Below are 57,671 nucleotides of genomic sequence, written 5' to 3'. Positions count from 1 at the left end.
CTGCATGCTCCAGAGCCAGAACTGATCCAGAGTCCCCTGGGAAACCTTGGCGCCTGGCCTGTTCGCGCCATAAAACAACGGTGCGAGGTCCCGGTAGTACTGCGACCGATCCTTGACGAGGCCAGCCCTTATGCCGTCGAATACCTCGATCGGCAGGCCTTCCGGATTGGCCGGCGTCTTCACCATGATCGGCGGAACAGCGGCGATAAGAACAGCCTTGGCCACCCGCTTCGTCCCGTGCCGTCCGATATAGCGAGCAACCTCGCCTCCTCCGGTCGAATGGCCGACCAGCGTGGCGTTCCGGAGATCCAGCGCCTCGATCACGGCTGCAAGATCGTCCGCATAGCCGTTCATGTCGTTGCCGGACGTGGCCTGGCTCGATCGGCCATGGCCGCGCCGGTCATGCGCAACGACGCGAAAGCCGTTATGGGCAAGAAAGAGCATCTGGCCGTCCCAGGCGTCGGAATTCAGCGGCCAGCCGTGCGAAAACGTGACGACAGGACCCTTGCCCCAATCCTTGTAGTAGATTTCGGTGCCATCCTTGGTCGTGATGGTGCTCATCGTCTTGGTTCCTTTGATTGAGGGGGAAGAGGGAAGGTTTTGTTTTCGGCTCGTTGCCGAAGCAGCGCGGGGCAGTCCGGCGGCTGCCGTAGAGATCAGGCCTGCCAACATGACATCGCGGCGAGATCCGCCGACGGAGAAAAGTCCGTCTTTGTTCATCGTGTCCATCCATGTGCTTTGAACGTCCTGCTCACCATCACGACCGTCGAGTCGGCCTGAGCGGTCGCGTTCGGGGAGGAGCGAGCGAGGAGCGGTAGAAACGCGACGGTCGTGATGGCTTGCGAGGAACAGGATGCACCGATCCGGGCCGCGAACCTACTCTACGGAGGCATCTGTCATACGATGCCAAGGTGCAGGGCAGGCACGCCGAAGATAGGGCCGGGCTAAGGCAAGCTCTTATAGACACACGTCAATTAGGCTTGGGTAGCGGCGCGGGGACCGACGCGGCATGGCCGGCGTCAGTTGCTGTTGCATGAAATGTTGCGCGTTTTTCGGTCAGGCTGGCGCTGCCAAAGAGCGCCGCTCAGTAGTAACCGATGTTTGGCGCGGGCCTTGCCGCGAAACACCAAACAGGACCACCGATGTACATCAGGATCACCCGCAGCAGGACGAGCGTATCAACAGGCAGGAAGGCCTGGGCGCGCTGAGAAAGCACCTGAAATGGCCCGGCGCGCCGGGCGATCCTATTGGATGGGGCATGGATCGGCTTGTGCCAAATTCTAGACCTCGCGCATCGGCGCGGGCAGCGTTTCCCACGCCCGGATCAGCTCACCGATGGAAGCGGCTTCCATCTTGCGCATGACATTGCCGCGGTGAAGCTTGACCGTCACTTCACTGATGCCGAGGTCGAAGGCGATCTGCTTGTTGAGGCGCCCGCGCGCCACTTCACGCAGGACCTCGCGCTCGCGCGGCGTCAGCGTCTCGACGCGCTCGATGTTGCGCTTGACGATCACGGCATCCGCCCGCCGCTTGGCATCCACCGCAATGCCGGCGATCACAGCGTCAAGCAGCGTCTGATCCCGCACCGGTTTGGTGAGAAAGTCCACGGCGCCGGCCTTCATCGCCTGGACAGTCATCGGGATGTCGCCATGCCCGGTCAGGAAGATGATGGGTTTGGGGTTGCCGTTTTTCGCAAGATGGTGCTGCAGATCGAGACCGCTCGTCCCTGGCATGCGCACGTCGAGGATCAAGCAGCCGGGGCTCTCCAACACGTCGGCGTCAAGCAATTCACGGGTTGAGGTAAAGCACACCGGCAGGAAACCCGCCGACAGGATCAATTCAGACAGCGCCTCCCGAACAGAGGCATCATCATCGACAATAATGACCAGCGGCTGCTCGGCTTCAGCCCTTCGCTGCTGTGATGACGGCGTCGATCTCGGTAAGGGCAATTGGTCAACTCTCATGTTTAGCCTCCGTTTCTGGGTTGCGCAAAGCGTCGCCGATCGCCGCAAGCAGTGCCTGGCCATCGAACGGCTTGCGGAAAAGCCTGCCAATGCCCTTGGCGCGGTGCTGATCCACTATCTCGTGGCGGCCGGTGATCAGGAACACAGGCAGATCCGGACGCGCCTTCTTGACCAAGTCGCGAAGTTCAAAGCCGTCCATGCCGGGCATCCCGATGTCGGTGATAAGCATGTCCAATCCAGACAGGCCGCTGACCAGTAACGACCCTGCCGACGAGAAGCTGCGGGCCACATAGCCGGCGGACTCCAGAAGGTCCTCCAGCGACTCGAGCAGCCTTGGGTCATCGTCGACAATCGCCACGACAGGCCTCCGCTTGCTCACCCTCAGTTCCCCCCTGCCCGGCGCGAGTGCGTGATCGGTATTCCCAATCGCTCGGCGATGCGAACGAGGTCGGCGAGCGACGCCGCGACCATCTTCTGCATGACGTTCCTTCTATGAATTTCCAGCGTAACTTCGCTGATCCCCAGTTCAGCGGCCGCCTGCTTGTTGAGCAGACCGCTGACCACCAGCGGCAGCACCTCACGTTCGCGCGGCGTCAGCTCGAGATAACGTTGCTTCAACACGCCCAGCTCGGCGCGCTCCGATCGCTGTACCCGATCCTGGGCAATCGCCGCATGGATTGCGGCCATGAGGTCTGCATCGCTGAAGGGCTTAGTCAGGAAATCCACGGCGCCGTGCTTGATCGCACGCACCGAGGACGGGATATCGCCATGTCCCGTCAGGAAAACGATCGGTGGATGATCGCCCTCGGCAATCTGCCGCTGCAGATCGAGGCCGTTAATATCCGGCAACTCGATATCGAGGATGAGGCAGGCAGGGACGTCCGGCTTGTCAGCGCGGATATAATCGCCCGCCGATCCGAACGCTACGGCACACATGCCGTGTGCAGCCAGCAGCTCGCTGAGCGCCTCCCGAATGCGTTCATCGTCATCTACGATGAAGACAATTTGGCCGTCCGTCGTCATGACGCCGCTTTCGCTTCAATCGGCAACGTGAAGATAAACGTCGCTCCACGTGGTTCGTTCTTCTCGACCCATAAACGCCCGCTGTGCGACTCGATGATCGAACGGCAGATCGCTAGTCCCATGCCCATCCCTTGCTCTTTCGTGGTAAAGAACGGTTCGAATATCCGGTCGGGAAACTCGATGCCCCGGCCGCGATCTCTGACTTCGGTCTGGACAACATCCCCGATATGGCGCACGCGGATGCTGATAACTCCGTCATCCGCACCAGAGTCCATCGCCTCCATGCCGTTGCGGATGAGATTGACCAGAACCTGCTGGATTTGGACGCGATCGAACGCGACTAGCGGACTGTCGCGTCCGACATCAACGCTGGTGCGAACGCCCCGCCGCATCGCTTCCTCGGCCACGAGGTCGCGTGCCTCTGTGATGACACTGCTGAGCGTCGCATTGGTCCTCGTCTCGGTGGATTGCTTGAACAGCGCGCGGATGCGGCCGACGACGTCCGCCGCCGAATTGGCGTCCCGGATTATGCGCTCGGCCGTAATCTTCGCGCGTTCGACGTTCGGAGGGGCGGCGGACAGCCAACGGTGGCATGCATGGGAATTGGCGACGATCGCGGCCAGCGGCTGATTCACCTCGTGCGCGATCGAAGCGGAAAGCTCGGCGAGACTTGCAGCCTGAGTGGCTTGCGCGAGTTTGTCGGAGGCTTGTCGCAGCGCTTCCTGGGCGCGCACCTCTTCGTCGATGTCGAGGGAAACCCCGTACCATTGCACAACCGCCCCGTCTTCATCACGCCGCGGCTCCACCCTGCACTCCGCCCAGCGATAGCCATCTGTTTCGCGCCAGCGAAACCGCATCGCGGAACCGCCGCCTGTTTCGAAACAGCTCAGCAACGTGCGCAGCACCTCGGGAGCATCTTCGGGATGAACCAGTTCTTGCAGCAATTCCTCGATGCGCGGCTCTCCGAGTGTTTCGAAATTGGCGATGACGGCGCGGAAATGGTCCTGGTATCGCTTGTTGAAGTAGACCGGCCCGCCGGTCGGCACCGCGCTCCAAATGCGGACCGGCACAGCGTCGATCATCTGCTGAAGCTGCAATTCGCTCCGCCGCAGGGCCTCTTCGGCTTGCATCTGATCGTCTATGTCGTGACAGAGGCCGTACCACTGCGCGATCAGGCCAGCGTGATCGCGCATCGGCTCCGCCCGGCTCGACATCCAGTGATAGATGCCATCGGCGCGGCGCAAGCGATACCTCATGGAGAAGCGCTCACCGGTGGCGAGGCAGTGACTGAGCGTATCGCCGAATGCTGCTGCGTCGTCCGGATGGACGATGGCCGTTATCATCGCCGCCAGCCGGCTGATGCCCTGTTTGTCCAAATCCGTTACGTCAAGGCCGAGAAAGTCGACCATTCGCTTGTTGAAAAAGGTCGGCTCGCCGTCCGGCGTCAGGCGCCAAACGTGGCTCGGAACCATGTCGACAAGCTGTGAGAGCTCCCGCTCCCGGTCGCGCAATGCCTCCTGCGCGCGCACCTCATCGTCGATGTCGATGCTGGCCGTGTACCATTGCACGATCGTCCCACTCTGGTTCCGCAGCGGCTCGGCGCGGCCCTCCCTCCAGCGGTACACGCCGTCCGCGCGACGCAGGCGATACCTTATGGGATAGGGTTCGCCGGTGGCGAGCGAGCGGCTGAGCCATTCTCTCATCCTGGGTCCATCGTCGGGATGGACGGCTGCCGCGACCAAGGTCGCCAGGCGGCTCGTGCCCGGCTCGTCCCAGTCCGCGATGTCGTTGAGGCCGATATAGTCTGTCGTGCGCTTGCTGAAGAAGGTTGGTTCGCCGTTGGGCGCCATGCGGGCGATGTGAGCGGGGATCATTTCGACCAGCAACGAGAGTTCTCGCTCCCGCTCCCGCAAGGTCTCCACACTTTGGCGCAAAGTGAGCACCGCCGCGTGATGCTGCCTGGAAATGGCGGCCACGACGAGCGCCGAAAATGCAGAGATGGCCAGAAAAAGCTGCAGCATGATCTGGTTGTGCTTCTGGGACTCGGGATCGCCGGCAAATTGGCTGGCGCCGGATATCGTGAATACCGCCGTGATCAGAGCGAGGACGGTCAATGCTACGGCGGCGCCTCTGAACTCAAAACGCACCGCGGCCCAAAGAAGAGGCGGCATGATGATGTAGGCGAAGGGCAGATAGCCGCTCAAGGAAAGGGCGGCGATACCAAGAAAGATCAGCCCCAGGACGCAAGCTTCCATCCATCGCGCTGCCGAGAGCTGCGCTTTGCCGCGCCAGTTCTGGAACACGACCAGCGCCAGTGGCGCTACGATCAGGACTCCCGTCGCGTCTCCGATCCACCACAGCGGCCAAGCCGTCACAAAGGTTTGCGATTGTATGCCAAACCAAGCAAGCGCCGCACTTCCCACCGTTGCGCTTGCAACTGGCGCAATTCCAGCGGCCAGTACGACGAATGCGAGAACGTCCCGCAACGTTTCCAGCCGAACTGGGCGCTTGCAGGTCTGGTTCACAAGCCATGCGCCGGATACCGCTTCAAGAGCGTTGCCGGCAAAGATCAGGAAGGCTGCGGGCAGCGGAGTGTGGAACCACAAGAAGTTGCTGAACAGTTCTGCCACACAGGCCCCCAGCACCCACCACGGCCAGCTATACCTGGAGGCGAAGACAAGAGTAGCGATGAAAAGCCCGCTCGGAGGCCAAATGGAAATCCCTGTTCCAGGTATGATTGCGAGCGACTGGGCGAAGCCGCAGCCCAGGACATAGGCCGTAATAAAAAGCCCCAGATGCAGGAATTGGGGACGGTGCGACCAGACGCGCGACAACCTGCCTCTTCCAAGATCGCTGATCATGTTGCCGCGAATCAGGCCCGGTTCATTCGTCGCGAAAGGTCGGCCACTTCCCGGTCCGGATCGGTTCAAGTCATGCGCTAACGCGAGCGTTGCGCTGGAATCGGTCTCGCCAAGTGAGTTGGGCGCTATCGTCATCGGGTGCCCCTAACGGACAAACAAACTCTGGAGATTGTCGGCGCTTCGTGTAGCACTTGCTCTTGATAGCTGGACTGGGCTGACGGACTCACGTCGCCACCCTAATCCCGCCACGCCCCAACCGCACCTCATGGAAATCCATGCATTGCACGGGGCGGCGGCGCCCCTTCACCGAGAGCCAAAAACCAAGCGCTTACTGAGCGCCGCCAGTTATTGCGCAGCTTTCGCTTCAACCGGGAGGGTGAAGATGAATGTCGCCCCACGCGGCATGCTATTCTCCGCCCAAAGGCGTCCGCCGTGAGACTCGATGATCGAACGGGAGATCGCGAGCCCCATGCCCATTCCGTTCCCTTTCGTTGTAAAGAACGGCTCGAATATCTTGTTGGGACGTTCGATACCCGGGCCTCGGTCGCGGACCTCGGTCTGGATCGTGTCCTCTATCCGGCGCACGCGCATTGCAAGAACCTTGTCGCCCGCCGTGGTGTCCATCGCCTCCATGCCGTTGCGAATGAGGTTGACCAGGACCTGCTGGATCTGGACGCGATCGAACGCAACGAGCGGAAGGTTGCTTTCGACGTCGATGTCCATGCGAACGCGACGCCGCATGGCTTCCTCGGCCATAAGGTCACGTGCTTCGGCAACGACGCTGGGGATCGGCGTGCTGGTTCTCATTTCAAGCGAAGGTCTGAACAAGGCACGGATGCGGCTGACGACATCCGCCGCCGAGTTGGCATCGCGGATGATACGCTCGGCCGTGATCTTCGCGCGCTCGACGTTCGGGGGCTCGGCGGACAGCCAACGGTGGCATGCGTTGGAGTTGGCGACGATGGCGGCCAGCGGCTGGTTCACCTCATGAGCGATGGATGCGGAGAGTTCGGCAAGGCTCGCCGCCTGGCTCGCACGCGCAAGTCTCTCTTGTGCCAGCCGAAGCTCCTCTTGTGTCCGCACCTCATTTTCGATGTCGAGGCAGATAACGTTCCACTGCACTATGGCGCCTTCAGCGTTGCGCATCGGCGCGGCGCGCGTCTCGACCCAGCGATATTCACCATCGAAGCGCCGCAGACGGTGCCGTCGCGCATACGGCTCGCCTGTGGACAGACAATCGGCATATCTCTCTTTGACACCTGTCAGGTCGTCGGGATGAACACCGGCGTCGAGTGTGCCAGCCAGCCGGGACTTTCCCGCTTCGTCCAATTCCTCAAGATTGTATCCGAGGAATTCGCGGAGCTGCTGGCTGCGATATATCGGTTCGCCATCCGGCGCGGCGCAATCGATCATTGCCGGCAGCGTTTCAACGAGCTGCCAGAGAGCCCGTTCTCTCTCGCGCAGCGCCTCTTCGACGCGCAGCTGATCGTCGATGTCGTGCGTAAGGCCGTACCATTGGACGATGCGTCCACCCTGGTCCCGCAGCGGCTCCGCGCGGCCCTCCATCCAACGATAAACGCCATCGGCACGGCGCAGGCGATACTTCATGAAGAATCGCTCGCCGGTGGCAAAGCAGCTGTCGAGTGCTTCCCTCAGGCTGGCTGCATCGTCGGGATGGACGACGGTGGCAATGAAGGCCGCCAGCCGGCTCGTGTCCGGCTTTTCCGCGTCCGCTATGTCCAGGCCGAGAAAATCTATCAGGCGCTTGTTGAAGAAGCTCGGCTCACCGTTGGGAGACAGCCGCCAGAGGTAGCTCGGAACCATGTTGACGAGTTGCGAGAGCTCTCGTTCCCGGTCGTGCAACGCGGCTTGCGTGGTCACCAGGTCATGGATGTCGACGCTCACGCCGTACCATTGGAGAATGCTGCCATCTTCGTCGCGCAGCGGCTCGGCGCGAGTCTCGGTCCAGCGATAGCGGCCGTCGGCCCGCCTCTGGCGATATCTCTGAACGTAAGGCACGCCCGTTGCGAATGAATGGCGGATCGCCTGCCGTGCGGTGTCGATATCGTCTGGATGGATCACGCTCAGCGACGGCGAGCCGTCCGGGGCGGTGATGTCGTGGAGCGTGGCCCCGGTTACATCGGTGAACCGTTTGTTGACGTAGGAAGGCGTCCCTTCCCGTGTCGTACTCCAGATCAAAGCGGGCACGGTGTCGATCAGCTGCTGAAGGCGCCGCTCACTTTTGCGCAACGCCGCCTGCGCGCGCACCTCATCGTCGATGTCGAGAGAAACCCCGTACCACTGCACGACCGTTCCGTCGTCATCGCGTCGCGGCTCGACCCTGCACTCAGCCCAGCGATAGGTGCCGTCTTTTTCGCGCCAGCGAAACCGCATCGCGGAGCCGCCGCCAGTTTCGAAACACCTCAGCAACGTGCGCTGCACCTCGGGCGCATCTTCGGGATGAATCACCTCGTGCAGCAACGTTTCGATTCCCGGCTCGCCGAGCGCGTCAAAGTTCGCGATAACGGAGCGGAAATGGTCCTGGTATCGCTTGTTGAAGTAGACCGGCCCGCCGGTCGGCATCACACTCCAGATGCGGACCGGCACGGCGTCGATCATGTGCTGAAGTTGCTGCTCGCTCTGCCGCAACGCCGCTTCGGCGTGCATCTGATCGTCTATGTCGTGACAGAGGCCGTACCACTGGACGATGCGGCCAGCGCCATCGCCCATCGGCTCCGCCCGGCTCGACATCCAGCGATAGACGCCATCGGCACGGCGCAGGCGATAGCGCATGGCGAAGCTCGCACCGGTAGCGAAGCAACCACGAAGTGCATCGCCGAATGCTGCCGCGTCGTCCGGATGAACGGCGGCCTGTATCATCACCGCCAGCCGGCTCATGCCCGGTCGGTCCAGATCCGCTACATCGAGGCCGAGAAAGTCGACCATGCGCCCATTGAAGAAGATCGGCTCGCCGTCTGGATCGAGCCGCCAGATGTGACTCGGGACCATGTCCACGAACTGCGAAAGTTCCCGCTCCCGGTCACGCAATGCTGACTCGGCCCGTTTCTGGTCCTCAATGTCTATTGTCGTGCCGTACCATTGAACGATGCGCCCCTGACTATCGCGAAATGGTCGTCCTGAGCTTCGAAACCAGCGATAGACGCCATCGGCGCGCCGCAGGCGATGCTCGGTATCATAGGGATCGCCTGTTTCGAGGCAATGCCGCCATCTGGCGGCTACGGGATCATAATCGTCGGGATGGACGGCTCGACGCCAGCCGAAATCATCGTCGTCTTCGGAAGTGTTGAGATCCTCATGCATGTTGCCGAGGAACGTCAGCGTGTTTGGGCTGACATAGGTGAATCTTCCGGCGGCATCGGCTGCCCACGCGTGGCCGGGCATGCTCTCGATGATTTGCAGCGCTAGCGTTGCTTCGGGCTCGATTTCGTCAAGTGAGTTGGACGCTGCTGTCATTGGCTTCTCCTGTCGGACAAAAAAGCCTTGGGACGGTCAGCGCTTGATATAGCACTTGTTTTCAATATCTGGACAGGCGAACTCACCGCCTAAATCTAGTTCCGCCGTGCCTCGGCTGCATCTCATGGAAATCCATGCATTGCGCGGAGTTATCGCGCTGCGGGGGCCCCAACGATGGCCTCGCGCGAGGAGCGACGCGGATCGATGCATCAACACCTACCACTGGGAATACGAGCCGGACAGGTAAGACGCTCGGCTGCCTCTTCGTCGGCTGCAGAGTGAAACCGGAGAAACCTCTGCATTCGTCATCCCTGTCTCGTCCGGTTAACACGGCTCATGAGATAATCTGGAAGCCTCTCCCGACCAATACATCTGTTCCAAAGTACAGGGCGTGGACGCGGTTTTAGTTCTGCGGAGCGGCTTGGCGGCCGAGCAATTGTTTGGCGACAATGAGACAGGGCGCAGCGACCGCGAACAGCAGGACGAGCGCGAAGAAAGCTTCGTCGAACGAGATCGTGGCGACCTGCTTCTCAAGCGCGCGCTGCAGCAGCGGCAGGGCGGCCTTTGTCGCCGCAGTGCTGTCGACACTGTTCGCCAGAGCGTTCGCAGTTGCTCTCAAGCGCTGGTCTACGGCTGGATCGCCATTGACGAGGTGGGACGCCAGTATCGTCCGGTTGTGGACATTCTGGTGATCAATATACGTTTGCAAGAGGGCTGTGCCGGTCAGACCGCCCACCTGCTTGCCGAAGTTGAACAGCCCGATGCCAAACGGCAACGCATTGGCGGCAAGGCCCTGCAGCGTAACCAGCGTCAGTGCCACGAACAGAAGGCCGAGGCCGAATCCTCGCAGCAGCAGAGCAAGGGTCAGGTCCGGTGATCCGCTACCGCTCGTCGAAGCGGACAGCAGCCACATGGCACCTGCGAAGAGCAGAATGCCAAATGGCGCAAGCGTGATCGGGCGCATCCCGGTCCTTTGGATGACGAAGCCGGACAACAGAAGTCCAAGCGCGAGCATGGCTCCGCTGGGCAGCAGAAGCACTCCTGCGCCCGTCGCGGTAAAATCGAGCACGTTGAGGGCAAAAGCCGGAATAAGATAGGCGCTGCCTGAAAGGGCAGAGCCGGCGACGAAGCTGACGAGAAGGCCAAAGCGAAAGTCCGGATTGCCAAGGGGCGAGATGGCCAGCAGTGAGCCTTCTGAACGAAAGCGGGTCTCCCAGACGGCCAGGAGGCCGGCAGCCGTCATACCGGTTGCGGCAAGGAAGGTGATGTCGGTGTCGTCGAACCAGTTGAACCTGCTGCCTTGCAGCAGGACGTAGGTCAAAAGCGCGGCGCTGATGCCGAGCAACAATATCCTGACGGCAGGAAACCTGGTTTTCCGCCAAAAGGTCCGATCGCCGTCCGCCGCCAACAGGACAAGGGAGACGATGCCGAGCGGAATGATGCTCAGGAATATCCACTCCCAGGTCAGATGGTCGACAAGCCAGCCCTGCAGGGCCGGCGTGACGGTCGTCGGAGCCATGACGGCGCCTACGGCAAAAACCGCCTGAACGACCGGCTGATGCCGGTGCGGTAACCGAAAGAACAGCAGTGTCTGGCTGGCGACGAGAACTGTGCCGCCAGCCAGCCCTTGGACAATGCGGCAGATGCAAATCCAGGTGAGGTCCACCGACAACGTCAAGGCCGCGGATGCCAGCAGAAGGGTGACAACCGCCGCGCGCAGGCAGGCGGTCGGCCTGGCTGCCGTCACAAGTAGCGGAGCGACAAGGAACGCCGTCAGCTTGGCGGCGATGAAAACAACGTCGATCATCGCCAGTTCGTCCAACGTTGCGTAGGTGTCGCCGAGCATGTCGATCCGGCCGATGGACAGTGCAGTGGATGCGACCGCGTCCATGAAGGCGGCCAGCACGACGCCGGTTGCTATCAAGCAAGCGCGCAATGTACCGGGATGGCGCTGCACAGCCGCCGTTTCGGCGAGGTGCATCATTGTGCTGAGCGCCCGTCCGCAATCCCGCCTGTCTGCATTTCCTGCGCTACAGCCGGAGCATCCCTGGTGCCGACGGTGATGGCAACACGAGCCGAGAGTCCCGGAACCAGGCGGCCGGGCAACGGATTGCGCGTCATCCTGATCTTGACCGGCACACGTTGGACGACGCGGATGAAGTTTCCGGTGGCGTTGTCCGGCGGCAGCAGGCTGAATGCCGCGCCGCTACCGGGAGCGAAGCTGTCGACAAGGCCGTCGATTTGCAGATCTGGATATTCATCAACCATGACGCGGACCCGTTGGCCGATCTCAACCTGCTTCAGCTGTGTTTCCTTGAAGTTGGCAACGATCCAGACATCGTTAACCGGAACGATGTCCAAGGCTGCTGTCCCTGGCGTGACATAGCGGCCGACACGGATCTGGCGATTACCGACGATGCCGCCGACCGGGGCCCTCACGACGGTGTTGGCCAGGTCGAGCATTGCCAGGTCGAGCGCTGCCTGTGCCTGGGACAGGGCTGCCTGCGCACCGGACAACTGTGCATCCAGGACACCGAGCTTCAATTTTTGAGCCAGCAGATTGGCCTCTGCACCGTCCAGCGATGCCTTTGCCTTGTCATGGCCGGCCTGCGCATCCTGCAGCTTCTGATCGCTTGCGGTCCCGTTCTTCTGCAGCGTGACGTAGCGGTTCAGGTTGGCTCGGGCGAATTGCAGGTCGGCTGCGGCAGATTGCTTCTGCGCCTCAGCCTGCGCGATCAATGCGTCCTGCAGTTCACGGGTCGCCTTGATGTTGGCGATTTCCGCCTGCCGGGCGGCGACGTTGGCTTTCGCCTGCTCTGCCTTGGCCTTGTAGTCGCTGTCGTCGATGCGAAACAGGACAGCACCCTTTGACACACTGGCATTGTCGTCTATGTCGACTTCGACGACGTAACCGGCGAGCTTCGGCGCGATGCTGGTAATGTCTCCGCGGAGATAGGCGTTATCGGTCGTTTCCTCGAACCGGCCCCGCGTGAACCATTGCCAGCTCCAAATAGCTGCCATTGGAATCACCATGAGGGCGACGATAGCGATTGCGATCTTGCGGGCTCGGCTCATGATTGCCTCGACACCCGGTCGATGCGCTCGCTATCGAAGGAGGTATCCGCCTCCCGAAGAGCGAGATGTTCGGCAAGGCTGCAAACGCACGGTGCGCAGTACAGGTTCACGAGAACGTCTCCGTCGAGCTGCGGCTCTGCAGCAAAGCAGAACTGCAGAACGATCGCGGATTTCACGCCTCGCCGCTATCACGCGGACGAACATCCCATCTGCCCTGATCGGTAGTTCGTACTGAACCTCAGCACAGGTCGTATTGTCGGTCAGCCGGATTCAGGCGCGCGAACATCCGGCGCGGATCTCCGTAGTGCCGAAGACCGCCCACGAGAAAATTCACTTTGAAGCGTTTCCGGATCATCCTGTGGCAGCAATGATCGCAGAGAGCGCCCTCGCGGCGCGCGCGCCATGCTGGAAACTCTGCATGTTTGCCGAGGGCAGCCGCTACCAGGAGCAACTCTGCGCTGTCGGCGGCGACGGAAAGATCGAATGTCTGGTTCCCGGACCAGGCCGTTTCTGGCCGACCCAGCTTGGCCCTGCGCCAGTGCCCCAGTTGATCGTCAGTCCGCGCAATCCGCCTGGACCACGCCTGCTGGAGATTCCCGTCGACCCCCGGCTGATCGAGGCAGGCGACCCTAGCGGTTCGACTATTTCGAGCACGCCCGCTTCACCGCTGCGGTGCGCGAACAAGGCAAAGTGGAAGTGACCTTGCAAGACGGCTGGTGGGCCGTCGTCATGGGTCTCGGCGCCCAGAGATCGGCCAGCGAAGGCCGCGCCATCGAACTCGCCGGTGAATTCGCGTTGCCGACCTAAGGCCGACCACGCATTCACCAGACCATTGGGTCAGATGCGCCGACCGGTTGCTGCGTCGAACAGATGCGCACATGCGCGGTCGATCTCGATCCCCACCCCTTCGCCCTGCCTGAGCGCAAGCCTTTCTCGGAAAAGGCAGGAAATTTCTTCACCGGAGCAGTCGACCCTGGCGAAGATTTCCGAGCCTGTCGCCTCGAGAAGCGTGATCGTACCCGGCACGCCTTGCCCCGTCGCCCGGATATGTTCCGGTCGAATGCCGTAGACGAGTTCGCGTCCTGCGGCATCCGCGGGCTGGGCGCCTTCCGGCAACGGCAGGACCAACCCGCCGGCGCTGCGGAACACGCCCTCCTCGATGCGGCCGGCAATGAAGTTCATGGCGGGCGAGCCGATGAAACCGGCAACGAAGAGGTTGGCCGGATGGTCGTAGAGGTCCAGCGGCGCGCCGATCTGCTCGACCAGGCCGTCATGCAGCACGACGATCTTGTCGGCCATCGTCATGGCCTCGATCTGGTCGTGCGTGACATAGATCGTCGTGGTACCCAGCCGCTGGTGCAGGGCCTTGATCTCGCCGCGCATCTGGACGCGCAACTTGGCGTCGAGGTTGGAGAGCGGCTCGTCGAACAGAAAGACCTGCGGGTCACGTACGATCGCGCGGCCCATGGCGACGCGCTGGCGCTGGCCGCCCGAAAGCTGGCGCGGATAGCGGTCAAGCAGCTTTTCCAGGCCGAGGATGCCGGCTGCCTTCCGGACCCGGCCAGCGGTGTCGGCCGGGTCGGCTTTCTTGATCTTGAGGGCAAAGCCCATGTTGTCGGCAACGGTCATATGCGGATAGAGCGCATAATTCTGGAACACCATGGCGATGTTCCGGTCCCGCGCGCGCAGATTGTTGACCATACGTTCGCCGATGGCGATCTTTCCGCCGGAGATCGTTTCAAGGCCCGCGATCATGCGCAGCAGCGTCGATTTTCCGCATCCCGACGGGCCGACCAGGATGACGAATTCGCCGTCGGCGATGTCGACGCTGACGTCGTGAATGATCTTGGTGGCCCCGAAGGCCTTCTGCACGTTGCTGATTGTTACCGATGCCATTGGATCTTTCCTGGAAAAGAGTGATGTCAGGACGCGCCCTCAGCCGCCCTTGACGGCGCCGGCGGTCAGCCCCGCGACGATCTGCCTTTGCGCGAACATGGTCAGGATCAGCACCGGCAACGTCACCACCAGCGCCGCCGCGGCGAGCGGCCCCCAGCTCACCTGCTCGTAGGACAGCATGTTGTAGACGGCGACCGGCAGTGTGCGCGTCTCACGGCTGGCGAGCACGACGCCGAAGACGAAATTGTTCCACGAGAAGATCACGGACAGGATGAAGGCGACGACGATGCCCGGCTTGGCGATGGGCAGGGCAACCAGCCGGAAAACCTGCCAGGAGCTGGCGCCGTCGATGTTGGCCGCCTCTTCCAGTTCCATCGGCGTGGTCTCGAAATAACCGATCATCACCCACACCACGATCGGCACCGTCACCACCAGATGGATGATGATCTGCGGCCACAGCGTGCCGAGTATCCCGATCCATTGGAACAGCAGAAACAGCGGGATGAGATAGGATAGCCCAGGTGTCATGCGGGCGATCATGATGACGACCGCCGATCGTTCAGCCTTGAGCCGTGCGATGCCATAGCCGGCCGGTACGCCGATCAGCAGCGCCAGCAAGGTCGCCGTACCGGTCACCAGAACCGAATTCCAGAGATAGAGCAGGAAATTGTTCTCCTCGAACACCTTTACATAGTTCGACCAGGCGAAGCGTTCGGGGATCAGGATCGGCGGATAGGCACCGTTGTCGATCTCGAATTTCAGCGACAGCGAGATCATCCAGAGGAAGAACAGGATCGCCGGCGAGACGAAAACCAGGGCAGCGAAAAACAGACCGATCTGGTTGAGCAGCCGTGAACTCATCTATTTGCCCTCCGTATCGATCCACTGCGAGCGTTGGCGCAGCATCAGCAGGACAAACGACAGGGCCACGATGACAATGAAGAACACCACGGCCATGGCCGAGCCGTAGCCGATATCGTAGTAGGAGAAGGCGGTGTTGTAGAGATAGATGTTGATGGTCTCCGACGCCGTACCCGGCCCGCCCTGGGTCATCGCGTAGATGATGTCGAAACTCTTCAGCGCATCGATGGTGCGGATGATGACCGCGATCATCAGGAACGGCGCGATCATCGGCAGAGTGAGATAGCGGAATTGCTGCCAGGCATTGGCGCCGTCGATCTCGGCGCTTTCGAAGGGCTCGCGCGGCACCGAGGCCAGCCCGCCAAGCACGATCAGCATGACGAGCGGCGTCCACTGCCAGGTCTCGACCGCAACCAGCGACGGGATGACCGTGTTGGCGTTGAATATCCATTCCTGGGCCGGGATGCCGACCAGCGACAGCAGGTAGTTGAGCACGCCAAGCTGAGGATGGAACATCATTGTCCAAACCAGTGCGACGGCAACGGGTGTCGCCATCATCGGCATGACGAAGACGCCGCGCAGCAAGCCGCGCAGCGGAAACCTGGCATCGAAGATCAGGGCGGCCAGGGTGCCCAGCAGCATCGGCGCTGCAACCGAGAGGAAGGTGTAGGTCAACGTATGAACAAGGGATTCCCAGAAACGTGGGTCGCTGGCCAGGCGGAGATAGTTTTCCATCCCGGCAAAACTCCGCGACTGGCCGAGCGTCCAGCGATTGACGCTCATCCACAGGGTGAAAGCCCAGGGGAAAACGATGACGGCGCCGACGACGACGAGTGCGGGGACGACGAATGGCCAGTAGTTGGGAGCCAGCCGGATCGTCTGGCTCCCGTCGATAACCGGCATCGTCACCCCGGTCTGTTCTGGGGTGGTGGCCGACATCAGCCCTGCTCGCTCCTGTCGAGAACCGGCTGGAACTGTTCGGTGGCCTTCTTCAGCTCCGCGGCGGGATCGGCGCCGGCAATCATGTTGGTCAGCGCCACGCCATAGATGTCGCGGAATTCCGTGACCGGGATGATGACCGGCAGTGCCAGCCGACTGATATTGCCCGAGCCGACCACGGCATCAAGCCAGCTTGCCGGCATGGTGACGCCTTCACGCACCTTGGGATCCTCCAGCACGGATTTGCGGAACGGAACACCGGCGCCGGCCTGCAACAGCCGCGCGCCCATGGTTGGCGATACCGCCCACTGGCAGAACAGATAGGCAGCCTCCTTCTTCTCGCTGGCGGCGGTAACGCCAATCCCGTCGCCGAAGGTGCCCGAGGCATGCGCCTTGGGACCCTTGGGCATCACGCCGTAACCGACCTTGCCGACCACCCTCGATTTTTCCGGATTTTCCATCGGCGGGGCAAAACCCACGCCGTCGAGCCACATGCCGATCTTGCCCTGCAGGAAGGCCGACTGTGCTTCGGCCCAGTTGAACCCGGTAACGCCCGGAGGGGCGGACTTGGTCATTAATCTTTGATAGAGCGCGGCAGCCTCGATCGCCTCGGGAGCCTCGGTGCGCAGCTTGCCCTTGTCATCTAGCGGCGTCATGTCGTAGCCGAGCATCAGCGACGTCCACACCGGCGTGTTTGCGTTCTTGAGCCCGCGGGCGACGAAGCCGTATGTATTGGTCGAGTGGTCGGTCAGCGCTTCGGCGGCTGCCACAAGTTGCTCGAAGGTCTCTGGGTATTTGAGGGCCTTGGCCTCGAACAGCTCCTTGTTCCAATACAGGATCCAGTAGTCCACCGAGAACGGTAGCGAGCGCAGCACGCCCTGGCCGTCCTTGGCAAACAGCATGCCGGCTTCGGCGAAGTCGCTTTCGACCAGCGCCGGGTCGGTGAGCGACGGATCGGCGAGATAGCCGGCGATGTCGGCCAGCCAGCCACCCTTCTCGAACTGGCGCTTCTGCACGTGGTAGCTCAGATGCACGACGTCGAAGCTCGGCTTGCCCGAGCTCAACTCGATCACCGTCTTCTGGCGCTGCTGCTGCTCGGGCGTTGCCTCGGCATTGACCTTGATGCCGGTCAGTTCCTCGAACTCGGCGAGATATTTCAGGATGGTGTCGCTGCGCGGGCTTTTCACCAGATTGACGTCAAGCGTCGTCCCGGCAAAGCGTTTCCAGTCAACGCCTGCGGCAAAGCCGGGGCGAAGCCCCACAAGGCCGGCAGCGGTTAGCGCCGCGGTTCCGGCAAGGAGTTGCCTCCTGGTTGGGTTGAACAGATTGGACGACATTTCTTCCTCCCGGTTGCTGTCGTTGTGGATGCGCCGCAAACCGCGGCGCGGCTATATTTCCTCAGATCTGGAGCGCCAGCCGGCGCGCATTGTCGATATGCAGACTGATCGCTTCAACCGCTCTTTGCGGATTGCGGCTCTCCATGGCTTCGATGACCGCCAAATGTTCGCGCATCACCGGCACCACACGACCGTCGATGCGGAAACGCTCCTGGTGGATCAGCCGGATTTTCACCGAGTTGACCAGATAGGCCTTGGCGATAATCTCGTTGCCGAGCGCATTGATGAAGGTGTCGTGCATCGCCCAGTCGATGTTCTGGGCCTTGGCTTCCATTTCCGGCGTCGGTGCCTGCCCGAGAGCTTGGGCCAGCATCTCTTCATGTTCGCGCCGCATGCGGGCAAGTTCGGCATCAGAAGCGCTGGTCGTGAATAGCGCCACTGCCTCGCGTTCCATGAACAACCGAAACTGAAACGCCTCGCGGATCAGATTGATATCGATATGCGCGATCTGCATGCCGCGCTGCGGGATGGTGGTCAGCAGTCCCTCGGCCTCGAGACGCGGGACGATCTCGCGAATGGCACCCAGCGGCAGCCCGGTGAAAGCGACCAGTTCGCGCTGTGACACGAACTGCCCCGGCCGCAGATCGCGGGCCAGCAAATGCCGCGTGAAGCTGGCATAGGCCTTCTCCCGGAGAGTGATCGGTTCGCTGCCGTCTTCCACTTCAGCTCGCTTCCTTGTCGGTCAGCCCGGCCTTGTCGGTCAGGCTGCCTCTGTCGCAAACAGCCTGTCGAAGGCAGCGGCAAGCTGCCGCTGTCCCTGCGGATCGATCGGCTCCAGGGGCGGGCGGACCGCCAGCCAGCGCTCGTCGCCGGTCTTGCGCGCGACCATGACCTTCACCGCCGGCGTGACCGGGTATTTGAGCAATTCGAGCACGAAGTCTTCGACGCGTGGGTCGTCGCCCCCGTTTTCGACCATTGCCCGGATTTCGCCGGTAACAAAATTAGCCATGCCGGAAATCGCGCCCTGTCCGCCGCGGCGCACGCTTCTCGCGAGATGCCGTTCGTCGCCGATGAGGATCACCAGATCGCCGTGCGCCTCAAGCAGCGCCTCACTGTAGCTCCAGTCCCCGCCGGAATCCTTCACCCCGGCCACCACAGCGGGAAAGGCGGCGCGCAGCCGGCCGATCAGCCCAAGCGGGAGCGGCACCATGGTGACTGAGGGGATGTTATAGAGCAGCACGTCGCGCGCCAGCGGACCGAGTGCGGCGAAGACGGCGGAAAACCATCCGAACAGCCCGTCCTCGCCGACATTCTTGAAGTAGCTCGGCGGAGCGAGCAGAATGTTGCGAACGCCGCGCTGCAAAGCGTGCCGGGCCTGATCGGCGGCATCTTCGGCTGCATCGACCAGCACTGCGGCGACGAGCTGATGTGGCGGAATACCGGCCGCCAGCATGGCCTCGGTGACGATCCGTCGCTCGTCGGTGCCGACCGAGGCTCCTTCGCCGGTGGTGCCGAACAGCGTCGCGCTGCTGCAGCCGGCGCCAAGGCAGGCTCGGGCATGCGCGATCATCGGCGCGAGCGCTATCTGCCCCGACGGGTCGAAGGGTGTGGTCAGGGCAACCGAAAGACCAAAGCGGGAAGCCAATACGATCTCCGTTGAAATCAATGTGGATGTAGCGTTAGCACGCTAACATGTCAGGTGTAAACGGGTGATGTTGCCAACTCGGCATCGCCGAACGGCGCTGCCGCGGCAGCGCCATCGCCGATCATTTTCCTCCGCTCGAACATCACATATGCAGCTGTCCCCGAGCCTCTGCGGGATTGGCTGCACGAGGCAGCCTAAGCTCGATCAAGTGGCGACGAGGTGGCCGTCGCCAACATCTTCGAGCTTGAGTTTCCGGGGCTCGTCACCGATCCGCCGCACAGCGCTTGGAATTTCGCTGTCCAAACGGGCGAACCGGGCGCGGCGCCGGCCTGGATCGGGAACCGGAACGGCTTCGATCAGCCGCTTTGTGTAAGGATGGCGCGGGTTGGAGAAGATCTGGTCGCGGGTGCCCATCTCGACGATCTGCCCCAGATACATTACCGCCACGCGATCGGAGATGTTCTCGACCACCGCCATGTCGTGCGAGATGAAGAGATATGCGACGCCGAATTCGCGCTGCAGCTCCTTCAGCAATCTTAACACGCGCGCCTGCACCGACACGTCGAGAGCAGAGACGCTCTCGTCGGCAATGATCAGCTTTGGTCGCAGCGCCAGCGCCCGCGCAATGCAGATTCGCTGGCGCTGCCCGCCGGAGAATTCGTGGGGATAGCGCTCCATCTGGTCAGCCGAGAGGCCGACGCGTTCGAACAGGGCGGCGATCTGGGCATGCCGTTGCTCTCTGTCGCCGAGGCCGTGGATCAGCAGAGGCTCGGCGACGAGATCGCCGACCCGCATGCGCGGATCGAGGGACGCGAAGGGATCCTGAAAGATCATCTGCACATTGCGGCGGACAGCCTTGCGCTCCTTGCGGCTGAGCGCCGACAAGTCCTGGCCGCCGATTAAAATGCTGCCGGTGTAGGGCACCAGCCCGGCGATCGCCTTGGCCGTCGTCGACTTGCCGCAGCCCGATTCGCCGACCAGCGACAGGGTTTCGTGCGGCGCGATCGAGAAACTGACGCCTTCGACCGCGTGCACCCTGCGGTCAACGCGGCTGAAGAAGCCGCCGTGCAGGTCGAAGCGGACGTGAAGATCGCTGACAGATACAAGCTCGGCCGGCATGTTGGCGGCGTCTTGTCGTTCTTCGACGGTCCGTCCGCCGCCAATGCGCGGCACGGCGGCCAGAAGCTCGCGTGTATAGTCGGCCTGCGGGCGATTGAAGATGTCAGCCGCGCTGCCCTGCTCGACCATCCGTCCGTCACGCATGATGATGACGCGGTCCGCCATCTCGGCGACGACGCCCATGTCGTGCGTGATCAGGATAACACTGGTGCCGTGCTCGCGCTGCAGGTCGCGCAGCAGTTCCAGCACCTCACCCTGAACCGTGACATCGAGGGCGGTCGTCGGCTCATCGGCGATCAGCACGTCCGGGTTCAGGGCCAGAGCCATGGCAATCATCACGCGCTGGCGCATGCCGCCTGAGAGTTCGTGCGGATAGTGCTCGAGCCGCCGTTCGGCATCCGGAATTCGGACTGCCTTCAGCGCCTCGAGCGCCCTCAGCCGCGAGTTGGAGCGCGACATCGAGGTGTGTGCATCGATCGCCTCCGTGAGCTGACGGCCGATGGACAGCACCGGATTGAGCGATGTCATCGGTTCCTGAAAGATCATGGCAATCCGGTCGCCGCGGATGCGGCGCATGCCGCTCTCGCTGAGAGCCGCGAGGTCCTGATCGCCGAGCCGGATGGAGCCTGATCCGATGCGTGCCGCCGGCTGCGGCAGCAAGCCCATGATGGCCAGCGCCGTCATCGACTTGCCGGAACCGGACTCGCCGGCGATGCAAAGCGTTTCGCCGCGCGTCAGGCCGAATGTCAGGTCGGAAACGACGTCGCGCTCGCCCTCCTCGCCGCGCACGGCGACGCTCAGGCCTGAGACGCTGAGTACCGGCCTGAGAGAGCCACTCTCCGCGGCGGCCTGCCTGGATCGTTTGATGTCCTCCACCTTCATTCAAAGACGCAGCGGGGGAAGTAGAACGAAACCACCCAGTTGGGCATGTCGACGATCTCGCTGATGCGCAGGTCACCGCAAACCGAGACGAGCATATAGGCATCTACCGGATCCATGCCGTAGCGGCCGGAGAGCAGGTCGATCATCTGGGAAACGGCACTCCTGGCGCCGTCCATCAGATCCGGCCCGATACCGGTTGTCACCTCGTAGCCCTTGGCGTCGAGATGCCGCGACACCGGACCGGGCGTTGTGAAACGCGGCGTCCGCAGCCGGGCATCCTTGACCAGATCGAGCGTCAGCACGGCGTTCATGGGGCTCTCGATCGCCGTGCCGCAGACCTCGCCATCGCCTTGCGCGGCGTGCGTGTCGCCGACCGAGAACAACGCGCCCGCGACCTCTACGGGCAGGTAGAGCACCGTGCCGGCGGCGAGATCGCGGATATCCAGGTTGCCGCCCACGCGCCGCGGCGGAACCACCGAATGCAGACCCGGCTCAGCCGGGGCATTGCCGATGGTGCCGGCGAAGGGCTTGAGCGGCACCCGGCCGCTCTTGCCGAACAGCGCCGGTTCGAGCGAGGCGGCGTCGTACTTCCAGATATTCAGTGCCGGTTGGGAGAAGTCATTCGCCAGCAGACCGAATCCCGGGATGTTCGCCGTCCAACCGAAGCCTGATGGCTTGAACGCCTCGATGGTGATTTTCAGGGCATCGCCCGGTTCTGCCCCGTCGACATAGATTGGCCCAGTGACCGGGTTCACCTTGGCAAAGTCGAGCAAAGCAACGTCGTCGATGGTGCTCTCCATCGTCAGCTGCCCGCCGGACGAGTCCAAGCACTGGAACTCGATCGTCGCCCCTGGCGCCACCCGTTCGGCCGGGACAAAGGAATTGTCCCAGCCGAAATGATGGTGGCGCCCGTGGATGGTGTAGTCGCAGTTATTGCACATCGGTCACATACACATTGTCGTAGTTGATCGGGATGTGGACCGGGTCGACATAGAGGTTGTCGGCGCCACCCATGCGGGTTGATTTCATGGTGAAACGCTGCTCGTTGAAGACCGGTGCCCAGGGCGCGTCTTCCATGATCTTGCCGTAGATCTCGCTCCACATCTTGGCGCGTTCGCCAGCCCTGGCCGGGTCGACGATGGAGTCGGCTTCGGCCGCCTTGGCGTCGAGCGCCTTGTTGCAATACCACGACCAGTTCCAGCCGCCCGGGACGGCACCAGCACAGCCGAGGATCGGGCCGTAGAAGTTCGACGGATCGGGGAAGTCGGCGATCCAGGCCATGCCGCCGGACCAGATCATCGGCGCACCGGCCTTGTCGCCGCCGGCGGCGATGACGTTGGCCTGCGCGAGCGACTGGATGCTGGCCTTGATGCCGACCGCCGCCAGATCCTGCTGAATGGCCTGCGCGATGCGCGGGTTGGGATCGGTGTTCATGGCAAACAGCTGCGTGTCAAATCCGTCGGGATGCCCGGCCTCGGCAAGCAAGGCCTTGGCCTTGGCCACGTCATAGGGATAGCCCTTGAATTCCTTGTCATAGCCAGGCATCGACGGCGGCAACGGCTGATTGGCCGGCACCGCACGGTTGTTGATCAGCTGGACGATGCGGTCCTTGTTGATCGCCATGTTGACCGCCTGCCGCACCTTCACGTTGTCGAAGGGCGCCATGGTGGTATTCATGGTGATATAGCCGGTGTGTAACTGGCCGCCCTCGACAACACGGGCCTTCTGCTCGGGATCGGCCATCACCTCCTGGAATTTCGCCGGCGGAATGCCGTCGCCGGGAACGTCGATCTCGCCTTTCTGGAGCCGCAGCAGCGCCACGATCGGCTCCTGGCCGATCTCAAAGGTGATCTTGTCGAGATGCGGCAGACCCTCGTGCCAGTAATCCGGGTTGCGCTCGAATACGACGCGCTGGCCGAGCGTCCATTCGGCGAGCTTGAAGGCGCCGGTTCCGACCGGATGTTTGCCGAAGTCTGCGCCGTATTTTTCGACTTCTTCCTTCGGCACCACATGCGAGAAGTTGATCGCCATGACATGCAGGAAGGTGGCGTCGGGCCGGGTCAGCTCGAACTTGATCGTGTAGGGATCGACGACGGTTATGCCCGCCAGGCTCTCCGCCTTGCCGGCAGCGACGTTGTCATAGCCTTTGATCGAGCCGAAGAAACCGGCACCCGGGCTCTGTGTCTTTGGATTGGTGACCCGGTCGAGCGAATATTTCACGTCGTCGGCGGTCATCTCGCGGCCATTGTGGAACTTCACTCCGTGGCGCAGCTTGAAGGTGAAGGTCTTGCCGTCGGGCGCAATCTCGTAGCTCTCGGCAAGGTCGGGCCGCAGGTTGGTGGTGCCCGGCTCGTAGTCCATCAGCCCGTCGAACAGGCTCTTGATCATCGACCAGTTCTGCCAGTCATAGCCGATGGCCGGATCGAGCGTGGCGACGTCGTCCTTGTAGGTGATGGTGATCGCGCCGCCCTGCTTGGCATTCGGATCGACGGCGTCTTCGGCACGTACGCTTGTCATGCCAAGCACCAGCGCAAGCGCCGATGCCGCCACGGTCGATATTAGATATTTTCTCATGTCATGTTCCCTTTCTCTGGTTTTCTTGGTTTTCATCTGAGCTTGATGCGTGGATCGATGAACGGTGCGACAGTGTCGGCCAGGAGATTGCCGAGCACGATGGCAAAGGCCGAAACCAGGGTGACCCCCATGATGATCGGAATGTCGATGCGCTGAATGGCCTGCCAGGCTAGCTGGCCGATGCCTGGCCAGCCGAACACGCTTTCGACAACCACGATGCCGCCCATGAAGATGCCGATATCGATGCCGATCATGGCGATGACCGGCAGGATGGCGTTGGGCAGCGCGTGCCGGAGGATAATGGCGCTGCGTGCAAGACCCTTGGCACGCGCGGTACGCACGTAGTCCTGGCGCAGCACGTCGATCATCGACGAGCGCATCATGCGGGCGTACCAGCCGGCGCCGAGAATTCCCATGGTCAGCGACGGCAGCACCAGATGACGCCAGGTGCCGTAACCGCCGATCGGGAACCAGCCGAGCCGCACCGCGAACACATAAAGCAGCATCAGGCCGACGACGAATTGCGGCGCCGAGACGCCAACGAAGGAGGCGACCATCAGCGACTGGTCGGTGGCGGTGCCACGCTTGACGGCGGCGATGAGGCCCATCGTCAGCCCGATCACGACTTCGCAGGCAATGGCGCCGACCATCAGCAGCAGGCTTGCCGGCAGCCGCGAGACGATAAGCTCCGTGACCTCCGAGCGCTGAATGTAGGAGCGCCCCAGATCGCCGCTGAGAAGGCTGGTCAGATAGTGCCAATACTGGACGACGAAGGGCTGGTCGAGGCCGAGCTGCCGGCGGATGTTTTCGACCGTCTCGGGTGTGGCGCTGCGGCCGGCGATCTGGCGGACGGGATCGGCGGGCAGCAGGTAGAGCAGCGCAAAGGTGATCAGAGAGACGCCGAGCAAGATGAGCACCGACTGGACAACGCGGCGGCCGAGATAGGCGATCATGCCCGCCCCCTTTGCGTCGGATCGAGGATGTCGCGCAGTGCGTCACCGATCAGGTTGAAGGCCAGCGCCAGTGCCAGGATCGCCGCACCGGGAAAGAAGACCAGCCAGGGCGCGGCCTGGAAATAGGTCTGGTTCTCGAAGATGATGTTGCCCCATGACGCGGTCGGCGGTTGCACGCCGATGCCGAGATAGCTGAGCGTCGCTTCGAGCAGCACCGTGGTCGAAATACCGAGCGTGCCCCAGACGATGATCGTCGGCAAAAGATGTGGCAGGATATGGCGGAACAGGATGCGTGGAGCGCTAGCGCCGATGGTGCGCTCGGCATCGATGAACTCGCGTTCGGAGAGCGAACTTGTCTCGGTGTAGATGACGCGGGCGGTCTGCACCCAGTTCACCAATGCGATCACCATGGCGACGATCCACAGGCTCGGCTGGAGCACCGCCGCCAGGCAGATGGCGAGCAGCAGCGCCGGGAAAGCCATCATCAAATCGGTGAAGCGCATAAGCGCGCTGCCGATCCAGCCGCGGAAATAGCCGGCGGTGATGCCGACCAGCGTGCCGATCAGAAGCGCCACGCCATTGGCGACGATGCCGATGATCAGCGACGTGCGCGCGCCGAATAGGAGACGGGTCAGCAGGTCGCGGCCAAGCAGGTCGGTGCCCAGCCAGAACTGGGCTCCCGGCGGCAGTGGCGCGCCTTCAAGCGTGAGCCCGTCGAACATCTGCTCGTTTGGATCGTAGCCTGTCAGCCACGGTGCAAGAATGGCGCCGGCCAAGACAACGGCAATAATCCCGAGGCCGAGCAAAGCGAGAGGCCGTTTTAGCAGACGTCGCCAGACGCCGGCGCGAGGCTTGGCTGGCATACGCCCGGCGGCCGAAAGCTCAGGCGCGATCGGATTGGTCATCGTCGCCTTCTTCTTGTGTCATCGCCACGATCCTGCGCGCGGCTTCCTCGACACTGATTTGCCAGCTCATCGCCAGCGAGCGGAGCTGCGCATAGGCACGGCCGTCCTCGGCGCCCTTCGACAAGACCTCTACCGCGCGTACGATGGTCTGGCGCTCCGCGACCCGCTGACGAAGCGAGGCAATCTCGCTGGCCAGAAGCTTGCGCGCCTCGAAACTCTGCCTTGCGATTAAAAGTGCGCTATAGACGCCGGCATTGCCGACCGGTTTCAGCAACTGCGCATCGGCCTTGTGCGACAATGCCCATTCGACGCGCCCCGGCGCCTCGGAGCCGATCAGTGCTATCAGCGGCATCGGCGCCTCGCCCGGCTTCCACGGAAATTGCTCGTCAAAGCCGAGATCGACGTCGAAGAAGACGAAGTCCGCCGCCAAGGCTTCGGCCGGCAGTTCCGGCCAGAAGCCAATCGCCTCAAGGCCGATGGCCGACAATTGCCTTGTGATCGCCTGCACGGTCGGATGTGGACGATGCAGGACAAAAGCCCTGGCGCCTCCAAGGTTCGGGATACGCGCCATCTTGCTCACGACACCACCCGCAGGCGTGGCCGCCCGAACGTCTCCGTCCGGTCATAGCGGGAAAGGTAGGGATCGGGTGCCACGCCCTTCGTCAGTGTGACCGTTTTGAACGATGTTCCATCGATGCGTCCGATTAGCACCGGCAAGGTAGCATGCTGGGTTTGCTGGTCGATGGCGATGTCGCCCAGCGGCGTTCGAAATGATGTTTCGGAAAAGACCTTGGGAAGGTCCGTCCATTGTGCACCGGGGTTAAGGGTGAGGATCTCGGCGAGCATGCGCACCGAGGCATAAGCCGCCGCCTCGAAGGATGAGGCCGGCATGACGGAAGGCACTGGAACCGCACCGCGATCCGCCCCCGAGATGTCGTGAAAATAGGGCCCAACGGAAAGGTGGCCATCGCCTGCCCCGTTGAGCGCCGGCAATTCGCATTCCGTGAGATTGCAGGACAGGATCGGGCAACGCTCCGGCCTGAAATGCGGGTCGCGCCGGCCAAGCTCCGCATAGGCAGCGATGAAGGCATAAGAAGAAGGGCCGATGAGATTGTTCAGAATGAAATCAGGTCTCGTCGCCTGTATCTCCGCGATCAGCCGCGCAACATCGACCTCGCCGAGCGGCAGATAGCGTTCGCCCAGCACCTTGCCGCCAGCGTCCGCAATCAGGTCGCGCGCCACGCGGTTGGTCTCCCAGCCCCAGATGTAGTTGGAACCGAGCAGGAAGCCATCGGCGCCGAAACGAGGCACGACATAGGCGAGCAGCGGTACGAGATGCTGATTGGGGCAGGCGTGTGTGTAGACGACATGCTCGTTGGCTTCGAAGCCCTCGTACGGGCAGGCGTACCACAGCGTGCCGCCTGCCCTTTCCAGGATTGGAATGACCTCCTTGCGGCTCCACGAGGTGACGCAGCCAATGATGTGACGCGCGCCGCTGTTGGCGAGAATGTCCGCGCAGCCGCTTGCATAGCGATCGATGTTGCCCTGCGGGTCGCGCTCGATCGGGATGAATTCGAATGGGATAGCGAGATCGCCGTTGACGTCGGCGATGGCGTTCATCGCACCCGCACGGCAGGATTCGGACACCAGCCGGTAGTTGCCGGACCGCGAATAGAGAATGCCGATGTCGATATGCCGTTTCAAGCAATGCCTCAAAAATGACAATGCCCCGCAGCCACCGCCGCAGGGCGAGGCATACGAGGCATTCTTGCCGCCCGGCGGTCGGAGCCGGTATTTGTCCTCACCGTATTACGCCCGCGCTCCCAGTCAAGAGCCGCCACGCGAAACTTTGGCCAGCCGAAACGGTTCGGCGCGCAGCACGCAACTCATGCCGCTGGTCGTTTAGAGTCCGCCAGGAACCAAAATTGCTGATGTCCAGCTATGGGGCCCGGACAAACCCGGTTCGCTACCATTCAAAGCAACGACTTTAATATCGGTTTACCTGAATCTGCTAGCAGCAATGACGCCGGTTTTCGTCGGTCAAGCAAAGGGTTCCACCTTGCCGCAGCAATTCAGCACTCCGTTCGGTCACCGGGGCGATGCCAACTGGCCGAGGTTGCACGGCTTCATGGGCGTCGAGTTGGAACGCGCGCCCGATGTTCTCGTGCCTCGCGTCGCCTTGGCCCGGAAGCTCGGTGGATGGGACTTTGGTGGCGGGAGCCGGGCTTGAGCGTCATTCGCGCCTTGCAAGGCGCCGACCTCCCGGCAGTTGCGAACATGTTTCAGCGCGTGCTGTTGAAGGAGAGGACCGAAGCGCCGGCCTCTCTCGTGGAATACATGCAACGGTTTTATCTGGATGCGCCCGGTTGCGCAGACAACCTCCGGTCGCTTGTCCATGTCAACGACGCCGGTCGCGTCTCCGGATTTGTCGGCGTCCACGTCCTGCCGATGACGTTCAACGGCCGACAACTACGCGCGGCCATCTGTAGCTCGCTCATGGTCGAGGACCATGAGCACGACCCGCTGGCCGGCGCCCGCTTGCTGAAAGCTTACCTGGATGGTCCGCAGGACATCTCCTTCAGCGAGACGGCCAACGATATTTCCGTGAAATTGTGGACCCGGCTGCGCGGCGTGGTCCTGCCGCAATACAGCCTTGACTGGGTCCGTGTGATGCGCCCCGCGGCCTTCATGCTCAGCCTTTCCGCCAATCGCATGGCGCTTGCGCGAATGCTCAATCCGCTGGCGCGTGCAGTCGACCGATTTTACTGCAGAAGGATGACGTCCAGCGAACGACGTTGGTCGGGTGTGGCGGTGGACGGGGCAGGCCACGGAGCATTTCGTACATCCGAAATCGACAGCCATGCATTTGCCAGGCTCATCGAACCGTTTACCGCTCAATTCGCCCTGCGGCCTGACTGGACGGAAGATCAACTCGACCACATCCTGACAGATGCGGCACAAAAGCCGGATCTGGGGGAGCTTGTCTACGTTTGTGTGACGTCGCCAGTCGGCACCAATGTCGGCGCTTTCGCCTACTACGCACGGAAGTATGAAATTGGTCGCGTGCTGCAGATCTTCGCCCTCCCCGGCCAGGCGGGCCCGGTGATTGACTGCCTGATCGATCACGCCGCCACGCGCGGCGTCAGCGGCCTGCGCGGACGTATTCAACCTGCACTTCTGGAGGCGATGCTTGGACGACGCATTGCTTTCCTGACCGTTGCCTCAACGGTGGTACATTCACGCGATCCAGAGCTTTTGGACGCGATGAAGAACTCGCAAGTCTTCCTGAACGGCCTTGCGGGCGAGCAGTGGAGCCGGCTTATCGGGAGCCGCTTCAGCTAGAGCGGGATGCGTTCAAGTTGAAGCGGGCATCCCGCTCTAACTATTTATTTTAGGCGCGTTTCCACTTGGCTGCAGAGTGCTTGGGTCAAAACCCAATCACTCTGAACGACCGAGTTCGACCCTTTGCCGTCATCCAGTTGGGAGCGTCGCATGACGCTCCGTGACCCAATCACGACGCTCACTCCGGTCAGTGGTAACGTCCGGATTTGGCGCGCGATTCCGACCTCAGCGAACGAAGTTATGACACGCCATTCCAGTGTATGCTTGCTTCGCCAAATTGGGTGTGCGCTGCAATAGCAGCCCGAGACAGTCGCGCTTGCCGAAGGGGCTGTCGGCTTTGACGGGATTGGCGTAAGCTACAGTTAAGGGGGTGCACACATGCACCGCATCATCGCCATACTGATCTTGGTTCTCGCGGCCGTGTTCAGCTCCGCACGGGCGGAGGTGCTGATCGGCGTCTCGGCTGCGATGACGGGACGGCTCGCCTGGATCGGCGAGCAGGGACAGCGCGGCGCGGAGATGGCAGTGGCCGACGTCAACACGGCGGGCGGCGTGCTCGGCCAGAAGGTGAGGCTCATCTCGGTCGACGACTTCTGCGATCCCGAGCAAGCTGTGGCGGCCGCCAAGAAGCTGGTGGCTGACGGGGTCGTGCTCGTCGTCGGGCATTATTGCTCCGGGGCCTCGATCCCCGCATCAAAAGTGTACGAGGAGGCGGGCGTCGTTGAGATATCCCCAGGCTCGACCAATCCGCAGCTGACCGAACAGGGCCGTGCCAATGTCTTTCGCACCATTGGCCGCGACGACGCGCAAGGTTTCATCGCTGGCAACTACCTTGCCGATCGCTGGGGCAACAAGAAGATTGCGATCCTCCACGACAACTCGACCTATGGGAAGGGTCTCGCCGACGAGACCAGGAAGCAGCTGCACAAGCGGGGCGTGACTGAGGCCGTTTACGACGCATACATTCCCGGGAAGGACGACTATTCGGCCGAGGTCGCTACGTTGCGGACCGCCGGCGTCTCCGCCTTATATGTGGGTGGGTATCATGCCGAGGTTGCGCTGATTGCTCGCGCTGCACACGACAGTGGCTACACGGTTCAGCTCATATCCGGAGATGCTTTGGCGACCGAGGAATTTGCCCTGATCGCCGGCCCCGCGGCGGAGGGGACCCTCTTCACGTTCCCGGCGGACGCGAGGCGAAGCCCCGAAGCGGCCGCGGTCGTTGAGCAGTTCCGTGCGGAGAATTTCGAACCCGCGGGCTACACGCTGTTGAGCTACTGCGCGGTCCAGGTTTGGGCCCAGGCGGTCTCGAAGGCAGGTTCGCTGGAGCCGAAGGCCGTCATTGCGGCACTGCACGAACAGGAATTCGACACCGTGATCGGCCGGGTCGATTTCGACGACAAGGGCGACCTCACGAAGCAGAGCTGGGTTTGGTACGTCTGGCGCGGCGGAGAGTACGTGCCGGTTGAATAGGGTTCGCTGATCGCCGGCGTGCCGGCTGAGATGTCTAGTCTGATGCAGACCAGTGTGGCCGGACTGTTCCGACTCGCCGAGATGCTTGAACGCCTCGGCATACGTGGCCGGCTGTTGCTCGCCTTTTTCGGGATCAGCGCCCTTGCGGTGCTGGCAACGGCTGCGGCGCTTTATGCCTTCCTCCAGGTTGGCGACGTCGTGGACCGAATTACCACGGATCGAGTGCCGTCGGCGCTCGCCTCCCTCCAGCTGTCGCGCCAGGCCGAACGGGTCGCTGCTGCCGCGCCATCGGTGCTGGCAGCGACAAGCAGGGCTCAGCACAGCGAGGTCTCGGCTGCCGTCGCGCTCGAGATGTCCCGCCTCGAGGCCCTGCGCACGGACCTCCGGGATGCCACGTTGGGCACAGTGCCTTTGGCCGAGATTGAGGAAGCCGCGATTGTTCTGAGGCGCAACCTGAAGGAGCTCGACTCTCTTGTTGTCGCCCGGCTCGACGTGGTCGCCCGCAAGGAGGAGCTCCTGAACCGCCTCGCCGCGACGACAACCGGAAGCCAGCGCCTTGTCGCCACCGGCATCCTAGTGATGGATTCCAGGCTGCCGCAATGGCGGGCGGTCGCGGCCGACACGTCGCTGTCGCCCGATCGACGCGCAGCGGCGATGGCCGACCTGGTCCAGGCGATTGCGGCCTACATCCCCCAGCAGAAGGCGCAGCTGGAGATCTCGGCAGTCAACGACGCGCTGGTGAAGGTCGCGAACGCGCCGACGCCGGGCGACCTGGCGTTGATCCTTTTTCCGCTACGCCGTTCGCTCACTGCTCTTGAAAAGGTTTCCACGGAGATCGACGAAAAGCTGCGGACCCGCTTTCGGCAGCGTGTCGATGAGTTCAAGGGCTTGACCGACGGCGAGGACAGCATCCCCAAGGCGCGGGAGGACGAGTTTGCTGTCCTGGCACAGGGCGAAAGGCTTCTGGCCGAGAACAATCGACTGTCGCGCAATCTCACCGCTGGCGTCGATCGCCTGGTCGCCACGGCAGACCAGGAGATCGCTGCGTCCGGTCGCGAAGCCGCGCTCGTCCAGCGCTACGGCACCGCGGTTGTGCTCGGCTCCGCCTTCCTCAGCCTCCTGAGTTCGGTTCTGGTTGTCTGGCTCTATGTCGACCGCAGCCTCCTCGCCCGACTGGGGGCCGTGAGCCAGGGCATGCTCGCGATTGCGGGGGGCAACCTTCGTGCGCCGCTGCCAGCCGCGGGCAGCGACGAAATCGGGCGCATGGCCGAAGCGCTGAGACTTTTCCGGGATACTGCCGTCGAGGTCGAGGAAAAGAACCTGCGCGACGTTGCGGAAGCTCGTCAGCGGCTCATCGATGCCATCGAAAGCATCTCCGAAGGATTCGCTCTGTACGACGGGGAGGACCGGCTCGTCCTCAGCAACAGCCGCTACCGCGAATTGCTCTACGCCGGTCTGGAGACCGAACTGACGCCCGGCACGATATTCGAGCAAATCATTCGCCGATCCGCTGAGCGCGGCTACATCAGGGACGCCGAGGGGCGGGTCGAGGAGTGGGTCGCCGAGCGCCTCTCGCGGCACCGCAACCCTGGCGAACCTTGGGTGCAGCGGCGAGGCGACGGGCGATGGGTCATGATCAGCGAGCGGCGGATCAGCGCCGGCGGCACGGTCGCCGTCTATTCGGATATCACTGAGCTGAAGCAAAGGGAGGAGAACCTCGCCGAGAAATCCGTGGTTCTGGAGGCGCTTTCCAGCAAGCTGGCGAAGTATCTGGCGCCCCAAGTGTATCGCTCGATATTCACCGGCCGCCAGGAGGTCAGGATCGCCAGCCAGCGGAAGAAACTGACAATATGCTTCTCCGATATCGCGGGCTTTACCGAGACCACTGACAAAATGGAATCCGAGGATCTCACCCAACTCCTCAATCACTATCTGACGGAAATGTCGAAAATTGCTTCGGATCACGGCGCTACGATCGACAAATATGTCGGCGACGCGATCCTGATGTTTTTCGGCGATCCCGAGACTCGCGGCGTCAAGGAGGACGCGCTGGCTTGCGCGCAGATGGCACTTGCAATGCAAAAGCGGATTAGCGAGCTTGCCGAAGTCTGGCGGGACATGGGGATCGAAACACCGCTGCGCTGTCGCATCGGCATCCATACCGACTACTGCACCGTCGGTAACTTCGGCAGCGAGGACCGGATGGACTACACGATAATCGGCGGCGCCGTGAATCTCGCCTCGCGCCTGGAGCAGGAGGCGCCGCCGGGGACAATCCTCATTTCCTACGAGACGTTTGCGCAAGTGAAGGACGCAATCGACTGTGAAGAACTGGGGCAAGTCCAGGTCAAGGGGATCGCCTATCCCGTCGCCACCTACCGCGTCATCGATCTGAAGGCCAATTTGGCGGCCGCTCGTCGTGCTGTTCGGACCGAGCTGCCGCACTTCAGGTTGGAACTTGAACCGGAGCTGATGTCCCCTGACGAGCGTGGCGATGCCGCCAATGCACTTCGAGACGCGCTGGATCGGCTTCGTCACAAGCCTGGGTAGTAGGGCTTGGTCCACAACGACCCCTCCCAATGGACACAAGGAGTGGGATGTGGGACGCCGCTCATTGGCGCTGTCGATGCGAAGGCCGCAGAACGGTCGCGGTCAGTCTTCGAACTCGGGCGGAACGTCGGCATCGGAGCCGAGACTTAACATTCACGGCATCACTGGCATGGGTCCGGATATGGCGCAACGTGCTCGTTCTCGCAGATGAGACGAACGGCAACTTCCCGCCCATCTCGGCCATGACGGCGGCCTGGGACGTGGCCGGTCTCGAAGCAGGTCAGGTACCGAGTTCTTCGACTTCCTCGACGAGTTGCGGACGCATGTGCAGATAACGCGTCGCCTTGCGTTTGGCGATGATATCGGCCCAGACGTGTTCCACTTGTGAGGCGGCCAACCCCGCCGCCTGCCCCACCACCTCAGCCGCCACGCCGTTGTTGAGACCGTAAAGGCAAAGATCCATACGGTCATAGGGAAGCGAGAAGTAGAACTCCTCCTGGGTCTGCGCCAGCGAGTAGGTATCGGTGGTCGGAGGCCGGTTGCGGATTTCTTCCGGAATACCGAGATGGGCCGCAAGCGCATAGACCTGTGTTTTATAGAGGTGGGCAATCGGCTTGACGTCCGCGGCGCCGTCACCGTTCTTCACGAAGAAACCCTGATCGTATTCCAGCCGGTTCGGGGTTCCAAGAACGGCGAAGTTCAGGCGATCCGCATGATAGTATTCAATCTGCTTGCGGGTGCGCTGCTTCATATTGGTAGCGGCGACGACGCCGAGATAGACAGGCAGCGGCATTCTCCGTTTCGTCTGCTTGCCCTCCGGGTCTTGCACCACCAGGGACGAGATATTGTAGCCCCCGCCCTCAAGGGCGTTCGCGATCACGATCTTCGAAGCCCAGCCTTCGCCGTATTCCGGGACCAATTCGCGGATGAAGGCGTCGCGACGCCTGTAGCAGCCCATTGCGCGCAGGATCGGCCCGATATCCTCCGTCACAGCCTCGACACCGAAACTTTCGGCGACGAGGCGGCCGAGCCGCAGACTTTCAGGATCGGAATCGCTTTCCGGCATGAACAGGCAAAGCACATTCTTGGGGCCAACGGCTCGTACCGCCAACGCGACCGACACGCTCGAATCGATCCCGCCCGAAAGACCGAGCACAAGGCCCCGCTTGCGAAGCCCGCGCAACTGCTGGCGCAAGGCCGTTACGATACGGTCCGTTTCGGTGATCAGGTCGATTGCCAGAGCCTGCGCCAGAAAGGTCCGCGCATCCTCGGTCGGGCGAACATTCATTGCGCGGCCTCCATGGTTTCTGCCGCAAGCCGACGGCTGACCTTGCCGGTATCGGTCTTCGGCAGCTCGCGGCGGAACTCGACGACCTTGGGGACCATGAAGTCCTCAAGGTGGCGTGCACAGTGACGTATGATATCCTTTTCGGTAAGCGCCGGGTCGGACCGTACTATAACTGCGCCGATCGCATGCCCGAGCACGGGATCCGGCACACCGACAACCACCGCTTCCGCGATGCCCGGATGAGCGTGAAGCACGGCTTCCACTTCCTTGGGCGCCACCTTCTCTCCCCGCGACTTTATGATGTCGTCCTTGCGGCCGACGAAATAAAGAAAGCCTTCCTCATCGGCCCTGAAAAGATCGCCGGTGTAGAGAACCTTCTCCCAAGGGTTCGGACCCCGGCGCAGGGCTCGTGCCGTCGCAGCTTCGTTTCGCCAATAACCCTGCATGACGTGCGGCCCGCGAATGACCAGCTCACCCGCTACGCCCGGCGGCACCCGTTGCCCCTCGTCGTCGACGACAAAGGCTTCGGTGTTCGGAATGGCTATTCCGACCGAGCCCGGCCGGCGGTCGAGCTCCTCGGGCGGCAGATAGGTGCAGCGCTTGCATTCCGTCAGGCCATACATCGAATAGAGCCTGACACCGGGGAAAAGGAACCGAAGGCGTTCGATGTGAGGCGGCGGCAAGGCAGCCGCCGTGTTGGAAATATAGCGAAGGCTGGGCAGGAAGCCCGGCGCCAGGTCCCTCAACTGCAGGATCATCGCTGCCATCGTGGGCACGAGCGGAAGCCCGGTGACGCCTTCCTGGCGGATGCGTTCAAAGACCGCCTGGGGAAAAGCGAAGGACTTCTCGAGCACGAGCGTGGCGCCGAGCCTGACGGCCATCAGCAATTGATAGAGGCCGTAGTCGAAAGCGAGGGGCAGAACATTCAAGATGATGTCGTCGGGCGAGTTGCGCAGGTAGTTGGTGATGGAGTCGGCCGCCGCGTCGCAATTGCGGTGCGTCATCATCACACCCTTGGGCCGGCCGGTCGAGCCCGAGGTGTAGATCAACATCGCAAGATCGACGTCAACGCCGCGATGGTCAATCTCCCTGACTTGGACCGTCAAGCACTCCGCCAGGGATGTGGCCCCTGCCGGGCATTGGCTATCGGCAGCAACGGTGGAAGCCACGAAGATGCCGGTCTTGCCGGAGGACGTCTCGCCGGAGGATCCGGACGCCTCGGCGACCACGGGCATCAGTCTTGCTTGCGTGAGGATCGCGGCGGCATCGCAATCGGCGATGATGTAGGCTAGCTTTTCGGCCTTGGTGGATGCGTTGATCGGACTGAAAGTCGCGCCTGCTTTAAGAACTGCGAAAATCGAAACCGCAGCCTCCCAGCAATTGTCCATGAAGATCAGCACCCGGTCGTCGCGCCTGACGCCATTCAAAAAAAGGGCGGCGGCCAAGCGGCTCGAGAGATCGTCCAGCTCTTTGTAGCACAGCCTTTTGTGCTCGGTGATCAATGCCGTTTTGGCTGGATGGGCAGCGGCCTTCGCCGTCAGAAAATGTTCGATCCGCACGGACGCTCCTCACCGATGGCGCCTATGCTGCCAGCGCTTCTGCTTTTGCCTTGACGAAGGCTGAGATACGGTCAATCGAATCCAGATTGGCCGGTACGATGTCGGCATCGACCATCGCTATGCCAAAATCATCCTCTATGAATGCCACTAGCTCCAACACGGCCGTCGAGTCGATGATGCCGTTCTCGATCAGTGATGCGGTGTCTGCAAGCTCGTAGGACGTGTCGCCGAACAGGAAGTTGTCGACGATAAAGGTTTTGACCTTGTCCTTGATTGCTACCATGATTTTTCATTCCCTCGATTTCTCAGGCCGCTCGTGCTTCACCGACCTTTTCGCCGGTGAAAATCTTCTGCCACAGTTGCGCCGACAAAATGCCGACGAAAGCCGCATTGTCGCGGAATCCGGACGCTGGCTGCAAGCGGCATTTCTCGTGCAGGTTCGCCACCGCCTTGGCGTTGAATAGTCCTCCGGAGGCGATACTCGCCTCGCTCAGCGAGTCGCGTACGTAGTCCAATTCTCCGGCTCCCACGAAGGAGCGGGCTTCCGGCGCCCGGTAAGGCTGTTTGGTGCGCTCGCGGATGGCCGTCGGAAGCAGGTGCTTGGCAGCTTTGCGCAATATGTGTTTTTCCACCAGTCCCTTCAGCTTCATCTCCGGCGGAAGTCTTGCCGCAAACTCCACCAAGCGATGGTCAAGGAAGGGGAACCGCCCTTCGATACCGTGCGCCATGGCCATGCGATCGCCCTGGCTGGAGAGGATGTAGCCCGGCAGGAGGAAGCGGGTTTCTAGATATTGCGCCTGATGCAGCGGATGCCACCGGGAAAACGCCTCAGGCAACCGGCTGGCCAGGTCCTCGGCTGCGTCATACCCCTTCAATGTCGCGCGCAGGTCACCGGAAAAGAACATCTTCGCCGCTGATGTGGTCTTGAAACGCGGCCGATGCGAGAACAGCGGATCGTCCAGGGCAGCGCTGCCGGTTCCGAAGAACGCAGCCAGGTACTCCACGGACTGCTGTTGCAGGCCCGGCAGATAGGGATAAAGCTTGCGGAACAGTTGTGGCCTTATGCGCGATGCCGGCTGTCGCGCGCAGAAACGGCGAACCCGCGCTTCCTTGAAGACATCATAGCCGGCAAAGACCTCGTCGGCGCCTTCGCCTGTCAGCACTACTTTCAAACCGGCCTGGCGAACGAGGCCGGACAGTTGATAGAGGGGGGCTGGGGCCGTGCGGATGATCGGCCGCTCGGTAAAGCGGATGACTTCGGGAAACGCACCGGCGATATCGCCGGCACGACACGCAATGGTTCGATGGCGTGTGCCAAGTGCTGACGCCATTTCGGTCTGGAAGGCGCTTTCGTCATGCTCGCCGCTGTCGAACGTCACGGAAAATGTCTGCAGCTTAAGAGGAGTCATGCCGGCCGCGAGTGCCGAAACGAGGGATGAATCGAGCCCGCCCGAAAGGTAAGAACCGACCGGCACGTCGGCGCGCATCCGAAGCCTCACCGCGTCGGTCAACAGGGCCTGCAGTTCCTCGGCCGCGTCGTCCTCATTGGTGATCTTCGATGGCCTATCCGGATACGGGTAGTCTAGGTGCCAATATGGTTTGACCGTGACTTGCCCCTGTGTCGCGATCATCACGCTTGCCGGCTCCAGCTCGTGGATGTTGCGGAAAGCCGTGCGTGGAGCGATCGGCGCCCACAGCGTAAAGATCTGGTCGAGTGCAATTGGATCGATTTCGGCCGAGACGCCGGGTACCGTCAGCAGGGCCTTTATCTCCGACGCAAAGTAGAGCACCCCGTCCTTGCTGGTGTAGAACAGCGGCCGAACACCCATGCGGTCTCTTGCAAGCACCATCCGCCGCCGCCGGTTATCCCAAATCGCGAAGGCGAAATCACCGTTCAGGAGCGACAGACAGTCTTCGCCCATCTCGTCATACAGCTGCAGGAGAACCTCTGTGTCGCTCGACGTGCGGAAGCGTCGGCCCTTGGCCAGCAGCCCTTCGCGCAATTCCACGTAGTTGAAGATCTCGCCGTTGAACGCAACCGTCAAATCGCCGGTTTCGTCGGACATCGGCTGCTGGCCATCACCAATCCCAATCACCGACAGCCGCGCATGCCCAAGTCCAGCCTCGGGCGCTACGAATTTCCCTTGTTCATCCGGCCCGCGATGGGCGATCGCAGACGTCATGCGCGCAAGCAAAGCTTCCGCATCCCGGACTGAACCGAAATAGCCCCCGAATCCGCACATCCACACAGCTCATACTGAACAGCAAGCCACGAAACATAGCGGTCATAAGCGCCTCAAAGGTTAATCGGATACGTTTCAGCGAGCATGTGGTTAACAGGATGTTAGGACAAAATGATGCTTTTTGCGGACCGACTTGCGCCCCACTTCAGATGTCAGCTTGAAGGCATCACGGCGAGCGGTGCAAATCACTGCTTCGAGTACGGCCGGTACCAGTCGACAAACTTCTTCAGCCCGTCCTCTATCGAAACGCTAGGCTTGAAGCCGAAATCCCGCTCCAGCGCGGTCATGTCGGCGTAGGTCTTCTCGACGTCGCTCGCCTGCATCGGCTCGTTGTGGCGGATTGCCTTGACCTTGAGCAGCCTTTCCAGAATGTCGATGAAGTCGCCCAGACGCACCGGCCGGTTGTTGCCGACATTGTAGAGCCTGTTCGGCGGAACGTCAGCCGCCGGCGGCTTGTCGAGCACGGCGACAACCGCCTTCACAACATCGTCTATGTAGGTGAAATCGCGCCACATTTCGCCATTGTTGAAGACCCGGATCGGCTTGCCCTTGAGCATCGCCTGGGTGAACATCCAATAGGCCATGTCGGGACGGCCCCAGGGACCGTAGACCGTGAAAAACCGCAGGCCGGTCTGCGGTATGCCGAACAGATGGGCGTAGGTGTGGCTCATCAACTCATCGGCTTTCTTGGTGGCGGCGTAAAGCGAAACGGGCTTGTCGACCTGATCGGCTTCGCTGAACGGCACGCTGCGGTTGCCGCCATACACCGAGCTCGACGAGGCATAGACCAGATGCTCGAATGCCGGTTCGGCGCGACAGAATTCGAGCACTTCGAGGTGGCCCATGACATTGGAGCGGATATAGAGCCGCGGATTGTCGAGTGAGTGGCGCACGCCCGCCTGCGCGGCAAGGTGCACGATCCTAACGATGCCTTGCCCGGCCAAAGCGGCTGCAAGCGCGCCCTGTTCGGCAATATCGATCTGGTGGAACGAAAAATCCTTATGGGGCAGAAGGCCGGCAAGCCGCCCCTTTTTGAGCGCCAGGTCGTAATAGTCGTTCATGTTGTCGACGCCGACGACCGCTTCTCCCCGGTCGAGCAGATGGTGGCAAACGTGGCTGCCAATGAACCCCGCGGCTCCGGTGACAAGTATAGGCAACAAGCTTCTCCACGCGCATAGCCGGGCCGGTATCTGGAGCGGCAGATCCGGCCCATTTTGTCGTGCTATAGTCGAAAGCCGAGGTGGAGACCACCATTAAGCTGATGCGTCAGCTTGCCTCGCGCATGGCTTCGGCCGCCTGCAGGTCAACCGACACCAGTTGGCTGACGCCTTGCTCGGCCATGGTCACCCCAAACAGCCGGTCCATGCGCGCCATGGTGATCGGGTTGTGTGTGATGATGACGAAGCGCGTTTCGGTGGTTGCGGCCATTTCGTCCATCAGATTGCAGAAACGCTCGACATTGTGGTCATCGAGCGGCGCGTCGACTTCGTCGAGCACGCAGATCGGCGCCGGGTTGGTCAGGAACACGGCGAAGATCAGCGACATCGCCGTCAACGCCTGCTCGCCGCCGGACAGCAGCGTCATCGTCTGCGGCTTCTTGCCGGGCGGACGCGCCAGGATCTCGAGCCCCGCTTCGAGCGGATCGTCGGACTCGATCAGTTGCAGCTCGGCGGTGCCGCCGCCGAACAGATGCGAAAACAGCCGTTGAAAATGGCCGTTGACCACCTCGAAGGCGGCGAGCAGCCGCTCGCGGCCTTCGCGGTTCAGGCTATGAATCGCCTGCCGCAGCTTGCGGATCGCCTCGATGATGTCGTCGCGCTCGGAGACGATGGTCTCCAGCCGGTCCGACAGTTCCTTCTGCTCCTCCTCGGCGCGCAGATTGACGGCACCGAGCCGTTCGCGTTCGACCTTCAGCCGGTCGAGCTGACGCTCGATCTCGGCCATTTCGGGCATCGGGCTGTCGGGTTCGAGGCCGGTGTGGCGGATCACCAGATGCGGCGGCGTGTTCAGCGTTTCCTGGATGCGCGCCTCGACTTCCAGCCGACGCTCGTCGGCGGCGGTCAGCCGCTCTTCGGCGCGAACGCGGGATTCGCGCGCCTCGGCCAGCGACTGGATGGCAGCAGTCGCAGCCTTGTCCAGCTCGGACTGGCGGTTCTCCGCTTCCTGCAAGCGGTCGCCCGCCGCCTTGCGCAGGCTTTCGGCCTCGGCGAGTTGCGACAGCAGGGCGCGCCGCTTGGCGTCGATCTCGTCGGGGGCGTCGGCCAGTTGCTCGCGCTCGGCCTCGGCCTCCGCCTTGCGTTCGCCGAGCGCCGCGATCTGTGTCGAGGCGTTTTCGGCTCGCTCCACCCAGTTGCACCGTTCCGCGCCGATGGCATCGAGCCGACGCGCACGTGCCTCGGCTTCCCGCCTCAGGCCCTCGTGAACGGCACGCGCATCGGCAAGGGCGGCGCGGTCGCGGGCGACGTTGGCCGCCGACTGCTCGAGCTGCAATTGCAGATCGCCGAGATCGGGCGCGTCCTGCAGCAGCATTTCCGCCTCGACGAATGCCGCCGCCGTTTCCTCATGGCTGTCGACAATGCGTGCGCGCGCCTCGTCAAGTGCTGCACGCCGGCTCGACAGCTCGCCGCCGGCTCTTTCGGCCTCGGCCAGCGTATTGCGGGCAGCATCGAGCCCGTGCTGGGCATCGCGTCCGGCCTGTCGGGCGTTGCGTTCGGCCTCGCTCGCCTGGGCACGCGCCTGTTCGGCCCGGGCAAGGGCTTGTTCAGCTTCGCGCAGGGCGCGCGTGGCATGGACTACTTCGGCATCGAGCTCGGCCAGCCGGTTTTTCTGCGCCAGCCGCTGCGCGGCGGCGGTCGGGGCATCGGCGCTGGCGGTGAAGCCGTCCCAACGCCAGAGCGCGCCTTCGCGGCTGACCAGCCGTTGACCGGGAGCAAGCAACGTCTGCAGCCGTCTTCCGTCGGCGGCTTCGACAATGCCGATCTGGGCCAGCCTGCGGGCCAGCTGTGCCGGCGCACGCACAACGCTGGCGAGGCTCCTTATGCCTTCGGGCAATGCGGCGTCGGCAGGCTGGATTTCGCTCTGGCCCCAATGCACCGGCGCACTGCGGTCGAGCGGCACGTCGAGATCTTCGCCAAGCGCGGCACCCAGCGCCGTCTCGTAGCCACGCTCGACGCTGATCTGCTCCAGCACCGAGGGAAATAGATCGCCGCTGGCGGCGTTGAGGATCTTGGCCAGCGTGCGGGCCTCGGTTTCGATCCGCGCCAGCTCGGCCTTTGTGTCCTGAACCGGTGGGCGGGCAGCACTTTCGTCTGCACGCGCCTCGGCGACCGCCTGTTCGGCGGCAATGGCGGCTGCCTCGGCCTTTTCGAGCAGCGCCAGCGCCTGATCGACCAGTAGCCGCTTCTCGGCGGGATCGGGCAGGCCGGCGACCCTGGAGACGATCTCCGACAGTTCGCGGTCGACATCGGCAAGCTGGCGGGCAAAGCGGTCGCGGCGCTCAGCGGTGTCGCGCAGCGTCCGTTCGATCTGGTTGCGCGAGGCGGCAGCCTCCGCCCGTTCGGCGGTCAGCGCGGCGAGCCTGACCTCGCTCGAGGCAAGCGTCGATGCCGCCTGCTCGAAAGCCGCGCGGGTGCTGGCCTCGCGCTCGGCGGCGCCGGCGTTTTCGGCATTGAGCGCGGCTTCTTCGGCGGCGAGGCGTTCGAGGATATCCGCATTATCGCGGACCATGCGCTCCTCACGGGCAAGGTCGCCATCGAGCTGTTGCAGTCGGCGGTCGAGCTCTGCCTGGCGGGCGCGGATGCGGCCCGCCTCTTCCTCGATCTGCGCCTTGGCGATCGACAGACGCTGGAAGGCGGCGGCGGCAGCGGCTTCCGCATCGCGCAAGTCCGGCAGCCGGTGGGCGTTGATACCTTGTTCCCTGGCGGCAGCCATCTGGGCGGCGGCACGGTCGCCGACCAGCGCGGTGGCAATCGCCAGCGCCGAACGCGCTTCCCCTTCCTGCGTCTTGGCCAGCGTCCAGCGCAGATGCAGCAGCGTCGCTTCGGCCTTGCGGATGTCGGCCGACAGGTTCTTGAAGCGCGAGGCCTGGCGGGCCTGGCGTTTCAGGCTTTCAATCTGGCTTTCCAGCTCGCCGACGACGTCGTCCAGCCTTTCGAGGTTCTGTTCCGCCGCCTTCAGCCGCAGCTCGGCTTCGTGGCGGCGCGTATGCAGGCCGGAAATTCCGGCCGCCTCTTCCAGCAGCGCGCGGCGCGCCTGCGGCTTTGCCTGGATCAGCTCGCCTATGCGGCCTTGGCCGACCATCGAGGGCGAGCGGGCGCCGGTCGACTGGTCGGCGAACAGCAGCTGAACGTCCTTGGCGCGAGCCTCCTTGCCGTTGATGCGGTAGAGCGAGCCGGCCTCGCGCTCGATGCGGCGCGAGACCTGCAACTCATCGGCGTCGTTGAAGGCGGACGGCGCGGTGCGGTCGCTATTGTCGAGGAACAGCGTGACTTCGGCGGTGTTGCGGGCCGGACGCGTTCCCGAGCCGGAAAAGATGACGTCGTCCATGCCGGACGCACGCATGTTCTTGTAGGAGCTTTCGCCCATAACCCAGCGCAGCGCCTCGACCAGGTTCGACTTGCCGCAGCCGTTCGGCCCGACTATGCCGGTCAGGCCGCGTTCGATGACGAACTCGCCGGGTTCGACGAAGGATTTGAAGCCGAGCAGGCGAAGGCGCGAGAACTTCATTCGCGCCGGCCCATAGCCAAGTTTCGCAACGCTGTTCCGCGGTTTTGCAAGGAGACCCCGCGGCAAGACAAAGAAGTGCGCACGCCGAAGCGACGCCGCTTCGGCGCTGCCGAAACGTCAGAGCAGAGGGTCGATGATGGCCGACATTTCCGCAATCGACATCGCCCCTTTGTAGGTCTTTCCGTTGATGAAAAAGGTCGGTGTGGAATCGACCTTGAATTCGTCGGCGCCGCGCTTCTGGACGGATCTCACATCGTCCAGAAGTTTCTGGTCCGTCAAGCAGGCCTCGAAGGACTCCTGTGTAAAACCGGCAAGCTTGGCGATTTGCAGCAGTGCGTCCTTGGTATTGTTCACACCAACCCAGTTCGCCTGCTGCCTGAACAGCACGTCGACCATCGGGAAATAGTTGTCCTTGGAGCAGCGCGCCAGCATGAAACCGGCCTCGGCGCTGGGATCGAACGGAAACTCGCGCAGTATGTAACGGGCCTTGCCGGTGTCGATATATTTCGTCTTCAGCTCCGGAAAAGTGGTCTCGGCGAAATGCGCGCAATGCGGGCAGGTCATCGATGCATATTCGACTATGGTGACCTTTGCATCGTCCTTGCCGAGTTGCATGTCGGGCAATGCGCCGGGCTTCAGCAGTGCCGCCATATCGACCGTGCCCTGAGCCTCCGGCGCCGCCGCGGCGGCCGGAGCGGCCGGCTTCGCAGGTTCCGGAGCCGCAGGCTTCACATCCTGCGCCTCGGCTTTCTCGCCCGAGTCGCTGCAGGCGGCAAGCAGCGCCACCGCTGGTATTGCGGCCAGCGAAGTCAAAAGGTTTCTGCGGGACAAGGAACGGATCATACGAATCACCTGGCAATAGTTGGATTTTGCAATGCAAAGTCTACAAAAAGCGAGAGTTGGCGCGAATTAAGGCATTACCGCCCCTATTCCAATCGCCAAATCCGGGCATACCATCACGATAGCGCGAGATCACGGTTTCTTTTGACCGAGAATGGTGGCGCCAAGCCGCTCTAGCGAGGCGCGCAGCCCGCCGTCCTCGATCAAACCAACGGTGCCCGACAGCTTCGCTTTCTCGGCCGCAGTCAATGGCCGCAAACTGGGTTTCGGCTTGTCCTTGCCCGCCATTACCGGCTTCTGCACGATCCTGATCCGACCGATCGCATTGAAACCGAGGAAGGCGTTGACCCGGTTGATGATCTGGCCGGTCTCGTGCTGCAGATGCAGCGCCGCCACACCCTCGCAGGCAATCACCAGCACCGCCGGTTCGAAAGGATCGTCCTCATGTATGCGGCGCGGCCACTGGATCTTTTCCGGGCGCGAGCGGCCGGCAAGCCGCGGCCCGGCAATTTCTTCCCATGACTGGACCAGTCCGATCGACATACCGGCCCGTTTGCGCAGCACTGGGTCGAGGATCTCGGTTGCGAGATCGCTCACCGGAACGGGATTGCCGAAGGGCCTTTTCCCTGCCATGTGCGTTCTCCAGCTTCAGCACCAGTGGATTAGGGCCGACCCTCGATCAATGGCACTGCACGACCAGACCCGCAAGGCCGTATCCGGAGACAATGTCGAGATCGCCTCCCGGCTGCTTGCCTGGTACGACACGCATCACCGCGACTTGCCCTGGCGCGTTTCGCCGCGCGCGCTGGCGGGCGGAGCGCGGCCCGATCCCTATCTGGTCTGGCTTTCCGAGGTGATGCTGCAGCAAACCACGGTCGAGGCGGTAAAATCCTATTTTCGGGCGTTCGCAGAGAAATGGCCAACGGTCCAGGCGCTGGCGGCGGCACCGACCGAAGACGTCATGAAGGCCTGGGCCGGGCTCGGCTATTATTCCCGCGCTCGTAACCTCAAAGCCTGTGCCGATCTCGTCGCGCGGCAAGGCGGCCGCTTTCCTGACAGCGAGTCCGGCTTGAAGGAACTGCCCGGCATCGGCGCCTATACGGCGGCGGCGATCGCAGCGATCGCCTTCGACCGACCAGCCGCGGTCGTCGACGGCAATGTCGAACGGGTCGTCTCACGGCTGTTTTCGATCGCCACGCCGCTGGGCGAAGCCAAGGGCGAGATACGCGGCCAGGTCGAACGCATGGTTCCCCCGACAAGGCCCGGCGACTTCGCGCAGGCGATGATGGACCTGGGCGCGACGATCTGCACGCCGCGCCGGCCCCGCTGCATTCTGTGCCCTGTTCGGGTGGACTGCAGCGCCACGATTTCGGGCGACCCCGAACGCTTTCCGGTCCGCCTGCCCAAGGCCGAAAGACCCTTACGCCGCGGTGCCGCCTTCGTTGCCGTCAGGTGCGACGGCGCCATCCTTCTGCGCAAGCGCGCGGACAAAGGCCTGCTCGGCGGCATGACTGAGGTGCCGACGACCGGCTGGACGGCGCGCATAGACGGCGCTACCACGGAAGCGGCGGCCCCGCTCCCCGGCAACTGGCAGCAGGCCGGACGCATCGGCCATATCTTTACCCATTTTGCGCTTGAACTCGACGTGTTCAAGGCGGAGACCGACGTTGCCGCCCCGGTCGGGCATTTCTGGTCGCTGGCCCATGAAATTTCCGGGGAAGCGCTGCCGAGCGTCATGAAAAAGGTAATCGAAGCGGCGATACCGGGCGCGACGAAAAAGCAGCGGCCGCGTTGAAAGAGAGAAGAATGACTGAAATCCGCCACATCGTTTTCGACATCGGCAAAGTGCTGATCCACTATGATCCGGACCTGCCCTTCAGTCGCTTGATCCCCGATCCCGACGAACGGAAATGGTTCTTCGACAATGTCTGCACGCATGATTGGAACATCGAGCAGGATCGCGGCCGCAGTTGGGAAGAGGCCGAAGCGCTGGCGATCGCGCAATATCCCGAGCACGCCGAAAATATCCGCAATTTCCGCCGGCACTGGCACGAGATGGTGCCTCACGCCTATGAGGACAGCGTCGCCATCATGATCGGCCTGATCGACAGCGGCCATGACGTGACGATGCTCACCAATTTCGCTGCAGATACGCTCGCCGAGGCCCGCGAGCGCTTCGATTTCCTCAATCGGCCGCGCGGCGTCACCGTTTCCGGCGACATCCGCCAGATCAAGCCGGATCGCGCCATCTATGACCACCACGTCGCCGCGTTCAGCCTCGAGCCGTCAGCGACGCTGTTCATCGACGACAGCCAGAAGAACGTCGACGGCGCCAAGGCGGCGGGCTGGCAGTCGGTGCTGTTCACCGATGCAAAGACGCTCAGGGCGGACCTTGAGAGTCTTGGGATCAAAGTGTGATTTGAATCGGTTCCAGGAGTTGGTTGAGCCTTCGCATTAACCGATCTGCCGCAACTCGGAAGCCGTCAGGCGCCCGCCCGCTCCATGCCTAGCCGAGCAATGCGGCGAAGCTCGTCGATCGGGGTCAGGCCGCCGCTGCGCTCATAATGCCAGAAGGTCCATCCGTTGCAGGCGTCCAGCCCCTGGACCTCGGCGCCGATCTTGTGGATCGACCCGGCACTGTCGCCGATGGCCAGCGTGCCGTCGGCGCGCACTTTTGCCGCCCAGCGCTTCTTGGCGTCGTAGAGCGTGGCGCCTGGCGCCACCAGGCCATTGTCGAGAAGGGTGACGAAGGCGACGCGCGGCTCGGCGCGCTTGCCGGTCAGTACCGTCAAATTGGCGCCTTCCAGCGGCCGGACCGCATCGATACGTTCCATGGCGGCATCGATATAGGTTTGTTCGCGCTCGATGCCGACGAAGTGGCGGCCAAGCCGCTTGGCCACAGCCCCGGTGGTGCCTGAACCGAAGAACGGGTCGAGCACGATGTCGCCCGGCCTGGTCGATGCCGTCATGACGCGGGCAAGCAACGCTTCCGGCTTCTGCGTCGGATGCAATTTGTCACCATTGTCGTTCTTCAGGCGCTCGCCGCCGGTGCAGATCGGAAACAGCCAGTCCGAGCGCATCTGGACGTCGTCGTTCGACGCCTTCAGCGCCTCGTAGTTGAATGTGTAACCCTTGCCCTTCTGGTCGCGCGATGCCCAGATCATCGTCTCATGCGCGTTCTGGAAACGGCGGCCACGGAAATTCGGCATTGGATTGGTCTTGCGCCAGACGACGTCGTTGAGGATCCAGAAGCCCAGGTCCTGCATCTTGGCGCCGACCCTGAAAATATTGTGGTAGGAGCCGATAACCCAGATCGTGCCGTTGGGCTTCAACACACGGCGCGCCGCCAGCAGCCAGGCGCGGGTGAAGGCGTCGTAGGCCTCAAAACTGTCGAACTGGTCCCAATGGTCGTCGACGGCATCGACCTTGGATTGATCGGGCCGGTGCAGATCGCCATCGAGCTGCAAATTATAGGGCGGATCGGCGAAGATCACGTCGATCGACTTTTCCGGCAGCCGTTCGAGCGCGGCGACGCAGTCGCCCTTCAGGATCGTATCCAGCCACTCGGATTGCTGGGGAACATCGGAAAGCTCGTCGAGAAGACGCACGGCAGACATTGTGACACCCAAGGCACGCGTTACTGTTTACTGTCCGTTATGGTTACCGATCAGCGTAAATATTCAGTGAAGCAGCCCGCCGAATTTGCGAAGCCCGGCCTGTTGGTGTATGCCGCGCCGCCTGAGCCGTTTGGACCAAAAAGCCCTCGGCATTCCCTTCATCCCGCTTTCCGGATCACCATGCCCCAGCCAGACCTTGTCATCTTCGATTGCGACGGCGTGCTCGTCGATTCCGAAATCATCGCCGCGCGGATCGATGCCGAGCTGTTGACCTCGGCCGGCTACGAGATATCGGCCGAGGAGATTTCCGAGGTCTATGCCGGGTTGACTTTCAAGGACATCATGATGCGGGTCGAGGAAAAGTCCCGGATCCCGTTCCAGGCCTCGCTGATCGACAAGGAGGAACAGCTGGTCGATCGTAGGCTGCGCAGCGACGTGCGTGCCATCGACGGGGCGCACGAGGCTGTCGCCGCGGTAGCAGTGCCGCGCTGCGTCTGTTCGAATTCGCGCTCGGAGCGGATCGAATTCATGCTGGAGAAGGTGCAGCTTTTGCCGTTCTTTGCCGGCCGTATCTTTTCCTCGCTGGAAACCCCGACCGGGAAATCCAAGCCGGCGCCGGACGTGTTTCGGTTCGCCGCGGAAAAGCTCAAGGCCGATCCTGCGAACACCTTTGTCATCGAGGATTCGGTGCATGGCGTCACCGGCGCCAAGACGGCGGGAATGCGCGTCATCGGCTTCACCGGCGCGGCGCACAGCTATCCCGGCCACGCCGATGCGCTGACCGAGGCCGGCGCGGAAACGGTCATCCGCCGCTGGGCGGAGCTGAAAAGCGTGATCGCCGCGCTGTCGGAATGGTCGGCGGACGCCTGAGAGGCCGCCTCCAACCGCCGTGGCACGAATGCAGCGGCTTAGTTGGTCGCGGCGGCTTTCTTCTTCCTCGGCTTGTCTGTCGCTACTTTCGAAGCGCCCTCGTCATACCCGGCATATGCCTGGTAGTCCTTCGCCGTCGGCTCCGGAACGACGACGTTGGAATCGGTGAAGACGAACTGCGTGGCACTCGAAGGATCGGTAACCTGGACCTGATAGGAGTGAAGCTGCGAATAGAGAACTTCGGTGCCGTGCATCACCGCGATGCGGATCGGCATGGTGATGGTCCCGGGGGTGAACATCGGGCCAGGCACGACCTTGCCGGCGACGGCTATCTTCATCGACAAGGAGCCGTTGGCGCGGCTGCAGTCGCGGGTCACATCGGTGATCGAAGCCTGATAGATGATCTTGGCGGAATCGTCCGGCTGATCGACGCCTGCCGCGTCCACTGCCGGCTGGGCGGCTTCCTCGGCGGCAACATCGGGTTTTTTCTTCGGCTTCGGACCGCTCTTGGCGTAGGTATTGAAGAAGGCGGTGCCGTCACGCAACGTCACTTTCGGGCAATAGGCCTGCAACTGGCTGGAAAGCACCTTTGGATCGGGTGGCGGTGGCGGCGTCGCATCCTTTTTGCCGAAGCCGAGAATTCCATTGTCGCTCGATTGGCAACCTGCGGCGGCAAGCATAAAGCCGGTGAGCGCCACACCCGCGACAAAACGACCGTTGAATGAATGAAACGCCATGAACTGCACTTCCCTCTCGCAAAGCCGGTGACGTATATCAACCGCGCGGCAAAAATGCGACTGATCCAGCGCAGAAATCCACCACCTCGCGGCGGGCGAAAATTCCCGGCAGCAATGGAAACGTGACGATGCAATATGTGAGTACCCGCGGGGAAGCGCCCGCGCTTGGATTTTCCGACGCGGTGCTGGCCGGACTGGCGCGCGACGGCGGGCTCTACCTGCCGAGCGCCTGGCCGCATTTTTCCGCAGCCGAGATCCGCGCCATGCGCGGCCTTGCCTATCCCGATCTTGCCATCCGCGTGCTGTCGCCGTTCCTCGGCGGCGAGATCGCGGCGCCGGTGTTCGAACGGCTGGTGCGCGAAGCCTATGCAACCTTCCGCCATGAGGCCGTCTGCCCGCTGGTGCAGACCGGGCCGAACAGCTTCGTGCTCGAGCTCTTCCACGGCCCGACGCTCGCTTTCAAGGACGTGGCGATGCAGCTTCTTGCACGGCTGATGGACCATGTGCTGGCCGAGCGTGACCAGCGCGCCACCATTGTCGGCGCCACCTCCGGCGACACCGGAGGGGCCGCCATCGATGCCTTTGCCGGGCGCAACCGCACCGACATCTTCGTGCTTTTCCCGCACGGCCGCGTCTCGCCGGTACAGCAGCGGCAGATGACGACCTCGACCGCCGCAAACGTCCATGCGTTGGCGATCGAAGGCAATTTCGACGACTGCCAGAGCCTGGTAAAGGACATGTTCAACGACCACGGTTTTCGTGACCGGGTATCGCTGTCCGGCGTCAACTCGATCAACTGGGCCCGCATCATGGCCCAGATCGTCTATTATTTCTCCTCCGCGCTGTCGCTCGGCGCGCCCGACAGGCCGGTTTCCTTCACCGTGCCGACCGGCAATTTCGGCGACATCTTCGCCGGCTATGCCGCCAAGAAGATGGGGCTGCCGATCGAACGGCTGATCATCGCCACCAACGACAACGATATTCTGGCGCGCACGCTGGCAACCGGCGAATACCGCATGAAGGGGGTCTTTTCGACCACGTCCCCCTCGATGGACATCCAGGTGTCTTCGAACTTCGAACGCTTGCTGTTCGAAGCGTCCGGCCGCGATGCCTCGGCCGTGCGGCGCTACATGAACGGGCTCAAGCAGTCCGGCGCCTTCACCATCGAGGCCGGCGAAATCGCCAAGATCCGGTCCGAATTCGACGCCGGCCGCGCCACCATGGACGAGGTCGCCGCCACCATCCGCACCACACTTGCGGCGAGCGGCTATCTGCTCGACCCGCATACCGCCGCGGCCGTGCATGTGGCCGCCGGCAAGGCTGCGGGTGAGGTGCCGATGGTGGTGCTGGGCACTGCGCACCCGGCAAAGTTTCCCGCCGCCGTCGAAGCCGCCAGCGGCGTGTCGCCTGCCCTGCCTGCATGGCTAGGCGGGTTGATGAGTGCCGAGGAAAAATACACGGTACTTCCATCCGACCTGAAAATGGTGGAAGATTATGTCGGCCGCCACACGCGGGCGGCGCGTTAGGGAGTAATTGCCATATGGGTGTTGAGGTAAGCCGTCTGTCGAACGGCCTGACAGTCGCCACCGAAACCCTTCCAAGCCTCGAATCTGTTGCCCTTGGCGCCTGGGTCAAGTCGGGCGCACGCAACGAGCGTGACGAAGAGCACGGAATGGCGCACTTGCTCGAGCACATGGCTTTCAAGGGCACCAGTCGGCGAAGCGCCTTCGAGATCGCCTCGGAGATCGAGGACGTCGGCGGCGAGATCAATGCCGCCACCAGCGTCGAGACGACCTCCTATTATGCAAGGGTTCTGAGCGACGACGTGCCGCTGGCCGTCGATATCCTTTCCGACATCCTGCAGGAATCCGAATTCGATCCGCAGGAGTTGGAACGAGAGCAGCATGTGATTCTGCAGGAGATCGGCGCCGCGCACGATACGCCCGACGACGTCGTTTTCGATCACTTTACCGAGACCGCCTTCCGCCACCAGACTATCGGCCGCTCGATTCTTGGCACGCCGGAAACCGTCAAATCCTTCACTTCGAAGCAGCTGCACGACTTCATCGAACGACAGTACGGCGCCGAGAACATGGTGATGGTGGCGGCCGGCGATATCAAGCACGACGATTTCGTGCGGGAGGTCGAAAAGCGTCTCGGCAGCTTCCGCGGCAAGGCCGACGGCACCATCCCGCAATATGCGCAGTATGTCGGCGGCGATTTTCGCGAGGACCGCGACCTGATGGACGCGCAGATCGTGCTGGGTTTCGAGGGCCGCGCCTATCACGTCCGCGATTTCTACGCCTCCCAGGTCCTGTCGATGATCCTGGGCGGCGGCATGTCGTCGCGGCTTTTCCAGGAAATCCGCGAGAAACGCGGCCTGTGCTATTCGGTCTACGCCTTCCATTGGGGTTTTTCCGACACGGGCGTCTTCGGGGTCCATGCGGCGACCGGACAAAGCGATATTGCCGAGCTGGTGCCTGTGATCATCGACGAGCTGCAAAAGGCCGGTGAAAACATCCTGCAGGAGGAGCTCGACCGGGCGCGTGCGCAGTACCGCGCCGGGCTGATCATGTCGGCCGAGAGCCCGGCCAGCCGCGCCTCGCAGATCGCCAGGCAGTTGCTTCTGTTCGGCAGGCCGATAGCCAAGGAAGAGTTGATGGAGCGGCTGTCGGCGCTGACGGTCGAGCGGCTGACGGACCTGTCGTCGCGGCTTTTTTCGACCAAGCCGACGCTTACAGCCGTCGGGCCGGTGGGTACGCTCGCGCCCTATGAGGCGATCCTCGATTCGCTTTCGGGCACGCAGACCACTGCCCGCAAGCTCGCCGTCTAAGCCTACTCGAGCGTCGTGTTCGCGCTCCCTTTCTTTCGCCGCGACCTGCCGGCACTGAAGGGCGAGCTTGTCACGCTGCGCGTACCGCTGACCAACGACTATCGCGAGTGGTCGGTGCTGCGCAGTGAAAGCCGCGCCTTCCTTGAGCCGTGGGAGCCGCGATGGACCCCTGACGAACTCGACCGCACGGCGTGGCGGCATCGTATCGGGCGCTACCGCGAGGACTACGCGCAGGGGACGGCGATCGCCTTCTTCATCTTCGAGAAAAGCAGCGGCAAGCTGGCCGGCGGTATCACCCTCGGCAATATCCGCCACGGGGTCGCCCAAAGCGGCCATATCGGCTACTGGATCGGCGAGCGCTTCAGCGGACGCGGCCTGATGACCGATGCCGTAAGAGTGGTGACGCGTTTCGCCTTCGAAACGCTGCGATTGCACCGGATCGAAGCTGCCTGTATTCCCGACAACGCCCGGTCGATCCGCGTGCTTGAAAAAGCCGGATTCCGGCGCGAAGGACTGCTACGATCCTATCTCAGGATCAACGGCATCTGGCAGGACCATTACCTATACGCCCGAATCGCGGACGATCCGCCGGGCGTTGGAACAAAGGGCTGATTTTGACGAATTTTCTGCGCAAGGGGTCGCTGCTTGCCTTTATGCTGGCGGCAATCGTCACGCTCTGCGCGGCGTCCTCGGCCTTTGCCGTAGAACCGATCAAGATCGCCCGCGACGACGTTGCGCTCGATCTTTCGGGGGCCGTCTTGATCTACCGGAACCAGGGCGAGAATTTTCAGGTGTCGACCGCGCCAGGCCCGGACGGCATCGTGCGGCGCATCGAGGTCGAGGCAAATGATGCGCGCTCGAGCGGTGACTGGGCGGTGTTCGCGCTGGCCAATACCACCGACCAGCAGCTCGACAGGCTGATTGTCGCACCGCATTTCCGGCTGGTGAATTCCGGCCTGTTCTGGCCGGATCTCGGCTCGACCCGTATCGCCGCGATCACGCCCAGCGAAGGCTTTGCGCTCGACCGCCAGACCAGCCCCGACGCCGACGTGTTCCGGGTGACGTTGAACCCCGGAACGGTGATTACCTTCATCGCCGAGCTCGCCTCGCCCAAGCTGCCGCAGGTCTATCTGTGGGACCCTGAATCCTACAAGGACTCGGTCAATTCCTACACGCTGTTTCGTGGCATCGTCATCGGCATTGCCGGCCTGCTGGCGCTGTTCCTGACCATTCTTTTCGTCGTCAAGGGGACCTCGATGTTCCCGGCAACGGCGGCCCTAGCCTGGGCGGTGCTTGCCTATATCTGCGTCGATTTCGGCTTTCTCAACAAGATCATAGAGATCTCACCCGGCAATGAGCAGATGTGGCGCGCCGGAACGGAGGTGGCGCTCGCGGCGACCTTCGTGGTGTTCCTGTTTGCCTATCTCAACCTCAACCGGTGGCACGGCCATTTCAGCTACGGCGCGCTGGTCTGGATTCTCGGGCTGGTGCTGATCGCCGGTGTCGCCATCATCGATCCGGCGGTCGCCGCCGGCATTGCCAGGCTGTCCTTCGCCGCCACCGCGCTGACCGGGCTCGGCCTGATCATCTTCCTCGGTATCCGCGGTTACGACCGCGCCATCATGCTGGTGCCCAGTTGGGTGATGGTTCTGCTGTGGCTATGCGGATCGTGGATGGCAATCACCGGCATGCTGGACAACGATATCGCCCAGCCGGCGCTGGGCGGCGGGCTGATCCTCATCATCCTGCTGATCGGCTTCACGGTGATGCAGCACGCTTTTGCCGGCGGCGCCCTGCATCAGGGCCTGTTCTCCGATCTCGAGCGGCAGGCGCTGGCGGTTGCCGGATCGGGCGATACCGTGTGGGACTGGGACGTGCTGCGCGACCGCGTCGTCACTCGTCCCGACGTCAGCAGTCAGCTCGGCCTTGCCCCCAACAGTCTCGGCGGGCCCGCCCGCAACTGGCTGCCGGTGCTGCATGCCGACGACCGCGACACGTTTCGCACGACACTCGACGTGGTGCTCGAGCACCGGCGCGGCCGGGTGTCGCAAAACTTCCGCCTGCGCGGCGCCGACGGGCACTATCACTGGTTTTCGCTGCGCGCCCGGCCGGTGATCGGCTCGGACGGCGAGGTCATCCGCTGCGTCGGCACCATGGTCGACGTGACGGAGCAGAAGAAGTCCGAGGAACGGCTGCTGCATGACGCCGTGCACGACAATCTGACCGGCCTGCCCAACCGCGAGTTGTTCATGAACCGGCTGGAGGCGATCATTTCGATCGCCCGCACCGAAGAGAAGGTGCGCCCGACCGTCTTCGTCATCGACATAGACCGCTTCAAGCAGGTCAATGACGGGCTCGGCATCTCGGCCGGCGATACCATCCTTTTGACTATCGCGCGGCGGCTGCACCGACTGCTCAAGCCGAAGGATTCGCTGTCGCGCTTTGCCGGCGACCAGTTCGCGCTGATGCTTTTGTCGGAGCAGGATCCGGCCCGCATCGCGGCCATTGCCGATGCCATCAAGCACGCCATCAACAACCCGATCACCTTCGCCAAGCGCGAGATCGTGCTGACGGCCTCGATCGGGCTGATCACCTGGACCGCCACGCAGACCTCGGCCGAGGACATGGTCAAGGATGCCGAGCTTGCCATGCATCAGGCCAAGCGCTTCGGCGGCGACCGGATCGAGCCGTTCCGTCCCGCCTTCCGCACCGTCGGCACCGACCGGCTGCAGTTCGAGTCCGATCTGCGCCGCGCCATCGAACGACGCGAATTCACGCTTGCCTACCAGCCGATCGTGCGGCTGGAGGACGGCAGCGTCGCAGGCTTCGAAGCGCTGCTGCGCTGGGACCATCCGCGTCGCGGCATGATCCCGCCGGCTGATTTCATTCCGGTCGCCGAAAACTGCGGCCTGATCGTGCAGCTTGGGCTGTTCGCCATGCAACAGGCTGCCGAAGACCTGGCGGGATGGCAAAAGCAGATCGGCGATGCGCCGCTGTCGGTCTCGGTCAATCTGTCCAGCCGTCAGCTCATCCGCCGCGACCTGGTCAGCGACGTCCGCTCGGTGATCGCGCGAGCCAACCTGAAACCGCGCTGCTTCCGGCTCGAACTCACCGAATCGCTGGTGATGGACAATCCCGAGCAGACCGCCCATGTGCTGACCAAGCTGAAGCAGCTTGGCATCGGCCTGTCGCTGGATGATTTCGGCACCGGCTATTCATCGCTGGCCTATCTGACGCGCTTTCCATTCGACACCATCAAGATCGACAAGAGCTTCGTCGACGACGCGACGCCGAAACGTGCGGTGCTGCTCAAATCCATGGTCAATATGGCGCATGAACTCGGCCTGTCGGTTGTCGCCGAAGGCATTTCGGACGAGAGCGATGCGCTGGAGTTGCGGCAGATGGGCTGCGAGTACGTGCAGAGCTTCATGTTCGGCGCGCCGATGCCGGGCGACCAGGTGCTGAAGACGCTGAAGGAACAGTATCCGTTGACCCAAGCGTGACAAGTTTCAGGACGTAATGAGGTTCAGGCGTGACCGGCAGCCAGGCTGAGATGCGCGAGATCAATGCCGATCGAGGCGAGGATCCGGTCATATTTGCGATCGATGTCGGCGTCGAACAGAAGCTCGGCACTTGCCGGGCAAGTCAGCCAGCCATTCTCGACGATCTCGTTTTCAAGCTGGCCCGCACCCCAGCCGGCATAGCCAAGCGCCATCAGAGCCCGCCGGGGTCCGCGGCCGGAGGAGATGGCGCGCAATATGTCGACGGTCGCGGTCAGACAGACATCGTCGGACACGGCGAGCGAGGATTCCACCCGGTAGTCGCCCGAATGCAGAACGAAGCCGCGGCTACGATCCACCGGTCCGCCATTGCGCACGACGAAGTCGCGCGCCGGTGGCGGCAGGCGAATTGCCTCCAGCTCGTTCATGATGCCGAGTTGCACGAGCAGGTCCGGAAACAGCATCTGCTGCGTCTGGTTGATGATCAGCCCCATCGCGCCTTCGTCGCTGTGCGCGCAAATGTAGATGACAGAGCGCGTGAAGCGGTCATCCTTCATGCCGGGCATGGCAATCAGGAACTGATCGTCGAGAAAGCCGGGTCCTGCGGCCGTCCTTTTATGGCGCAACAAATCCATGGCCACAGCGTAACGCGTTTCCGGGGCGTCGAAAAGATGGGCGGCGCCCGATTTGATCAGGCTCGTAAATCGAAGGTCACGCAAATATGATGCCGGCGGCGTCATGAAATCATTGTGCGGCCATCAACAGACGATCAAATCATTGCCATGCAAAGCTTGAAAATCCTGCTGCTTGGCGTAGCCATTGGATCGGCGACCGGCCTCCCCGCCTCAGCCTCCTCATCGGCCTGGTACAACAGCGAAGGCGGCAGGGTGCGGCTGGTGACGAGCGGCAAGGCCGATGAGGCCGGGCGTCTCCAGGGCGTCCTCGACATTGCGCTGAAGCCCGGCTGGAAGACCTATTGGCGCGATCCGGGCGATGCGGGCGTGCCGCCACAGATCGACGTCTCGGCCAGCACCAACATTGCCGACGCGACGCTTTCGTTTCCGCCGCCGCAGCGCCACGACGACGGCTACGGCAAATGGGCCGGCTACGACCACCCCGTTTCGTTGCCGGTGACGTTCACGCTTGCCGCGCCCGGCCAGCCGGCCGTCATCGATGCGGACATTTTCCTCGGCATCTGCGAAACCATCTGCATCCCGGTGCAGACAAGGCTGACCGTCGATCCCGGCGCCGATCCGGACAACGCCGGGGACGCGGCACTGGTCAAGGCAGGCCTTGCCACCCTGCCTGCCACGGCAACGCCCGATTTCGGCATAAACGTACTGCCGGGCGACCACGAAACGCTGATTGTCGAAGCGAGCTTTCCGGGCAGCCCCGAGGGCGCCGACTTCTTCGTTGCCGGCGAACGCGACTACATGTTCGGTGCCCCGGCACGCAGCGAAAAGGATGGCAAGCTGATCTTTACTGTGCCGATCCTCGACAGGCCGTCGACAACGCCAACCGATGGCGGCCTGCACTACACACTGACAAGTGCCGCAGGCGCGGTCGAAGGCCTGTTGCCATTCCCGTGATGCCAACGTCTGGACGGTTGCCGGGCGCGCCTTAATTCGCTATCGCAAGGACACTCCCTTCCATTTCCAAGCGAGGACCATCATGACGATCTCCGTTGGCGACAAACTGCCCGATGCGACCTTCAAGACAATGACCGCCGACGGTGCAAAGCCGATAACGACGGGCGAGATATTCTCAGGAAAGAAGGTCGTGCTGTTTGGCGTTCCAGGCGCCTTCACGCCGACCTGCAGCAACAATCATCTGCCCGGCTACCTGGACAATTACGACGCCATCCTGGCGCGCGGCGTCGACACTATCGCCGTTGTCTCGGTCAACGATGTTCACGTTATGGGGGCCTGGGCCCGCTTCAGCGGCGGTGAAGGCAAAATCCTTTATCTTGCCGATGGCAATGGCGATTTCGCCAAATCCGTCGGCCTCGACGCCGACCTCTCCAGCGGCGGCATGGGGCTACGCTCGAAGCGTTTTTCGATGATCGTCGATGACGGCAAGGTCACCGCACTCAATGTCGAGACAAAGCCCGGCGTCGACGAATCCGGTGCGGCTCACATTCTCGGACAGCTTTCCGTCCTGGCGACAGCCTAGGCCAGGCACGGCAAAGGGCGCCTTCGAGCGCTCAACGTCCAAAGGACGCTGACTTTGCATCGGCGCATGATCCTTCCGAAAGCCGACCCGGTTTTTCGGGACCATGCGTCGGCCCTTCGGGACTGCTTGCTTCTGGGGACCTCGATTATGTCTGACATCGTCTGGCGCAGCGTCGCGATCGGCATCGGCGCAACCGCGCTTATGGATGTCTGGGCGATTTTCCTGAACAAGGCGTTTGCTCAGCCGCGGCCGAACTGGGGGCTGGTCGGCCGCTGGGTCTGGCATCTCAGGGAAGGCAAGGTCTTCCATGACGACATTGGCGAGGCCTCGCCCTACCCGCATGAATCAGTACTTGGCTGGGCCTTTCATTATGCTGTCGGCATCGTCTACGGCGTCATACTGGTCGTGCTGGCC

46 protein-coding genes (2 of these 46 cut by a window edge) are annotated in these 57,671 nt (G+C 62.6%); 14 read left to right on the top strand and 32 right to left on the bottom strand.

From position 1 onward, the window contains the following. The 8 genes from NKH49_RS02245 to NKH49_RS02210 all read right to left on the bottom strand — a co-directional run. Positions 1-720 carry the 5' portion of an alpha/beta fold hydrolase gene (locus NKH49_RS02245; protein WP_502893737.1) on the bottom strand. Its footprint begins 261 nt before the window's first position, so only the first 720 of its 981 coding nucleotides appear in the window; its start codon is at positions 718-720; its stop codon lies off the left edge, out of view. 560 nt (positions 721-1,280) lie between these two features. Continuing rightward, positions 1,281-1,964, bottom strand: a complete 684-nt coding sequence (locus NKH49_RS02240) for a response regulator transcription factor (protein WP_031211078.1) — start codon at positions 1,962-1,964, stop codon at positions 1,281-1,283. Next, complete coding sequence (locus NKH49_RS02235) at positions 1,954-2,343, bottom strand: response regulator (RefSeq protein WP_352470617.1); 390 nt, start codon at positions 2,341-2,343, stop codon at positions 1,954-1,956. The genes NKH49_RS02240 and NKH49_RS02235 overlap by 11 nt, the downstream gene beginning before the upstream one ends. A gap of 2 nt (positions 2,344-2,345) precedes the next feature. Continuing rightward, positions 2,346-2,987: a response regulator transcription factor gene (locus NKH49_RS02230; protein ID WP_352470618.1), complete on the bottom strand. Its 642-nt coding sequence runs from the start codon at positions 2,985-2,987 to the stop codon at positions 2,346-2,348. Continuing rightward, complete coding sequence (locus tag NKH49_RS02225; RefSeq protein ID WP_352925131.1) at positions 2,984-5,821, bottom strand: sensor histidine kinase; 2,838 nt, start codon at positions 5,819-5,821, stop codon at positions 2,984-2,986. Before NKH49_RS02225 ends, NKH49_RS02230 begins: the two co-directional genes overlap by 4 nt. Before the next feature lie 372 nt (positions 5,822-6,193). Beyond that, positions 6,194-9,322, bottom strand: coding sequence for a PAS domain-containing protein (locus tag NKH49_RS02220; RefSeq protein ID WP_352612455.1), 3,129 nt, complete (start codon positions 9,320-9,322; stop codon positions 6,194-6,196). Between the two features lie 403 nt (positions 9,323-9,725). Beyond that, positions 9,726-11,306, bottom strand: coding sequence for an MFS transporter (locus tag NKH49_RS02215; RefSeq protein ID WP_352612454.1), 1,581 nt, complete (start codon positions 11,304-11,306; stop codon positions 9,726-9,728). After that, positions 11,303-12,397: an HlyD family secretion protein gene (locus NKH49_RS02210; protein ID WP_352470621.1), complete on the bottom strand. Its 1,095-nt coding sequence runs from the start codon at positions 12,395-12,397 to the stop codon at positions 11,303-11,305. Before NKH49_RS02210 ends, NKH49_RS02215 begins: the two co-directional genes overlap by 4 nt. A gap of 304 nt (positions 12,398-12,701) precedes the next feature. Between NKH49_RS02210 and NKH49_RS02205 the strand changes: the two genes are divergently transcribed. After that, entirely contained in the window at positions 12,702-13,097 is a 396-nt protein-coding gene (locus tag NKH49_RS02205; protein ID WP_352612452.1) for a hypothetical protein, read from the top strand. Between the two features lie 137 nt (positions 13,098-13,234). On the opposite strand, the gene NKH49_RS02200 is transcribed toward NKH49_RS02205, so the two are convergent. The 13 genes from NKH49_RS02200 to NKH49_RS02140 all read right to left on the bottom strand — a co-directional run bounded on the left by NKH49_RS02200 (position 13,235) and on the right by NKH49_RS02140 (position 27,212). Then, positions 13,235-14,293 (bottom strand): ABC transporter ATP-binding protein, encoded by a 1,059-nt coding sequence (locus NKH49_RS02200; protein ID WP_352612450.1) that lies wholly within the window; start codon positions 14,291-14,293, stop codon positions 13,235-13,237. A 39-nt stretch (positions 14,294-14,332) separates the two neighbouring features. Continuing rightward, the gene (locus NKH49_RS02195) at positions 14,333-15,154 is read right to left on the bottom strand and encodes a carbohydrate ABC transporter permease (RefSeq protein WP_023674179.1); all 822 of its coding nucleotides are present in this window, start codon (positions 15,152-15,154) and stop codon (positions 14,333-14,335) included. Further along, positions 15,155-16,057: a carbohydrate ABC transporter permease gene (locus tag NKH49_RS02190; protein ID WP_245274609.1), complete on the bottom strand. Its 903-nt coding sequence runs from the start codon at positions 16,055-16,057 to the stop codon at positions 15,155-15,157. It lies immediately after the preceding gene. A gap of 35 nt (positions 16,058-16,092) precedes the next feature. After that, positions 16,093-17,430: an extracellular solute-binding protein gene (locus NKH49_RS02185; protein ID WP_352470624.1), complete on the bottom strand. Its 1,338-nt coding sequence runs from the start codon at positions 17,428-17,430 to the stop codon at positions 16,093-16,095. 61 nt (positions 17,431-17,491) lie between these two features. Then, positions 17,492-18,151 carry a GntR family transcriptional regulator gene (locus NKH49_RS02180; RefSeq protein ID WP_352470625.1) on the bottom strand — a complete coding sequence of 220 codons (660 nt, stop codon included), beginning with the start codon at positions 18,149-18,151 and terminating at the stop codon, positions 17,492-17,494. Positions 18,152-18,190: 39 nt separating this feature from the next. Then, positions 18,191-19,075, bottom strand: coding sequence for a dihydrodipicolinate synthase family protein (locus NKH49_RS02175; RefSeq protein WP_352612447.1), 885 nt, complete (start codon positions 19,073-19,075; stop codon positions 18,191-18,193). Positions 19,076-19,279: 204 nt separating this feature from the next. Beyond that, positions 19,280-21,076, bottom strand: a complete 1,797-nt coding sequence (locus tag NKH49_RS02170) for an ABC transporter ATP-binding protein (RefSeq protein ID WP_352870951.1) — start codon at positions 21,074-21,076, stop codon at positions 19,280-19,282. Beyond that, complete coding sequence (locus tag NKH49_RS02165) at positions 21,073-22,017, bottom strand: acetamidase/formamidase family protein (RefSeq protein WP_352470628.1); 945 nt, start codon at positions 22,015-22,017, stop codon at positions 21,073-21,075. Before NKH49_RS02165 ends, NKH49_RS02170 begins: the two co-directional genes overlap by 4 nt. Then, positions 22,007-23,650, bottom strand: a complete 1,644-nt coding sequence (locus NKH49_RS02160) for an ABC transporter substrate-binding protein (protein ID WP_352470629.1) — start codon at positions 23,648-23,650, stop codon at positions 22,007-22,009. The genes NKH49_RS02165 and NKH49_RS02160 overlap by 11 nt, the downstream gene beginning before the upstream one ends. Positions 23,651-23,682: 32 nt before the next feature. Beyond that, entirely contained in the window at positions 23,683-24,603 is a 921-nt protein-coding gene (locus NKH49_RS02155) for an ABC transporter permease (protein ID WP_352470630.1), read from the bottom strand. Next, positions 24,600-25,466, bottom strand: coding sequence for an ABC transporter permease (locus NKH49_RS02150; RefSeq protein ID WP_352470704.1), 867 nt, complete (start codon positions 25,464-25,466; stop codon positions 24,600-24,602). The genes NKH49_RS02155 and NKH49_RS02150 overlap by 4 nt, the downstream gene beginning before the upstream one ends. A gap of 19 nt (positions 25,467-25,485) precedes the next feature. Further along, complete coding sequence (locus tag NKH49_RS02145; RefSeq protein ID WP_352455770.1) at positions 25,486-26,088, bottom strand: ANTAR domain-containing response regulator; 603 nt, start codon at positions 26,086-26,088, stop codon at positions 25,486-25,488. Further along, complete coding sequence (locus tag NKH49_RS02140; RefSeq protein ID WP_352470631.1) at positions 26,085-27,212, bottom strand: transporter substrate-binding protein; 1,128 nt, start codon at positions 27,210-27,212, stop codon at positions 26,085-26,087. The genes NKH49_RS02145 and NKH49_RS02140 overlap by 4 nt, the downstream gene beginning before the upstream one ends. 522 nt (positions 27,213-27,734) lie before the next feature. Here NKH49_RS02140 and NKH49_RS02135 point away from each other — a divergent pair. The 3 genes from NKH49_RS02135 to NKH49_RS02125 all read left to right on the top strand — a co-directional run bounded on the left by NKH49_RS02135 (position 27,735) and on the right by NKH49_RS02125 (position 32,873). After that, positions 27,735-28,850, top strand: a complete 1,116-nt coding sequence (locus NKH49_RS02135) for a hypothetical protein (protein ID WP_352612440.1) — start codon at positions 27,735-27,737, stop codon at positions 28,848-28,850. A gap of 378 nt (positions 28,851-29,228) precedes the next feature. Further along, positions 29,229-30,323, top strand: a complete 1,095-nt coding sequence (locus tag NKH49_RS02130; RefSeq protein WP_352470633.1) for a branched-chain amino acid ABC transporter substrate-binding protein — start codon at positions 29,229-29,231, stop codon at positions 30,321-30,323. 81 nt (positions 30,324-30,404) lie between these two features. Then, positions 30,405-32,873 (top strand): adenylate/guanylate cyclase domain-containing protein, encoded by a 2,469-nt coding sequence (locus NKH49_RS02125; protein ID WP_352470705.1) that lies wholly within the window; start codon positions 30,405-30,407, stop codon positions 32,871-32,873. A gap of 280 nt (positions 32,874-33,153) precedes the next feature. Here NKH49_RS02125 and nadE read toward each other — a convergent pair whose 3' ends face one another. From nadE to NKH49_RS02085, 8 genes are all read right to left on the bottom strand, one after another. After that, a complete protein-coding gene (gene nadE, locus NKH49_RS02120; RefSeq protein ID WP_352925114.1) occupies positions 33,154-34,161 on the bottom strand; it encodes an NAD(+) synthase in 1,008 nt (335 codons plus the stop codon). After that, on the bottom strand, positions 34,158-35,720 hold the full coding sequence (locus NKH49_RS02115) for a class I adenylate-forming enzyme family protein (protein ID WP_352470635.1): 1,563 nt from the start codon (positions 35,718-35,720) through the stop codon (positions 34,158-34,160). Before NKH49_RS02115 ends, nadE begins: the two co-directional genes overlap by 4 nt. A 22-nt stretch (positions 35,721-35,742) precedes the next feature. Then, the gene (locus NKH49_RS02110) at positions 35,743-36,006 is read right to left on the bottom strand and encodes an acyl carrier protein (protein WP_352470706.1); all 264 of its coding nucleotides are present in this window, start codon (positions 36,004-36,006) and stop codon (positions 35,743-35,745) included. A gap of 19 nt (positions 36,007-36,025) precedes the next feature. Further along, the gene (gene asnB / locus NKH49_RS02105; RefSeq protein ID WP_352470636.1) at positions 36,026-37,963 is read right to left on the bottom strand and encodes an asparagine synthase (glutamine-hydrolyzing); all 1,938 of its coding nucleotides are present in this window, start codon (positions 37,961-37,963) and stop codon (positions 36,026-36,028) included. A gap of 185 nt (positions 37,964-38,148) precedes the next feature. Further along, on the bottom strand, positions 38,149-39,120 hold the full coding sequence (locus NKH49_RS02100; protein ID WP_352925112.1) for an NAD-dependent epimerase/dehydratase family protein: 972 nt from the start codon (positions 39,118-39,120) through the stop codon (positions 38,149-38,151). Positions 39,121-39,229: 109 nt separating this feature from the next. Beyond that, the gene (gene smc / locus NKH49_RS02095; RefSeq protein ID WP_352470638.1) at positions 39,230-42,688 is read right to left on the bottom strand and encodes a chromosome segregation protein SMC; all 3,459 of its coding nucleotides are present in this window, start codon (positions 42,686-42,688) and stop codon (positions 39,230-39,232) included. Between the two features lie 117 nt (positions 42,689-42,805). Further along, entirely contained in the window at positions 42,806-43,531 is a 726-nt protein-coding gene (locus NKH49_RS02090) for a DsbA family protein (protein ID WP_023674158.1), read from the bottom strand. A 129-nt stretch (positions 43,532-43,660) separates the two neighbouring features. Then, positions 43,661-44,161 carry a DUF721 domain-containing protein gene (locus tag NKH49_RS02085; protein ID WP_352612433.1) on the bottom strand — a complete coding sequence of 167 codons (501 nt, stop codon included), beginning with the start codon at positions 44,159-44,161 and terminating at the stop codon, positions 43,661-43,663. A 49-nt stretch (positions 44,162-44,210) separates the two neighbouring features. Between NKH49_RS02085 and mutY the strand changes: the two genes are divergently transcribed. Both mutY and NKH49_RS02075 read left to right on the top strand, forming a co-directional pair. Continuing rightward, positions 44,211-45,323: an A/G-specific adenine glycosylase gene (gene mutY, locus NKH49_RS02080; RefSeq protein WP_352612431.1), complete on the top strand. Its 1,113-nt coding sequence runs from the start codon at positions 44,211-44,213 to the stop codon at positions 45,321-45,323. Between the two features lie 11 nt (positions 45,324-45,334). After that, the gene (locus tag NKH49_RS02075) at positions 45,335-45,946 is read left to right on the top strand and encodes an HAD family hydrolase (RefSeq protein ID WP_352470642.1); all 612 of its coding nucleotides are present in this window, start codon (positions 45,335-45,337) and stop codon (positions 45,944-45,946) included. Between the two features lie 65 nt (positions 45,947-46,011). Here the strand turns inward: NKH49_RS02075 and NKH49_RS02070 are convergent, their stop codons facing one another. Next, positions 46,012-47,145, bottom strand: coding sequence for a site-specific DNA-methyltransferase (locus NKH49_RS02070; protein WP_352470643.1), 1,134 nt, complete (start codon positions 47,143-47,145; stop codon positions 46,012-46,014). A 180-nt stretch (positions 47,146-47,325) separates the two neighbouring features. On the opposite strand from NKH49_RS02070, the gene NKH49_RS02065 reads away from it, so the two are divergent. After that, a complete protein-coding gene (locus tag NKH49_RS02065) occupies positions 47,326-48,015 on the top strand; it encodes an HAD family hydrolase (protein WP_023674153.1) in 690 nt (229 codons plus the stop codon). A 38-nt stretch (positions 48,016-48,053) separates the two neighbouring features. Here the strand turns inward: NKH49_RS02065 and NKH49_RS02060 are convergent, their stop codons facing one another. Continuing rightward, positions 48,054-48,752 (bottom strand): hypothetical protein, encoded by a 699-nt coding sequence (locus tag NKH49_RS02060; RefSeq protein ID WP_352612429.1) that lies wholly within the window; start codon positions 48,750-48,752, stop codon positions 48,054-48,056. 128 nt (positions 48,753-48,880) lie between these two features. Here NKH49_RS02060 and thrC point away from each other — a divergent pair, with 128 nt between their 5' ends. Genes thrC through NKH49_RS02040 form a run of 4 tightly spaced genes read left to right on the top strand, consistent with a single transcriptional unit; the run spans position 48,881 to position 55,088 of the window. After that, positions 48,881-50,278 carry a threonine synthase gene (gene thrC, locus NKH49_RS02055; RefSeq protein WP_352501950.1) on the top strand — a complete coding sequence of 466 codons (1,398 nt, stop codon included), beginning with the start codon at positions 48,881-48,883 and terminating at the stop codon, positions 50,276-50,278. A 14-nt stretch (positions 50,279-50,292) separates the two neighbouring features. Then, entirely contained in the window at positions 50,293-51,585 is a 1,293-nt protein-coding gene (locus NKH49_RS02050) for a M16 family metallopeptidase (protein WP_352612426.1), read from the top strand. A gap of 15 nt (positions 51,586-51,600) precedes the next feature. Continuing rightward, complete coding sequence (locus tag NKH49_RS02045) at positions 51,601-52,197, top strand: GNAT family N-acetyltransferase (RefSeq protein ID WP_352470647.1); 597 nt, start codon at positions 51,601-51,603, stop codon at positions 52,195-52,197. Between the two features lie 2 nt (positions 52,198-52,199). Beyond that, positions 52,200-55,088 carry an EAL domain-containing protein gene (locus NKH49_RS02040; RefSeq protein ID WP_352612424.1) on the top strand — a complete coding sequence of 963 codons (2,889 nt, stop codon included), beginning with the start codon at positions 52,200-52,202 and terminating at the stop codon, positions 55,086-55,088. 23 nt (positions 55,089-55,111) lie between these two features. On the opposite strand, the gene NKH49_RS02035 is transcribed toward NKH49_RS02040, so the two are convergent. Further along, entirely contained in the window at positions 55,112-55,720 is a 609-nt protein-coding gene (locus NKH49_RS02035) for a YqgE/AlgH family protein (protein WP_031211061.1), read from the bottom strand. 147 nt (positions 55,721-55,867) lie between these two features. Between NKH49_RS02035 and NKH49_RS02030 the strand changes: the two genes are divergently transcribed. From NKH49_RS02030 to NKH49_RS02020, 3 genes are all read left to right on the top strand, one after another. Then, entirely contained in the window at positions 55,868-56,674 is an 807-nt protein-coding gene (locus NKH49_RS02030) for a protein-disulfide reductase DsbD domain-containing protein (RefSeq protein ID WP_352612422.1), read from the top strand. A gap of 82 nt (positions 56,675-56,756) precedes the next feature. Beyond that, positions 56,757-57,257, top strand: coding sequence for a peroxiredoxin (locus tag NKH49_RS02025; RefSeq protein ID WP_352612420.1), 501 nt, complete (start codon positions 56,757-56,759; stop codon positions 57,255-57,257). 147 nt (positions 57,258-57,404) lie between these two features. Then, positions 57,405-57,671: the 5' portion of a DUF2938 domain-containing protein gene (locus NKH49_RS02020; protein ID WP_352612418.1), read on the top strand. The gene runs 213 nt beyond the window's last position; the window shows 267 of its 480 coding nt (coding positions 1-267); its start codon is at positions 57,405-57,407; its stop codon lies off the right edge, out of view.

This window comes from Mesorhizobium sp. M1088 (assembly GCF_040318575.1).
Taxonomy (GTDB): Bacteria; Pseudomonadota; Alphaproteobacteria; order Rhizobiales; family Rhizobiaceae; genus Mesorhizobium.
This window is presented reverse-complemented; position numbering and strand designations above follow the sequence as displayed.

What these genes read in the sequence shown, in the direction of transcription:
- NKH49_RS02240 (WP_031211078.1), bottom strand. Translation starts at nt 1,964, where the DNA reads ATGAGAGTTGACCAATTGCCCTTACCGAGATCGACGCCGTCATCACAG.
- NKH49_RS02230 (WP_352470618.1), bottom strand. Translation starts at nt 2,987, where the DNA reads ATGACGACGGACGGCCAAATTGTCTTCATCGTAGATGACGATGAACGC.
- NKH49_RS02220 (WP_352612455.1), bottom strand. Translation starts at nt 9,322, where the DNA reads ATGACAGCAGCGTCCAACTCACTTGACGAAATCGAGCCCGAAGCAACG.
- NKH49_RS02215 (WP_352612454.1), bottom strand. Translation starts at nt 11,306, where the DNA reads ATGATGCACCTCGCCGAAACGGCGGCTGTGCAGCGCCATCCCGGTACA.
- NKH49_RS02210 (WP_352470621.1), bottom strand. Translation starts at nt 12,397, where the DNA reads ATGAGCCGAGCCCGCAAGATCGCAATCGCTATCGTCGCCCTCATGGTG.
- NKH49_RS02200 (WP_352612450.1), bottom strand. Translation starts at nt 14,293, where the DNA reads ATGGCATCGGTAACAATCAGCAACGTGCAGAAGGCCTTCGGGGCCACC.
- NKH49_RS02195 (WP_023674179.1), bottom strand. Translation starts at nt 15,154, where the DNA reads ATGAGTTCACGGCTGCTCAACCAGATCGGTCTGTTTTTCGCTGCCCTG.
- NKH49_RS02190 (WP_245274609.1), bottom strand. Translation starts at nt 16,057, where the DNA reads ATGCCGGTTATCGACGGGAGCCAGACGATCCGGCTGGCTCCCAACTAC.
- NKH49_RS02185 (WP_352470624.1), bottom strand. Translation starts at nt 17,430, where the DNA reads ATGTCGTCCAATCTGTTCAACCCAACCAGGAGGCAACTCCTTGCCGGA.
- NKH49_RS02170 (WP_352870951.1), bottom strand. Translation starts at nt 21,076, where the DNA reads ATGAAGGTGGAGGACATCAAACGATCCAGGCAGGCCGCCGCGGAGAGT.
- NKH49_RS02165 (WP_352470628.1), bottom strand. Translation starts at nt 22,017, where the DNA reads ATGTGCAATAACTGCGACTACACCATCCACGGGCGCCACCATCATTTC.
- NKH49_RS02160 (WP_352470629.1), bottom strand. Translation starts at nt 23,650, where the DNA reads ATGAGAAAATATCTAATATCGACCGTGGCGGCATCGGCGCTTGCGCTG.
- NKH49_RS02155 (WP_352470630.1), bottom strand. Translation starts at nt 24,603, where the DNA reads ATGATCGCCTATCTCGGCCGCCGCGTTGTCCAGTCGGTGCTCATCTTG.
- NKH49_RS02150 (WP_352470704.1), bottom strand. Translation starts at nt 25,466, where the DNA reads ATGCCAGCCAAGCCTCGCGCCGGCGTCTGGCGACGTCTGCTAAAACGG.
- NKH49_RS02130 (WP_352470633.1), top strand. Translation starts at nt 29,229, where the DNA reads ATGCACCGCATCATCGCCATACTGATCTTGGTTCTCGCGGCCGTGTTC.
- NKH49_RS02125 (WP_352470705.1), top strand. Translation starts at nt 30,405, where the DNA reads ATGCTTGAACGCCTCGGCATACGTGGCCGGCTGTTGCTCGCCTTTTTC.
- nadE (WP_352925114.1), bottom strand. Translation starts at nt 34,161, where the DNA reads ATGAATGTTCGCCCGACCGAGGATGCGCGGACCTTTCTGGCGCAGGCT.
- asnB (WP_352470636.1), bottom strand. Translation starts at nt 37,963, where the DNA reads ATGTGCGGATTCGGGGGCTATTTCGGTTCAGTCCGGGATGCGGAAGCT.
- smc (WP_352470638.1), bottom strand. Translation starts at nt 42,688, where the DNA reads ATGAAGTTCTCGCGCCTTCGCCTGCTCGGCTTCAAATCCTTCGTCGAA.
- NKH49_RS02090 (WP_023674158.1), bottom strand. Translation starts at nt 43,531, where the DNA reads ATGATCCGTTCCTTGTCCCGCAGAAACCTTTTGACTTCGCTGGCCGCA.
- NKH49_RS02085 (WP_352612433.1), bottom strand. Translation starts at nt 44,161, where the DNA reads ATGGCAGGGAAAAGGCCCTTCGGCAATCCCGTTCCGGTGAGCGATCTC.
- mutY (WP_352612431.1), top strand. Translation starts at nt 44,211, where the DNA reads ATGGCACTGCACGACCAGACCCGCAAGGCCGTATCCGGAGACAATGTC.
- NKH49_RS02075 (WP_352470642.1), top strand. Translation starts at nt 45,335, where the DNA reads ATGACTGAAATCCGCCACATCGTTTTCGACATCGGCAAAGTGCTGATC.
- NKH49_RS02070 (WP_352470643.1), bottom strand. Translation starts at nt 47,145, where the DNA reads ATGTCTGCCGTGCGTCTTCTCGACGAGCTTTCCGATGTTCCCCAGCAA.
- NKH49_RS02065 (WP_023674153.1), top strand. Translation starts at nt 47,326, where the DNA reads ATGCCCCAGCCAGACCTTGTCATCTTCGATTGCGACGGCGTGCTCGTC.
- NKH49_RS02060 (WP_352612429.1), bottom strand. Translation starts at nt 48,752, where the DNA reads ATGGCGTTTCATTCATTCAACGGTCGTTTTGTCGCGGGTGTGGCGCTC.
- thrC (WP_352501950.1), top strand. Translation starts at nt 48,881, where the DNA reads ATGCAATATGTGAGTACCCGCGGGGAAGCGCCCGCGCTTGGATTTTCC.
- NKH49_RS02050 (WP_352612426.1), top strand. Translation starts at nt 50,293, where the DNA reads ATGGGTGTTGAGGTAAGCCGTCTGTCGAACGGCCTGACAGTCGCCACC.
- NKH49_RS02035 (WP_031211061.1), bottom strand. Translation starts at nt 55,720, where the DNA reads ATGGATTTGTTGCGCCATAAAAGGACGGCCGCAGGACCCGGCTTTCTC.
- NKH49_RS02030 (WP_352612422.1), top strand. Translation starts at nt 55,868, where the DNA reads ATGCAAAGCTTGAAAATCCTGCTGCTTGGCGTAGCCATTGGATCGGCG.
- NKH49_RS02025 (WP_352612420.1), top strand. Translation starts at nt 56,757, where the DNA reads ATGACGATCTCCGTTGGCGACAAACTGCCCGATGCGACCTTCAAGACA.